This window comes from Arthrobacter sp. B0316-1-20 (assembly GCF_059091865.1).
The window spans coordinates 55,811-110,010 of the sequence record NZ_JBNHHC010000014.1 but is presented as its reverse complement, the minus strand read 5'-3'; the positions used below and the strand labels follow the sequence as shown (position 1 = coordinate 110,010).

Annotated in this window: 59 protein-coding genes and 3 tRNA genes (2 of these 62 running past the window's edge); 29 read left to right on the top strand and 33 right to left on the bottom strand. The window is 66.5% G+C overall.

The window, feature by feature from the left end; genetic code table 11:
* The 6 genes from AC5RW2_RS22450 to AC5RW2_RS22425 all read left to right on the top strand — a co-directional run.
* Window positions 1-307: the 3' portion of an HNH endonuclease signature motif containing protein gene (locus tag AC5RW2_RS22450; RefSeq protein ID WP_494074619.1), read on the top strand. 266 nt of this gene lie to the left of the window's left edge; the window shows 307 of its 573 coding nt (coding positions 267-573); its start codon lies off the left edge, out of view; the stop codon is at window positions 305-307.
* Entirely contained in the window at window positions 304-561 is a 258-nt protein-coding gene (locus AC5RW2_RS22445) for an FDXHR family putative zinc-binding protein (RefSeq protein ID WP_494074618.1), read from the top strand. Before AC5RW2_RS22450 ends, AC5RW2_RS22445 begins: the two co-directional genes overlap by 4 nt.
* Window positions 562-656: 95 nt before the next feature.
* Window positions 657-956 carry a hypothetical protein gene (locus AC5RW2_RS22440; RefSeq protein WP_494074617.1) on the top strand — a complete coding sequence of 100 codons (300 nt, stop codon included), beginning with the start codon at window positions 657-659 and terminating at the stop codon, window positions 954-956.
* A complete protein-coding gene (locus AC5RW2_RS22435) occupies window positions 953-1,405 on the top strand; it encodes a hypothetical protein (RefSeq protein ID WP_494074616.1) in 453 nt (150 codons plus the stop codon). Before AC5RW2_RS22440 ends, AC5RW2_RS22435 begins: the two co-directional genes overlap by 4 nt.
* 594 nt (window positions 1,406-1,999) lie before the next feature.
* Window positions 2,000-2,677, top strand: coding sequence for a hypothetical protein (locus tag AC5RW2_RS22430; protein WP_494074615.1), 678 nt, complete (start codon window positions 2,000-2,002; stop codon window positions 2,675-2,677).
* 253 nt (window positions 2,678-2,930) lie between these two features.
* Window positions 2,931-3,206, top strand: a complete 276-nt coding sequence (locus AC5RW2_RS22425) for a hypothetical protein (RefSeq protein ID WP_494074614.1) — start codon at window positions 2,931-2,933, stop codon at window positions 3,204-3,206.
* A gap of 72 nt (window positions 3,207-3,278) precedes the next feature.
* Here the strand turns inward: AC5RW2_RS22425 and AC5RW2_RS22420 are convergent, their stop codons facing one another.
* Window positions 3,279-3,926, bottom strand: coding sequence for a hypothetical protein (locus AC5RW2_RS22420; protein ID WP_494074613.1), 648 nt, complete (start codon window positions 3,924-3,926; stop codon window positions 3,279-3,281).
* 244 nt (window positions 3,927-4,170) lie between these two features.
* Here AC5RW2_RS22420 and AC5RW2_RS22415 point away from each other — a divergent pair, with 244 nt between their 5' ends.
* Entirely contained in the window at window positions 4,171-4,755 is a 585-nt protein-coding gene (locus AC5RW2_RS22415; RefSeq protein WP_494074612.1) for a recombinase family protein, read from the top strand.
* Window positions 4,756-4,930: 175 nt separating this feature from the next.
* The gene (locus tag AC5RW2_RS22410) at window positions 4,931-5,509 is read left to right on the top strand and encodes a hypothetical protein (RefSeq protein ID WP_494074611.1); all 579 of its coding nucleotides are present in this window, start codon (window positions 4,931-4,933) and stop codon (window positions 5,507-5,509) included.
* A 627-nt stretch (window positions 5,510-6,136) separates the two neighbouring features.
* On the opposite strand, the gene AC5RW2_RS22405 is transcribed toward AC5RW2_RS22410, so the two are convergent.
* The 4 genes from AC5RW2_RS22405 to AC5RW2_RS22390 form a co-directional block, all read right to left on the bottom strand.
* Window positions 6,137-6,727: a hypothetical protein gene (locus AC5RW2_RS22405; RefSeq protein WP_494074610.1), complete on the bottom strand. Its 591-nt coding sequence runs from the start codon at window positions 6,725-6,727 to the stop codon at window positions 6,137-6,139.
* Between the two features lie 319 nt (window positions 6,728-7,046).
* On the bottom strand, window positions 7,047-7,598 hold the full coding sequence (locus AC5RW2_RS22400; RefSeq protein ID WP_494074609.1) for a hypothetical protein: 552 nt from the start codon (window positions 7,596-7,598) through the stop codon (window positions 7,047-7,049).
* Between the two features lie 71 nt (window positions 7,599-7,669).
* On the bottom strand, window positions 7,670-8,293 hold the full coding sequence (locus AC5RW2_RS22395; RefSeq protein WP_494074608.1) for a hypothetical protein: 624 nt from the start codon (window positions 8,291-8,293) through the stop codon (window positions 7,670-7,672).
* A gap of 289 nt (window positions 8,294-8,582) precedes the next feature.
* A tRNA-Ala gene (locus AC5RW2_RS22390) sits at window positions 8,583-8,655 on the bottom strand.
* Window positions 8,656-9,301: 646 nt separating this feature from the next.
* Between AC5RW2_RS22390 and AC5RW2_RS22385 the strand changes: the two genes are divergently transcribed.
* Window positions 9,302-9,787 carry a hypothetical protein gene (locus AC5RW2_RS22385; protein ID WP_494074607.1) on the top strand — a complete coding sequence of 162 codons (486 nt, stop codon included), beginning with the start codon at window positions 9,302-9,304 and terminating at the stop codon, window positions 9,785-9,787.
* 438 nt (window positions 9,788-10,225) lie between these two features.
* Window positions 10,226-10,687 carry an Lrp/AsnC family transcriptional regulator gene (locus AC5RW2_RS22380; protein ID WP_493989860.1) on the top strand — a complete coding sequence of 154 codons (462 nt, stop codon included), beginning with the start codon at window positions 10,226-10,228 and terminating at the stop codon, window positions 10,685-10,687.
* A gap of 82 nt (window positions 10,688-10,769) precedes the next feature.
* On the opposite strand, the gene AC5RW2_RS22375 is transcribed toward AC5RW2_RS22380, so the two are convergent.
* Together AC5RW2_RS22375 and AC5RW2_RS22370 are read right to left on the bottom strand one after the other, a co-directional pair.
* Entirely contained in the window at window positions 10,770-11,267 is a 498-nt protein-coding gene (locus AC5RW2_RS22375) for a DUF456 domain-containing protein (RefSeq protein WP_494024148.1), read from the bottom strand.
* Window positions 11,268-11,398: 131 nt separating this feature from the next.
* Window positions 11,399-11,845: an iron chaperone gene (locus AC5RW2_RS22370; RefSeq protein ID WP_494074606.1), complete on the bottom strand. Its 447-nt coding sequence runs from the start codon at window positions 11,843-11,845 to the stop codon at window positions 11,399-11,401.
* Between the two features lie 176 nt (window positions 11,846-12,021).
* Here AC5RW2_RS22370 and AC5RW2_RS22365 point away from each other — a divergent pair, with 176 nt between their 5' ends.
* Window positions 12,022-12,471, top strand: a complete 450-nt coding sequence (locus AC5RW2_RS22365) for a hypothetical protein (RefSeq protein ID WP_494025118.1) — start codon at window positions 12,022-12,024, stop codon at window positions 12,469-12,471.
* Window positions 12,472-12,564: 93 nt separating this feature from the next.
* Here AC5RW2_RS22365 and AC5RW2_RS22360 read toward each other — a convergent pair whose 3' ends face one another.
* The 3 genes from AC5RW2_RS22360 to gluQRS form a co-directional block, all read right to left on the bottom strand.
* Window positions 12,565-13,836, bottom strand: coding sequence for an MFS transporter (locus AC5RW2_RS22360; protein ID WP_494074605.1), 1,272 nt, complete (start codon window positions 13,834-13,836; stop codon window positions 12,565-12,567).
* 257 nt (window positions 13,837-14,093) lie between these two features.
* Window positions 14,094-14,900, bottom strand: a complete 807-nt coding sequence (locus AC5RW2_RS22355; protein WP_494074604.1) for an SGNH/GDSL hydrolase family protein — start codon at window positions 14,898-14,900, stop codon at window positions 14,094-14,096.
* A gap of 121 nt (window positions 14,901-15,021) precedes the next feature.
* Complete coding sequence (gene gluQRS, locus AC5RW2_RS22350; protein WP_494074603.1) at window positions 15,022-15,939, bottom strand: tRNA glutamyl-Q(34) synthetase GluQRS; 918 nt, start codon at window positions 15,937-15,939, stop codon at window positions 15,022-15,024.
* A gap of 64 nt (window positions 15,940-16,003) precedes the next feature.
* Between gluQRS and AC5RW2_RS22345 the strand changes: the two genes are divergently transcribed.
* Complete coding sequence (locus AC5RW2_RS22345) at window positions 16,004-16,867, top strand: SDR family oxidoreductase (protein WP_494074602.1); 864 nt, start codon at window positions 16,004-16,006, stop codon at window positions 16,865-16,867.
* A 135-nt stretch (window positions 16,868-17,002) separates the two neighbouring features.
* Here AC5RW2_RS22345 and AC5RW2_RS22340 read toward each other — a convergent pair whose 3' ends face one another.
* A complete protein-coding gene (locus AC5RW2_RS22340; protein ID WP_494000968.1) occupies window positions 17,003-17,848 on the bottom strand; it encodes an HpcH/HpaI aldolase/citrate lyase family protein in 846 nt (281 codons plus the stop codon).
* Between the two features lie 88 nt (window positions 17,849-17,936).
* On the bottom strand, window positions 17,937-18,425 hold the full coding sequence (locus AC5RW2_RS22335) for a DedA family protein (protein ID WP_494074601.1): 489 nt from the start codon (window positions 18,423-18,425) through the stop codon (window positions 17,937-17,939).
* 332 nt (window positions 18,426-18,757) lie between these two features.
* Here AC5RW2_RS22335 and AC5RW2_RS22330 point away from each other — a divergent pair, with 332 nt between their 5' ends.
* The 3 genes from AC5RW2_RS22330 (at window position 18,758) to AC5RW2_RS22320 (ending at window position 21,148) form a co-directional block, all read left to right on the top strand.
* On the top strand, window positions 18,758-19,162 hold the full coding sequence (locus AC5RW2_RS22330; RefSeq protein ID WP_494024139.1) for a helix-turn-helix domain-containing protein: 405 nt from the start codon (window positions 18,758-18,760) through the stop codon (window positions 19,160-19,162).
* Window positions 19,163-19,332: 170 nt separating this feature from the next.
* Window positions 19,333-20,166, top strand: coding sequence for an aldo/keto reductase (locus AC5RW2_RS22325; protein ID WP_494074600.1), 834 nt, complete (start codon window positions 19,333-19,335; stop codon window positions 20,164-20,166).
* Between the two features lie 196 nt (window positions 20,167-20,362).
* Window positions 20,363-21,148, top strand: coding sequence for an acetoin reductase (locus AC5RW2_RS22320; protein ID WP_494074599.1), 786 nt, complete (start codon window positions 20,363-20,365; stop codon window positions 21,146-21,148).
* Between the two features lie 163 nt (window positions 21,149-21,311).
* On the opposite strand, the gene AC5RW2_RS22315 is transcribed toward AC5RW2_RS22320, so the two are convergent.
* The 3 genes from AC5RW2_RS22315 to AC5RW2_RS22305 form a co-directional block, all read right to left on the bottom strand.
* Window positions 21,312-21,503, bottom strand: a complete 192-nt coding sequence (locus AC5RW2_RS22315) for a hypothetical protein (RefSeq protein ID WP_494000973.1) — start codon at window positions 21,501-21,503, stop codon at window positions 21,312-21,314.
* Window positions 21,500-22,471 carry a lantibiotic dehydratase C-terminal domain-containing protein gene (locus AC5RW2_RS22310; RefSeq protein WP_494074598.1) on the bottom strand — a complete coding sequence of 324 codons (972 nt, stop codon included), beginning with the start codon at window positions 22,469-22,471 and terminating at the stop codon, window positions 21,500-21,502. Before AC5RW2_RS22310 ends, AC5RW2_RS22315 begins: the two co-directional genes overlap by 4 nt.
* A 98-nt stretch (window positions 22,472-22,569) precedes the next feature.
* A complete protein-coding gene (locus tag AC5RW2_RS22305; protein ID WP_493979969.1) occupies window positions 22,570-22,716 on the bottom strand; it encodes a hypothetical protein in 147 nt (48 codons plus the stop codon).
* Window positions 22,717-23,122: 406 nt separating this feature from the next.
* Here AC5RW2_RS22305 and AC5RW2_RS22300 point away from each other — a divergent pair, with 406 nt between their 5' ends.
* Both AC5RW2_RS22300 and AC5RW2_RS22295 read left to right on the top strand, forming a co-directional pair.
* The gene (locus tag AC5RW2_RS22300; RefSeq protein WP_494074597.1) at window positions 23,123-24,097 is read left to right on the top strand and encodes a helix-turn-helix transcriptional regulator; all 975 of its coding nucleotides are present in this window, start codon (window positions 23,123-23,125) and stop codon (window positions 24,095-24,097) included.
* Window positions 24,098-24,162: 65 nt separating this feature from the next.
* Window positions 24,163-25,455: an aminotransferase-like domain-containing protein gene (locus tag AC5RW2_RS22295; RefSeq protein ID WP_494074596.1), complete on the top strand. Its 1,293-nt coding sequence runs from the start codon at window positions 24,163-24,165 to the stop codon at window positions 25,453-25,455.
* Here the strand turns inward: AC5RW2_RS22295 and AC5RW2_RS22290 are convergent.
* The 6 genes from AC5RW2_RS22290 to AC5RW2_RS22265 all read right to left on the bottom strand — a co-directional run bounded on the left by AC5RW2_RS22290 (window position 25,433) and on the right by AC5RW2_RS22265 (window position 31,419).
* Window positions 25,433-25,657 (bottom strand): hypothetical protein, encoded by a 225-nt coding sequence (locus tag AC5RW2_RS22290; protein WP_494000977.1) that lies wholly within the window; start codon window positions 25,655-25,657, stop codon window positions 25,433-25,435. The genes AC5RW2_RS22295 and AC5RW2_RS22290 overlap by 23 nt on opposite strands.
* A gap of 117 nt (window positions 25,658-25,774) precedes the next feature.
* Window positions 25,775-26,287, bottom strand: a complete 513-nt coding sequence (gene rraA, locus AC5RW2_RS22285; protein ID WP_494074595.1) for a ribonuclease E activity regulator RraA — start codon at window positions 26,285-26,287, stop codon at window positions 25,775-25,777.
* Window positions 26,288-26,415: 128 nt separating this feature from the next.
* On the bottom strand, window positions 26,416-27,942 hold the full coding sequence (locus tag AC5RW2_RS22280) for a dihydrolipoamide acetyltransferase family protein (protein ID WP_494074594.1): 1,527 nt from the start codon (window positions 27,940-27,942) through the stop codon (window positions 26,416-26,418).
* Window positions 27,943-27,955: 13 nt separating this feature from the next.
* Window positions 27,956-28,930 (bottom strand): alpha-ketoacid dehydrogenase subunit beta, encoded by a 975-nt coding sequence (locus AC5RW2_RS22275; protein WP_494074593.1) that lies wholly within the window; start codon window positions 28,928-28,930, stop codon window positions 27,956-27,958.
* The gene (pdhA, locus tag AC5RW2_RS22270) at window positions 28,930-30,114 is read right to left on the bottom strand and encodes a pyruvate dehydrogenase (acetyl-transferring) E1 component subunit alpha (protein ID WP_494025108.1); all 1,185 of its coding nucleotides are present in this window, start codon (window positions 30,112-30,114) and stop codon (window positions 28,930-28,932) included. The genes AC5RW2_RS22275 and pdhA overlap by 1 nt, the downstream gene beginning before the upstream one ends.
* Before the next feature lie 150 nt (window positions 30,115-30,264).
* Window positions 30,265-31,419 carry a histidinol-phosphate transaminase gene (locus AC5RW2_RS22265; RefSeq protein ID WP_494074592.1) on the bottom strand — a complete coding sequence of 385 codons (1,155 nt, stop codon included), beginning with the start codon at window positions 31,417-31,419 and terminating at the stop codon, window positions 30,265-30,267.
* A gap of 72 nt (window positions 31,420-31,491) precedes the next feature.
* Here AC5RW2_RS22265 and AC5RW2_RS22260 point away from each other — a divergent pair, with 72 nt between their 5' ends.
* Window positions 31,492-31,893, top strand: coding sequence for a phage holin family protein (locus tag AC5RW2_RS22260; protein WP_494000983.1), 402 nt, complete (start codon window positions 31,492-31,494; stop codon window positions 31,891-31,893).
* 25 nt (window positions 31,894-31,918) lie between these two features.
* Here the strand turns inward: AC5RW2_RS22260 and AC5RW2_RS22255 are convergent, their stop codons facing one another.
* Both AC5RW2_RS22255 and AC5RW2_RS22250 read right to left on the bottom strand, forming a co-directional pair.
* A complete protein-coding gene (locus AC5RW2_RS22255) occupies window positions 31,919-33,391 on the bottom strand; it encodes a hypothetical protein (protein WP_494074591.1) in 1,473 nt (490 codons plus the stop codon).
* Between the two features lie 37 nt (window positions 33,392-33,428).
* Complete coding sequence (locus AC5RW2_RS22250) at window positions 33,429-33,743, bottom strand: hypothetical protein (RefSeq protein WP_494074590.1); 315 nt, start codon at window positions 33,741-33,743, stop codon at window positions 33,429-33,431.
* A gap of 157 nt (window positions 33,744-33,900) precedes the next feature.
* Here AC5RW2_RS22250 and purB point away from each other — a divergent pair, with 157 nt between their 5' ends.
* Together purB and AC5RW2_RS22240 are read left to right on the top strand one after the other, a co-directional pair.
* Window positions 33,901-35,313, top strand: a complete 1,413-nt coding sequence (purB, locus tag AC5RW2_RS22245; RefSeq protein WP_494074589.1) for an adenylosuccinate lyase — start codon at window positions 33,901-33,903, stop codon at window positions 35,311-35,313.
* Between the two features lie 156 nt (window positions 35,314-35,469).
* Window positions 35,470-35,543, top strand: a tRNA-Met gene (locus AC5RW2_RS22240).
* 119 nt (window positions 35,544-35,662) lie between these two features.
* Here the strand turns inward: AC5RW2_RS22240 and AC5RW2_RS22235 are convergent.
* The 3 genes from AC5RW2_RS22235 to AC5RW2_RS22225 all read right to left on the bottom strand — a co-directional run bounded on the left by AC5RW2_RS22235 (window position 35,663) and on the right by AC5RW2_RS22225 (window position 40,369).
* Window positions 35,663-36,514 carry a pyruvate, water dikinase regulatory protein gene (locus AC5RW2_RS22235; RefSeq protein ID WP_494074588.1) on the bottom strand — a complete coding sequence of 284 codons (852 nt, stop codon included), beginning with the start codon at window positions 36,512-36,514 and terminating at the stop codon, window positions 35,663-35,665.
* A 19-nt stretch (window positions 36,515-36,533) separates the two neighbouring features.
* A complete protein-coding gene (gene ppsA / locus AC5RW2_RS22230; RefSeq protein WP_494074587.1) occupies window positions 36,534-38,939 on the bottom strand; it encodes a phosphoenolpyruvate synthase in 2,406 nt (801 codons plus the stop codon).
* Window positions 38,940-39,154: 215 nt separating this feature from the next.
* Window positions 39,155-40,369, bottom strand: a complete 1,215-nt coding sequence (locus tag AC5RW2_RS22225; protein ID WP_494074586.1) for a mechanosensitive ion channel family protein — start codon at window positions 40,367-40,369, stop codon at window positions 39,155-39,157.
* 166 nt (window positions 40,370-40,535) lie between these two features.
* Between AC5RW2_RS22225 and AC5RW2_RS22220 the strand changes: the two genes are divergently transcribed.
* The 5 genes from AC5RW2_RS22220 to AC5RW2_RS22200 all read left to right on the top strand — a co-directional run bounded on the left by AC5RW2_RS22220 (window position 40,536) and on the right by AC5RW2_RS22200 (window position 45,307).
* A complete protein-coding gene (locus tag AC5RW2_RS22220; RefSeq protein ID WP_494074585.1) occupies window positions 40,536-41,093 on the top strand; it encodes a MarR family winged helix-turn-helix transcriptional regulator in 558 nt (185 codons plus the stop codon).
* Between the two features lie 151 nt (window positions 41,094-41,244).
* Window positions 41,245-41,961: a DUF2238 domain-containing protein gene (locus AC5RW2_RS22215; RefSeq protein ID WP_494074584.1), complete on the top strand. Its 717-nt coding sequence runs from the start codon at window positions 41,245-41,247 to the stop codon at window positions 41,959-41,961.
* A 129-nt stretch (window positions 41,962-42,090) separates the two neighbouring features.
* A tRNA-Val gene (locus tag AC5RW2_RS22210) sits at window positions 42,091-42,164 on the top strand.
* A 369-nt stretch (window positions 42,165-42,533) separates the two neighbouring features.
* Window positions 42,534-44,798 (top strand): choline BCCT transporter BetT, encoded by a 2,265-nt coding sequence (gene betT, locus AC5RW2_RS22205; RefSeq protein WP_494013580.1) that lies wholly within the window; start codon window positions 42,534-42,536, stop codon window positions 44,796-44,798.
* 74 nt (window positions 44,799-44,872) lie between these two features.
* The gene (locus AC5RW2_RS22200) at window positions 44,873-45,307 is read left to right on the top strand and encodes an acyl-CoA thioesterase (protein WP_494025098.1); all 435 of its coding nucleotides are present in this window, start codon (window positions 44,873-44,875) and stop codon (window positions 45,305-45,307) included.
* A gap of 132 nt (window positions 45,308-45,439) precedes the next feature.
* Here the strand turns inward: AC5RW2_RS22200 and rlmN are convergent, their stop codons facing one another.
* Window positions 45,440-46,657 carry a dual-specificity RNA methyltransferase RlmN gene (gene rlmN, locus AC5RW2_RS22195; RefSeq protein WP_494024109.1) on the bottom strand — a complete coding sequence of 406 codons (1,218 nt, stop codon included), beginning with the start codon at window positions 46,655-46,657 and terminating at the stop codon, window positions 45,440-45,442.
* A gap of 122 nt (window positions 46,658-46,779) precedes the next feature.
* Between rlmN and AC5RW2_RS22190 the strand changes: the two genes are divergently transcribed.
* Window positions 46,780-47,262, top strand: a complete 483-nt coding sequence (locus AC5RW2_RS22190; protein WP_494025097.1) for a pyrimidine dimer DNA glycosylase/endonuclease V — start codon at window positions 46,780-46,782, stop codon at window positions 47,260-47,262.
* Window positions 47,263-47,352: 90 nt separating this feature from the next.
* Here the strand turns inward: AC5RW2_RS22190 and AC5RW2_RS22185 are convergent, their stop codons facing one another.
* Window positions 47,353-48,051: a helix-turn-helix transcriptional regulator gene (locus AC5RW2_RS22185; RefSeq protein ID WP_494074583.1), complete on the bottom strand. Its 699-nt coding sequence runs from the start codon at window positions 48,049-48,051 to the stop codon at window positions 47,353-47,355.
* Window positions 48,052-48,124: 73 nt separating this feature from the next.
* Between AC5RW2_RS22185 and AC5RW2_RS22180 the strand changes: the two genes are divergently transcribed.
* Window positions 48,125-48,865 carry an alpha/beta fold hydrolase gene (locus AC5RW2_RS22180; RefSeq protein WP_494074582.1) on the top strand — a complete coding sequence of 247 codons (741 nt, stop codon included), beginning with the start codon at window positions 48,125-48,127 and terminating at the stop codon, window positions 48,863-48,865.
* A 97-nt stretch (window positions 48,866-48,962) separates the two neighbouring features.
* Here AC5RW2_RS22180 and AC5RW2_RS22175 read toward each other — a convergent pair whose 3' ends face one another.
* From AC5RW2_RS22175 to AC5RW2_RS22165, 3 genes are all read right to left on the bottom strand, one after another.
* The gene (locus AC5RW2_RS22175; protein ID WP_494074684.1) at window positions 48,963-50,123 is read right to left on the bottom strand and encodes an aminotransferase class I/II-fold pyridoxal phosphate-dependent enzyme; all 1,161 of its coding nucleotides are present in this window, start codon (window positions 50,121-50,123) and stop codon (window positions 48,963-48,965) included.
* A 62-nt stretch (window positions 50,124-50,185) separates the two neighbouring features.
* Window positions 50,186-50,620 carry a universal stress protein gene (locus tag AC5RW2_RS22170; protein ID WP_494001074.1) on the bottom strand — a complete coding sequence of 145 codons (435 nt, stop codon included), beginning with the start codon at window positions 50,618-50,620 and terminating at the stop codon, window positions 50,186-50,188.
* Between the two features lie 108 nt (window positions 50,621-50,728).
* Complete coding sequence (locus AC5RW2_RS22165; protein WP_494001075.1) at window positions 50,729-50,932, bottom strand: hypothetical protein; 204 nt, start codon at window positions 50,930-50,932, stop codon at window positions 50,729-50,731.
* A gap of 213 nt (window positions 50,933-51,145) precedes the next feature.
* Between AC5RW2_RS22165 and AC5RW2_RS22160 the strand changes: the two genes are divergently transcribed.
* The gene (locus tag AC5RW2_RS22160; protein WP_494074581.1) at window positions 51,146-51,601 is read left to right on the top strand and encodes a VOC family protein; all 456 of its coding nucleotides are present in this window, start codon (window positions 51,146-51,148) and stop codon (window positions 51,599-51,601) included.
* 221 nt (window positions 51,602-51,822) lie between these two features.
* Window positions 51,823-52,263 (top strand): arsenate-mycothiol transferase ArsC, encoded by a 441-nt coding sequence (locus tag AC5RW2_RS22155; protein ID WP_494001077.1) that lies wholly within the window; start codon window positions 51,823-51,825, stop codon window positions 52,261-52,263.
* A 51-nt stretch (window positions 52,264-52,314) separates the two neighbouring features.
* Here AC5RW2_RS22155 and AC5RW2_RS22150 read toward each other — a convergent pair whose 3' ends face one another.
* Window positions 52,315-53,628, bottom strand: coding sequence for an MFS transporter (locus AC5RW2_RS22150; RefSeq protein ID WP_494025758.1), 1,314 nt, complete (start codon window positions 53,626-53,628; stop codon window positions 52,315-52,317).
* A 264-nt stretch (window positions 53,629-53,892) separates the two neighbouring features.
* On the bottom strand, window positions 53,893-54,200 hold the 3' portion of the coding sequence (locus AC5RW2_RS22145; protein WP_494074580.1) for a DUF4190 domain-containing protein. It continues 181 nt past the right edge of the window; the window shows 308 of its 489 coding nt (coding positions 182-489); the start codon falls outside the window, past its right edge — the gene reads right to left on this strand; the stop codon is at window positions 53,893-53,895.

Sequence of the window (54,200 nt, the reverse complement as noted above, 5' to 3'; positions counted from 1 at the left end):
ACACCGCGCCGCCTACGAAGTGCACCATGGCCCGATTCCGGAAGGTATGGAAGTGGACCACATTGCCTGCCCCGATGTCGCCTGCGTGAACCCCGAACACCTCCAGCTGGTTACCCGCTCCCAGAACCTACAGCTCCGCGACTTCCGGCGCGGACACTTCGCCGGCAAGCGCGAGATGGTCGCGACGTTCATCCGGCTAGGTGCCATTGAGGGGCTGAGGCTATTCCCTGCCGACGCGCTGAAACCTGTACAGGCGGCCGCTGTCGCCGCCGCTAACCAGGGCCAGGGTATCGAGGTGGCCGCATGAGCAAGGCAAAGATGGCAACCCATCCAGCTTGTGGCTCAACGTGGCCTAACCGCGAGCGCTACTCGCACTGCCCGAGCTGCCACCGAACCTTCAGCAGCCACCGCGTAGCCGACCGGCACCGGCAAACCATCGACGGCGAGCGCGCTTGCGTGGACCCTGCCGACCTGATGGTGAACGGGCATGCACCGGCACTGACTGATGGAGTCTGGGGCACCGGCGAAAAGCACCCCCTCTACAGGGCAGCGGCAGCGTGATTAGCCCCGCTCCACTGCCTTGCCCCTCCAATCACCCACGGGCGCGTCAGCGCCCTCGAAAACTACTCCCACTGCCCTCACAAGGAAGGACACCCATGACTAGACCGAAGAATGATTTTCGGGATGCCTACATCACCGCTGCGGCGACTGCCGCCGCCGCCGGTTGGATCACCGCTGACCAACTCGACGCCTTGGACATTCTGGCCGACAGCCTACGGATGTCCAACATGTCCCCTCTCTCGTGGCGCGATCTGAACACCGCCCTCGGGAGGCCACGCTCAGACAAGCGCGTAGTCCACACCCTGACCGAGCTACGACAGGCCGGCTGGCTTGCCGCTCGCCGTTGGGGACAGAACACCCTGGCGATTCCGACCACGCCTGCAGAGGCGGCTTGAGCGGCCTCGACGAGCAGGCGTCATTTGAAGGACCGGCCTACGCCCTCGACAATGCCCGCCGGGGATCGAAAGGCTGGCAGACCGAACGCGAGTTCGACCTTGACCACTGGCAGGAGGCGGCGCTGAGTGCGCCGCTCTCCAAGGCCGGGAAGGAGACGGTTCGACTCATGGCCAGCTTCGCCAATAGCAGGGGCTTCTCCAGGGTGGACCGGACGACTGTCGCCAAGGAGGCAGGGGTCAACAGACCGGCAACCATCACAGCCCGATGGAAGGTACTGCAAAAGGCGGGGCTGCTGGACAGCCGGCCCAGGTTCAACAACAGTTCCATCCACCGGCTCACCCTGCCGACCGGAGAGCGTTCCGCAAACCCTCTTGATGCAGACGTGCTGGACTTCGGCCAGTTCCTCGCCAATGCCGATTGGACGCCGCGGGGCGAAGCCCCGTTCTGACGGGGCCTGGACCAAAACCGCACTCTAAGTAGCGCCGGCAAACACGCATGGCGCAACACTGAAGCCTGACCGAAACCCTGCTCTGACTAGGGGAAACGTCAAAACCGCACTCTAAGAATAGAGCAAGCTGCACACGCCCCATGAACGACGGAACACGCAACGCCGACAATGACCAACCCTGACGATCCGCAAGGAGAAATCCCCGCACGACCACCAGACCGCTATAAGCACATGGGCCAGCACGGAGCCCCGGCGGAGTGCTGGCCCAGACAGGACCAAGACCGGGACCAGATCAAGACCAGACCGAGACCAAGGCCGGGGCGGCGTCAGCCGCCCCGGCCCAGTGGCTAACAGCTTGTGGCTCAACAGCCAATAGCCAATAGCTACCTGTCCTGGTCCCGGCACGGCGAAGCCGCGGAGCGGCGTAGCCGGTACATGCCAACGGCTTAGTCCTGGTCCCGGCCCTACGGGCCTCCGGCTGACGCCTCCGGCCCGTACCTCTAACGGGGCTTACATCAGTCCCGGCCAGCGGGGCGAAGCCCCGCACTACCCATTACCCATCACCCGAACACCGCTCTGGAAGGAGCATCCCCAATGTCCACGAAGAACACCAAGACCCCTGCCCCTGTCGCTGCTGCCGAGGCCGCAGTCGCTGAAGCCCGCGCCGCTGCTGACGCTGCCCGGGCCCGCCATGTCGAGATCTACGAGGAGCTGAATGCCGCCAAGGCCGAGATGCAACGGATCAACGACGCGCTCCTGGCCGGCGACACCACGCTCGACCCGGCCGACATGGTTGCTGCCCGCGATGCGGTCGAGACAAAGCGTGCGCTGAACGAGGCAGCGGGCAAGGCCGCTAAATTTGCGAAGTCCCGGCTTGCAGGGGCCGAAGCTGCGCTGATCGCCGAGCAGATCAAGGCTGAGGCTGGAGGTTACCGGACTAGCGAGGCAATCTCTGCCGATGTCGAGAAGCTGACCGCTGCTTTCGTACTGGAGCTGGACAAGATCGCCGCAGACCTGGACGAGCGCAACTCATTCCTCGCTGAAGCGATTGCAACCATGCGCAAGCACGACGGCGGACGCTCACTGTACGACACCATTCCGGATGCAATCGCCGGCGTACGTCGCGCCCGATCCGGAACGAGCGAAGGTCTCGAACTGGACGGCGAGTTCTACTCGCAGCCTTGGACCGAGCTGGCCGTCTACAAGGCTGCCGCCCAGCAGATCGAACTCGCAGGCTTCCCCCAAGTGCGCGCACGGCGCCTGGACAGCTAGCAGATAGCGACGGGGGCAGGGCTTCGGCCCTCCCCCTCGTGTCCAAAGTTCCCCGACCCACAATTAGCTACTCACCAGTAACCGCAAGGGAAGTAAAGGCCTCTCTTATGGTCAAAAAAGGTCTGAACCGCGCTCGGAAAAACCTGCTATCACCTGCGGTCCCGCTGGCGCAGACTCGAAGGGGTATACCCCCCCCACCTCTGCTTGGGCAAGTACGCTGTCGTGATCACCATCGAGAGAACGGGGAGCAGCAGTGGAAGCAAGTCCAATCGATCCGCGGGTTGAGTCATCCCTTGAAGAGAACCCTGATTACCGGGTTGATTTTTGGGGGCCTATCAAGGACGGAAGCGGCCGGGTGGTGGCTGACGGAAGCGACGAATGGCTGCTCACCGGTGTACGTGACGTTCATGAAGCCCTCGACTGGGCCAATAACAATGCGGATGGACGAAGGTTTGTGCTTTATGCCCGCTTCCAGGACGGCCGAAGTCTCGGCGTGGCTCGCTTGGCCGGAGAGGAACCATCGCCGTAAATACCCGTACGATTCCGTGATCCCCATGCACCCGCGGGCATGGTGGGCTGCCCATCTGGGGTATCCCCCACGTCAGGGTTCTGCCGGATCCTTTTTAGGATTCTGCTCAAGCCACTGCTCTACCTGCCTCCACTCCTCGCGGGGTAGCGGGGTAGTGAGGAGGTGCATCTTGGTCCACAGGACGGTGTACTTCTGGTCCAGTTCGTTCCGCCAAGTCTTGTGGTCTTTTAGCATGCTCTCCCAGGTGGGCAGCATCTGCCCTTCTTTCCAAGGCAGCAACGTGAGCCGGCAAAGCTTGTCTGAAAGCGCCGCTATTTCGGTGGACTTATTCAGCAAGTCAACGTGTACGCCGAACACGAGGCGCAACCGGTAGGCGGCAGAAGCCATACCGTCACGTGCAGCATCTACTCTCTTTGCCCAATCCGATGAGTCGCGACTCTCACTGAAGCCCCACCGGTCCACCACGTCCATGACTTCCTCGAAGGCGTCTTGAACTCGCATCATGGCCTCCAGCCGCTTATCGCGCAGCCAAGCCATGTACGCATCCTTTGAAGTTCGTTCCAATGCAGCCTGTTGAAACTCGATCTCTCGACTCTGAAGTTCCACCTGATGACTTGCGGTTCGCCTCACTTGCCACAGCTGCAGGAATACATTCCCTAGCAGCGCAAGGATGGCGGTACCCGCTGCAATCCACGCCGAGATGACCGAACCTTCGTCCACCTATGGCCTCCCTCACGTTCGACACATGTAGCTATGAGGCTATCAACACGCCTCACCGGGCAGCATCTGACGGACATCAGTCCCATGTGTCTCGCTACCCATGGGATCTAAGACATCTTGGTTGCGAGACACACCAGCTACCGGGACACCATCTGGAAGTGTCTCGCTTGCATGTCTCACAAGTGCCTGTTACATTTCATGCAATCAATCACTGTTGCGAGACACATCGAGAGGGGCATAGGGCATGGGAAAGATGATTGGCTACGCGAGGGTATCGACCAAGGCCCAGGACACGGGCCGTCAGGAACAAGACCTGATCGGTGCTGGGGTCCGCCGGGACGATCTCTACATCGACCACGGCATGAGCGGGGGCCGGGCCTCACGGCCCGAACTGGATAAGGCGCTTGCCGCCCTGCACGACGGGGACACCCTGGTCATCACCACACTGGACCGTCTCGGCCGGTCTACCCACAACATGCTGACACTGGCCGATGACCTCAAGGAACGCGGTGCGGGGCTGCGCGTGCTCAACCTCGGTGGCGGCGACGTGGACACCAGGACTCCCACTGGGCAGATGGTCTTTACCGTCATGTCCGCACTGGCTCAGATGGAACTGGACATCAAACGCGAGCGCATCAATGACAGCGTGACCAAGCGCCGTGCCGCCGGTAAGGATCTTGGAGGGCGCAAGGAACAGTTCACCGACCTGCAGATCCGCAATGCCAAGCGTCTGATCGACGCCGGCCAGCCCGCCGCACAGGTAGCCCGCGACATGGGAATGTCCCGCGCCACGCTCTACCGGCGCATCCGGCCACTGGAAGCCAAATAGCCAGGAACTACCGCTGGCCTATCGGCCGACGCCACAATGGGCACCCTGCGGGGGCAGGAATTGTTGATGTTCCATCGGTTCCCTGTCACGTTGAGGAGGAGGCGGCGGGTCCCCGCCAGCAGTGCTTCTCAGGTGGATACGATGTACCGGTCGCACCACGATTCCAGGGGGAACCATGAACATGCGCTTGGCCTACGGGCTGGCTGCTCTGCTTTTGCTCACCGGCTGTGCTGCCGGAGGGGATGCCGCGCAGTCGGCCAACTCCACTCCGGCTGCGGCCCCGAGCAGTCCGACCGAACCAGTGCCGATGAGCATTGAGGAAGCGGGAATGTACTACCTGAAGCATGTGTGCCCGATGAACAACGCGGTGGACGAATTCGACGAGGTGTACCTCCCCGCGTATGCCCAGGCCGAAGATGGCGGCCAGCCTGCTCTGGAACCTTTGACCACGGCTGCGGCCAAGCTGCGCGAGGTCCAGCGAGATCTGGCGGACGCCTTTTCCGCCGAAGACATCCTTTGGCCCCGTGAACTGCAAGAGGACGTTAACCCGTTCCTCGAGGACGTGTACGATAACGCAGGTCAGGCTGCTGTGCTGGCATCTGCCAAGACTACGGACCAGTTCTTTGCCCTCATGGCAGACATCGAACAGCGAGCCGCCCAATCCCCGGGGTTAGCTTTGGGCCAGAAGTTTCGGGCCAAGCTGAAACTGCCGGCGGACCCTTACGAATCCTGCGCAGATTACATCGAGAGCTAGCGGCGGGACAGCAAGCGGCGCAGCAAGCCAGGGCCACCCTGCGGGGGTGGCCTTCGTCGTCCCTGCTAGTGCCTGCTGAATGGGTTCTCCCGCCAGCAACGGGCAAGGCAGGGCACACATCCACCGTCAAGACAGTGTTGGAGTCGGTCACGCTGCGGCGTGCCCTCCAAGGTGGGTTGTAGCAGCTCATAGGATGGCCGGAAGGTAGGGCGACAAGGAGCGTGGAGACGTGGGCCGGTTATCGAATGCAGCGGTATACGGGGTTGGCTCGACGATGGTTGTCGTCGGCCTGACTAGTGCCTTTTTCACCTGGCTTGGTTTCGGTGGGATTGCTGAAGCCAACGACGACATCCGGCCCTCTGCACTCCGGATTGGAATCACTCTCGGATTTATGGGACTAGCCGCCCTGGGGGCCGCCCTGGTGCTGTTCGTTATCGCACGGGTCATTTGGGTAATGTTTAAGCGCCGCGGGGGTGACGGAAGCCTGATCAGGTGAACGACACCTACCCGCGGCCAAGTAGCCGGCGCAGGAAGGTTCAGTCCGCTCTCAAGGGCCTGACTGCCAAGGGGCGCCTACAAGGGGTAGACAGTCGCCAAGGCGCTGGCCTGTCGGCCAGCCCCAGCGGTTCAAAGTCCATACTTAGATTCGGTCTCCGGCGGGATAGCGCCGACTACGGACATGAGCGCCTTGTCGTAGTCACCTCCGAAGGCGATCTGGGTGAGGTCCTTGAACCGGATCTCCTCCAGGAAGTCCTCCCAGTTGGCTTTGGTGTCGATGGTCAGCAACCCTACGGACTTCTTGGTCCAACCTCCGGGCACGCCGATCAGACGGATGCCCGGATGCTTCGTTTCCCGGAACACTGAGACGATCGTGCCCGCCGCCGTCGCGGTTTCGAGGATGGCCCGCGGACTCGCGAGGTCGAATGAAGCCGCGGGCTTCGCCGGCGGCCACTGCTCGTCTTGGTGGAGGAACTTCTCGAACGTGGTTTCCTGATCCACCCGGCGCAGATCCGCCAGCCTGAGGACCCGGTAGCCATCCAGGTACCCGCCATCTCGAATGGAGGCCAGCAGGACCCACTTGGCACCGAGGTCCAGTACGATGCCCTGAATGTCCCAGTCCGGCACGACGGTACGCAAGATGGTGACCGGCCGGACTTCCCTCATGGAGTGGGTGAGCCTCGAATGGATCTTCTTCTTTGACTGGGCCTTCTGAGACATGGACCCATCCTCACATGCCAGCTTCAAGTCGCTGCAATACGACGGCCCAGGACTTCCGCCGGCCTATCAGCCGCAACCGGCGCAGGAACGGGACGGGCTGACGCCCGTCCGTGTCTGTATCCGGAACCTGATAAGAAGCAGGCGCAGGAGGCTCTGTGCGCCTCTCTGCGGGGCTAACATCGGACACCGTGGGCTCTCTGGCTGAGTTTGAACCTTTCTCCAGCATCCTGAGGGCAACAGCCTGTGTCTCAATGATCCGTTCGTGGGGGGCTATCAGGGCACGCATACCGTCCACCCGTTCCTCAGGGACGTCGGCGCGTCAACCTCGGCCTTCATGGCGCCGGCGACCGGCAAACTTACGGAGTAAGAATCTGACCGGGAGGGGCAGGGACGCCCGCTTTTCATAGCGCTCCCGAAGTCCTCGCAGAAGCTGCTCGTATTCGGCCCGGTCAAAAGTGAAGGACTGGTCCGGGAACATCCAAGGATCGTCGTCAGCGGTGCCGGTCTGCCACCCGAACTTCTGCCAGACGACTGTCTGCGGTGTCTGAACCAGTTCCATGCTCACCGCGTCGCACCATACGTCGCCGTCGATTGGGCAGACCAGGAGCGCAATGCGCCCGTCGTCGAAGTCGCCCGCCATGAGTCCCAGCAAACGATTCAGGTAATCGACCGCAGCCTGCGGTACCCAGTCGTCGCGGAGCACCGTCGTCTCCTGTTCGGGGCGTCTCTCGTCTTCCGGAATAATCAGCAGGTCCCGGAGCGGCTGGCCATTAACCAGGAAGTCTAGGAACTCCACCGGATGCTCCCGCTCGGGCGGGCTCACGGTGTAGTGCGAGGCGGCAGGGGCGACGGTAAGACGCTGAGTTGCCACTGGGCTCCTCTCTCATCGGCCGAACAGTCGACGCAGGAACGGCACGGGCTGGCGCCCGTCCTTTTCCATGTTCAGGAGTTTACGTGAACCATCCATTCATCTTCGGCAATCTTGATGCCCTCCAGACCATCGCCATTCGGGCAACGGTCAACGTCCGTGCCGTCGACGCTCACATTTGCGGCCCACCGGAACTCCTCGCCTAATCCCTCCAGATCGCCCAGCGGATAACGGACGGCCACCATTCCGTCGACGGCTACAGCGCCGTTGGTGATGTCCTTCTGGGTTGCCGTGCCGGAGTTGAAGATGAAGTTCTCGCTCTCCATGCCGTCCTGGAAAGTCGAGCCGATTTGGTATGAAGTTTCTCCGTCTGCGCTGGACGCCATTACGGAGAAGAACACCCGGCCAGTCGTAGGCAGATCTCCGGCAAGCTTGTACTCCACAAACAGCAATGAGCCATCACTGAGCAGGCGGGCCTGCTCCAGCTCAACACCGCCCTTGGTGGAATCCTTATTGGAGTCCTTGCAGATGGACTCCACAATCTCCGACGCGGAAGCAGACGCCGTAGCCGACGCTGACACCGGCTGTTCCGGTGCGGGCGACGAGCTGCTGGCGTCGGGCTCCGCGGCCGAAGTATTCGAGGCACAACCCGATAGAGTCAGCAGCCCGACAGTAAAAATCCCCCACATTTTTCTCATGGCTCGATCCAATCACGCGCCTGACTGTTCGACTGGGAGGCTCTATTCCGAGTCGATAACTTCACCGCTGGCGTCACTCGGGTCAGCTGCGCGCTCTCACAGCACCAGTGCCCTGTAAACACACGGAATCGGCAGCATTGAGGTGACGAAAAAGTGACGATGATCTAGAGAAGGGCCAAGAATCGAAGGGAACGCATGAGACGTCGCGGATGTCAAGGACGAGATTCTAGGGCAAGCGAAAGGCCCCTACTTCCCTTTGTTTTCAGGGAAGTAGGGGCCTTTCGTGTAGTGGAGCTTAGGGGAATCGAACCCCTGACCTTTTCATTGCGAACGAAACGCTCTACCAACTGAGCTAAAGCCCCGGATGCGCGAGTTCACGCGCAGTCACACGTCTGTAAGGGTAACGCATCGGCCCGCCTGAGCACCAAATGATCACAGAATTTTCCGGTGAGCAGTGTCGAGCGTGTTAGCCGCCGAGTCCAGATCATCATCGAACAGGTCCGCGTAGACGTTGAGCGTAACCGAGGCGTCCTTGTGCCCGAGCATGTGGACACTTACTCGTCGGTTACTGCGTTTGATCGTCGAGTTGGTAAAACTGCTGGTCCACCTCGACTAGCGAGAACCCCGGCCTGAAGAATCAGGCCGGGGTTCTCATCGCTGGTCTTCCTCGCAAAGCCTTGTCCGACCTTTCGCAAATTCATTCATTCCATGAAATAGCTCGAGCAACTTCTCAGCGCCAATTGCCAAGCATGACGAAAACGGCTTCGTCTACGCGCCCACCATGGTGTTGCCCGCCGGGACTGGAAGCGGTGCCGCAAGCTGCGCCCGCACGAACTGAACCGCCTCAAGGCGGGCAAACAGCTTACCCGCTACTAGGAGGCGCGGGGCGCTGGCTTACATTCCCAGCACTTACGCCGATTATCAACAAAGACCAACCGAATAGCACCACCGGCGGGCTCCACCATGGGGCCCGCCGTTCTCACGCCAACAGCAAAGGAACAACCGGCCATGGATTACTCCTCCAGCACCCCGCAGCAGCCCACCCCGCCCACCACGTTCGGCGCCCCGCAGCAGACCGAGCAGAAGCCCAAGAAGCCCTGGTACAAGAAGGCGTGGGTGCTGCCCGTTGCCTGCGGCGTCGTGGGCATCATGATGGGCTCCGCGGCCGCCGGCGGCCCCCCGGAGACTGTCGAGGTCAAGGTCCCCGGGCCCACCGTCACCGTCGAGGCTGAGCCCGTCACCGAAACCATCACCGAGCGTGTGGAGGTCTCCCCGGACTCCTGCATCGAGGCACTGGACCTTGCCATGGAAGCGATCGATCTTATGACACCGCTGCCGGGCATGATCTACGAGTCCGGAATGGCAGGCATGGAGGGCGACGTGGCCACTATCGAGTCCATCAGCGCCCGCCTCAAGACGTTCAATTCCGACCTTGAGGAGCTGACCCCGCAGGTGGGCGTCGCCTCCTCCGGCTGCCGCGGCTCCGCGCAGTAACCAAAGAGGACGACAAAACGTCTGCAGTAGGCGTTAGCTTCGGAGTAGGCAACTGGCCTGGTCCTGCTCGATGTTCCAAAAACGCAGGGGACACTGGTCATGTCCGTATACGGGCAGGACGCTTGGGAATGGGAACTACCGTCGCCCGGTGATAAGGCCTGAAGTTTTCGTGGCGAACAGCAAGACCCCTGGCGGTCCGGCATCCGGACTGGCAGGGGTCTTCAGCTGTGTGAACAACAAGGTCGGGGCTTCGCGGGCCCGCAGACACTGCTCCGGCTTCGTGGGCCTGAACCGTGCACCTCAACGGACTGGCAGCTTGTGGCTTCGCCCGATCTGATAGGTATCAGAGCACCTTCCCGACAATCCGTGCAAGCGTGGGGCTTACAATTGATCAGAGTGTTCAAACGGTCGCACGGCGTTCGACAGGAAGTGGTCATTTTGCAGCAACTCGATGCGACGGACCGTCGGATCCTGCTGGCGCTGGATGAGGACCCGCGGATTCCGGTGATGATGCTGGCCCAGCGGCTCGGCTTGGCCCGCGGCACGGTCCATTCACGGCTGGAGCGCCTGGCGGCCTCTGGTTGTCTGCGCACGCACTCGGCCCGGGTGCTGCCGGAAGCCTTGAACCGCGGGGTGATGGCCATGGTGAGTGCCGAATTGGATCAGAGCAAGCTCAACGATGCGGTGGAAGCGCTTAGGAAGATCCCGGAAGTGCTGGAATGCCACGCCCCTGCGGGCGATACGGACTTGCTGATCAGAGTGGTGGCCAGCAGCCCGGACGATCTGTACCGGGTAAGCGAAGAAATCCGCTTCTGCCCGGGCATCACCCGCACCTCCACGCAGATGTTCCTGCGCGAGGTGATCCCCTACCGCACCACGGGCCTGTTAAAGCAGGACTGATCGCCTGAAGCCAGAGCGGCACCGCCGCACCGCCGCGCCGGCCTAAAAGAGCCGGTGGCTCGGATAGCCGGCCCGGGGCCAGCTAGAAGAAGAAATGCGCCAGCACACCGATCACCCAGACGGCGCCGGCGGCAAAGGCGCAGCCGAGCTCCACCAGCATGCCCAGGCCCACGGCCTTGAGCGCCGCCCAACTGGCCCCGACCGCCTGGCCAAAGTCCCGCCGTCGTGCGTATTCGCTGAGCAGTAGCCCGGCGGCAAACCCGATGAACAGCCCGACGACGGGAATTACGAACATCCCGACCACACCCACCAGCACGCCCGCCAGGATTGACCAGTTGGGCACCTGCCTTTGTTTCAGCCGGCGCCCGGTGAGTACCAGGCTGGCCAGCATGCCGGCGGCCACGAAAACCATGCCGATCGCGAAGACCACCCAGCCCAAAGTGCTCTGCAGGACGATGGCCCAGACCAGCAGGCTGATGCCGATGGTGATGGTGCCGGGCAGCACGGGGACGACGATGCCGGCAATACCGACGGCGATGAGCAGGCCGCAAAAGACGGTCGCGAGTATCTGGGCTTCCACCCACCCAGCCTACTGGGGTGCGGCGGGTGGATCCGGCAGGCCTGGGTGCGGGCGGGGCTTTCGCCGGCTGCAGGGCGAAGCCACGGACGCAGCGCCGGCATCGATGGTTTCCGCCGGTCCTGAGAGGGCCCTCACGCGGTCGCGGCCTTGACGAGCGCCTCGACCTTTTCTTCCACTGCCGGGGTCCACTCCACTATTGCAAACGAGACCGGCCACATCGGCCCGTCGTCGAGCGTGGCCGCATCGTTGAATCCGAAGGTCGCGTAGCGGGCCTGGAACTTGGCCGCGCCCTGGAAGAAGCAGACGACCTTGCCGTCCGTGTTGGCGTATGCAGGCATCCCGTACCAGGTCTTGGGCAGAAGCCCGGGCGCGTTCGCGGTGACGAGCGCGTGAATGCGTTCCGCGAGGACGCGGTCGGCGTCGGGCATCTCGGCGATGGCGTTGAGCACGGCGCGCTCGTTGTCGGCCTTCTTCTGGCCGCTGCGCCCCTGCGCCTTCAGCTCTTGGGCCCGCTCCTTCATGGCGGCGCGCTCGGCCTCCGAGAAGCCGCCCGCATCGGACTTCTGGTTGGCGCTCATCTCGATCTCCCTTGTACGAATCACGACCGACAGTAGCAGCCGCTTGGGGGCGCGGGCTTCTCCAATTCTGCTCGGTCCGTGAAAAACGTAGCCGTCGGCGGGCAATCTGATATACGGTGCAGCGATACCTCGCGGCTACAGGGGCGGGGCTGGTTAACGGAAGGCGCGGGGACATCATGGACGACGCACAGAACCGCCAGGACCTGACCCGGCAAATCGACCAGCGCCGTGATGAGATCAGGGCTTTTCTTCGCCGTGCCCGTCCCAAACGCAACCGCCTGACCAATGTCAGCGTCGTCGGGAGCTCGGTCGTCGCCGCGTTGACGGCGGGCCCGGGCTTCGGCCAGAACAATTTCAACACGGCGGTGGCGGGCGCTTTCTCGCTATCCAGCACGTCGATCGTCTGGCAGGTCATCTGCATCCTGGCGTCGATCCTCTCCCTTGCCGCCGCGATTGCGTCCGGCCTTGCCAATTCCCGCAACAGCGCGGATCAGATCTCGACGGCCGAGTCCGCCAGCGCGCAACTCGACGGGCTGCTGACGGCCCTGAAGTACGGCCAACTGCCGGTGGGCGACGCAGCGCGGCTCTATCAGGAGTACAGCTCGAAGGCAGCCTTCATCGACTAGCCGCTCCGCGGCGGTGTCGGCGCATCGGCCCGTGCGCGGGGCTGCCTGAGGCCGCAGAGGCGGCGGTGTCGGCCCAGCGACGTGCGCTCGCGGCTACCGCACGCCTTTGATTTTGACCACGAAGACCGCGCCGAGCAGCCCGATCACGGCCGACAGCACGAACAGCGCCGTGTAACCGCCGAGGTAGAGCACGGTGGGGGCGGCGATCAACGGGGCAATCACCTGCGGCGACGAGGCGGCGATGTTGATGACGCCCATATCCTTGCCCCGGTCGGCGGCGCTCGGCAGCACCTCCGTGAGCAGGGCGAAGTCGACGGCCAGGAACATGCCGAAGCCCGCGCCGAGGACCATGGCCGCGCCGACCACGGCCGGCCACGCGGGCGTGATGGCCACGATGACCGATGCAGTTGCGATGGTGACCGAGGACGCGATGACGAACGGCTTGCGGCGCCCCACCCGGTCGCTCAGAGGTCCGCCCACGACCGCCATCACCACCACCATGGCCGCATAGACTCCGGTCAGCAGCAGCACGCCGGCGGCCGGGTCCGGATGCCCCACGGCGTCCTGGAGGAAGAAGAACAGGTAGAGGGTGAAGATGTTGTTGCCCAGATTGACCAGGAAGCGGGTCAGCCACGCCCAGCCGAAGTCGGGGTGCTTGGCGGGGGAGATCCAGAAGCCCTTCAGGAAGCCGGGACAGGCGAAGGGCGGGCGGTCGGCCTTGCGCAACGGGGTGTCCCGGCCCGCGATCACGAATGGGATGATGCTGGCCAGCAGGAACACGGCGCAGTAGATGTAGCCGAGGACGAAGCCGCCGGCCAGATTGGCCAGCACCGCGCCCATCACGATGCCCAGCGTCTGCCCGATGGCGGCCAGCCCGCCGATCTGGCCGCGCTGCCGCCGCGGCACGCGGTCCGGAATGCTGGCCGTAACGGCCGCGTAGGCGCCATTGCACCCGGCCTGCACCAGGCACCAGCCGATCACCATCACCGCGATGTTGGGGGCGCCGGACAGCAGCAACAGCGCGGCGAAGCCCAGGACGCCGCCGGCCAGCGCCCACGGCACGCGTCGTCCGAACCGGGAGGTGGTGCGGTCGCTCAGCGCCCCGAAGATCGGATTGGCGACCAGTGACACGGCGGCGCCGAAGCCGGTGGCCATCGCCAGGACGGCTTCCTTGTTCACGGCATCGAACGCCTGCGACTGCTGGGCCAGCAGCACCTGCAGCGGGCCGAAGAACGCCGCATTGATGCCGAGGTTGGTTAGCACGACGGCGGTGACCCAGCCGGGCCGGACCTTGGTGGTGGGCTCCCGGAACGCCGCGGGAAGGTCGAGCGCCGGCACGGGATCGCGCGGTTCCTGGACGGACATGGCCACAACCCTCCTCACCGACGGCGCGGCCTGGCCGCGGTCCCTGTTGTTGCAACAGCGTACAGCCGCCACCGCGCAGGCCGGTAAGACCATGCCGCGGCGGCCGGCGGTATCGCCTAACGGCAGGCCGACAGCGCTGACCGGCGGGCCTTAAAAGGACTTGCGGGGCGTGAGCCCAGCCTGTGCCCCGCAGCGGCCGGGCGATAACTGCGGGGAGGTCAGCCGTAGGCCAGCCGGGCCAGGGCCCTGCCGGGACGTCAGCCTGCGGCAGCAGCGGCACGCTGTCGGGCCAGCTTTTTCAGCCCGTGCGAGACCTGGACCGGCTCCGGCCAGCGCGGCGCCAGATTGTCCCCCAGCGTGACGCCCCTGAGCTTGCGGCCGAACATCGGGACCACCCATTCCTGCAGCCAGTCGCGCTCGCGCCGGAGTGCCGCGCGCCAGCCCGCCCGCACCGGAGGTTCCGGCCGCTTCAGCCTGAGTGTGTGCGCCACGCCGAGGGCCTCCAAGACCCTGGCCGCCATGTACTTGTGCCCCAGCGCGGACATATGCAGCCGGTCCGTGTCCCACATCCTCCGGTCCTGATAGAGGTCGAACGCCCAGTGGTCCACCAGCACCGCCCCGTAACGCCGGGACAGGTCCCGGACGGCCTCGTTGAACACCCAGTTGCGCCGCCGCATCGGCTCTAGGACGGGCGGGAGCATGACCTCAAAGCCGGTGAAAAGGATCAAACGCGCACCCGTTTCGGCCAGCCGGCGGACGGCGGATTCGTACTCCGCCAGGAGTTCCGGCATGCTCCGCTTAAGCTCCAAAATGTCGTTGCCGCCGGCATAAAAGGAGACCAGGGTTGGCTGCATCTCGATGGCCGGTTCCAGCTGGTCCGCGATGATCTGGTGGAGCCGCTTGCTGCGTACCGCCAGGTTTGCGTAGCGGAAGTCCGGGTCCTGCTTGCCCAGCTGCTTGGCCACCCGGTCGGCCCAGCCGCGCACGCCATTGGGAAAATTGGCGTTGTAGTCCCCCACGCCCTCGGTAAAGCTGTCGCCCAGCGCCACGAATAGTCCGCCCATCTGCCGAAGACTAGCGGCGCCGGGCGGCGCACCGGCAAACACGCGGTGAAGTCCGCCGCTGTGCCGGCCAGGTTGTCCGCGGTTATGAGTCCCGGGCGAGCGGGCAGTTTCCCGCCTGCCGTCAGCTGGGGTCGGGAACCAGCTCCGGCGGCTCGAAGATCCACGGCTCAACCGGCAGGGCATCGGGCCGGAACTCGGACAGCAGCTTGGGCAGCGGGACGTCCGGCAAGCCCAGCGAGGCCAGCAACAGGCCGCGCACCGCGGCCGCGTCCAGCCCGGCCAGCTCGAGTGCGCCCAAGGTCACCGCGCCGTCGCGCTTGGCCAGGCGCCGCCGTCGTTCGTTGAGGACCAACGGCACATGTACGTATTCGACCGGCGGCAGCCCCAGCAGCGAGGCGAGGTATGCCTGCCGCGGGGCGGAGGTCAGGAGGTCGTCGCCGCGCACCACTTGGTCCACGCCCTGGGCTGCGTCGTCCACCACCACCGCCAGGTTGTAGGCGGGGACGCCGTCGTTTCGCCGCAGCACGAAGTCGTCAACGGCGCCGGTGTAGTCGCCGTGCAGCCAGTCGGGCACCGTATAGCTGGCGGTGGAAGCTCGCAGCCGCAGCGCCGCGGGGCGGAGTTGGCGGCGTTCCTCGCGTTCGGCGTCGGTGAGGTTGCGGCAGGTTCCCGGATACGCCCCCTCCGGAGCATGCGGCGCGCTGGGAGCCTCGGCGATCTCGCGCCGCGTGCAGAAGCATTCGTAGAGCAGGCCGGCCTCCGCCAGCTGTCCGAGCGCGTGGCGGTAGACCGCGGCGCGGTCGGTCTGGCGCACGACCTCGCCGTCCCAGTCCAGGCCGATGGCCGCCAGATCCGCCAGTTGCCGGGCCTCGAACCCGGCCCTCGCACGGTCCAGGTCCTCCACCCGTATGAGGAAGCGGCGGCCGGTGCCGCGGGCGAAGAGCCAGGCGAGCAGCGCGGTGCGCAGGTTGCCGACGTGCAGCTCACCCGAGGGGCTGGGCGCGAACCGACCGGCGGGACTCTGGGCTGCTGCTGGCACGTCCCCACGGTAGCAGGCCGCTCCCCGCCCGCCGGGGTGTTGCCGCGCCTATTAGGCTGGTGCCATGAGCACACCCGACTCCCGCATGGAAACCCCGATTGCCGTCACCGGTGCCACCGGCGAGCTGGGCGGCATGGTCGCCAGGATGCTGGCGGAGCAGAACCTTTCACAGCGGCTGATTGTCCGCGACCCGTCGCGTGCACCGCAGCTGCCCGGGTCGACGACGGCGACTGCCGGCTATGGCGACAAGGCCGCCGTCGTCGCCGCGCTGCAAGGTATCGAGACAGTGTTCATGGTGTCTGCCGCCGAAGCCGAGGACCGGCTGCAGCAGCATTTCACCTTCATCGATGCCGCCATCGACGCCGGCGTGCAGCACATTGTCTACACCTCGTTCATCGGTGCGACCGAGGACGCAACGTTCACGCTGGCCAGGGACCACTACGCGACCGAGGAGAAACTGCGCGGAACCGGCCTGAAGCACACGCTGCTGCGCAACAACTTCTACGCAGACGTCCTGCCGTCATTTGCCGACGAATCGGGCCTGATTCGTGGTCCGGCGGGGGACGGGAAGGCGGGCTTCGTGGCCCGCGAGGACGTAGCCAGGGCGGCCGCGACCATCCTGGCCGAACCGATGCCCCATGCCGGCTTCACCTATGAGCTGACCGGCCCGGAGTCGGTGACCCTGGCCGAGGCGGCGGCGGCCATCGCGGAGGCAACGGGCCGTCCGACGTCATTCCTCAACGAAACGGTGGAGGAGGCCTACGCGAGCCGGGCGCACTACGGCGCGCCGGACTGGCAGCTGGATGCCTGGGTCAGCACCTACACGGCAATTGCCGCCGGGGAACTGGACCTGGTGACCCACGACGTGGACCTGCTCACCGGGCGGCCGGCGCTGAGCCTGCGGGAGCTGTTCGGCGTCCGCGACTGAACTGCGGGAGCTGTTTTGCACGACTGAACCGGCGTCCGCGACTGAACCAACACCCGGGCAGGCGCCGACGGTGCCGCCCGGAAGCCCGCGCCCGGAACCCTGCGCGCCCCTGAACGTGGAGCGTGAACGTGGAGCTTAGGCGTTCCAGAGTCCGTAGGAGTCCGCGAGCGATGAAATCTTTTCGGCGCGGGCGAGCCGCGGCAGGTAGGAACCGTCGCCCACCACCGCGCCGGCGGCGTGCGCGTCGAGGAGTTCGTGCGCCCACTTGATCTCCGACTCGCTGGGTGAGAGTCCCTTGTTGATGGTGTCGGCGGCGTCGGTGAGCAGGCAGAGCTTGCCCGTCATGCCCATGGACGCCGTCACCTTGCACGCTTCCAGCAGTTCCTCGCCGAGCGCGCCGACGGTCGGGCCATCGATGGGGCCCGGCAGTTGGCCCACGCGGGAGGCCACCACCAGCCGGGAACGGGCATACGCCAGGGCCATCGGAGAATCGCTGGCCCCGGTGTCGCGGCGGAAGTCGCCCACGCCGAAGGCGAGGCGGAAGGTGCCCGGCGCGCGGGCGATGTCGGTGGCGTTCTCAATGCCGACGGCGGATTCGATCAGGGCGAGCACCGGGGTGCCGGCCTGCAGCCGCATGGCCGTGTGCGTGACCTGCTCGGGCCTTTCCGTCATCGCCAGCATGACGCCGCGCAGGCCCGGCGCCTTGGACAGAGCGGCCAGGTCGTCCGCCCAGTAGTCGGTTTCCATGCCGTTCACGCGCACCCAGGCGGTCATGCCGGTGGACAGGGCCTCCACCACCCGTTCCCGCGCCGCGGCCTTGCCCTCCGCCGGCACGGCATCTTCCATGTCGAAAATGACGGAGTCTGCTTCAGAGGCGAGCGCCGGCCCGAAATTCGCTTCGTCCGCCGCCGAAGCCAAAAGCCAGGAGCGAGACAATTTTGCGGGAAGGGCGGCAGCACGGCGGTTTCTTAAAGCGGACATACCCCTAGCCTAATGTTTCCGCCGCCGGGGCCACCAATGCAGGGGCGAATGCCGATGAGGCAGGCGCCACGTGCGCCCGCGCCGGAGGTTAACCGCCGTCAGAGAGAGCCGGGCGGCGTCCGCGCCGCCGGCGGGCCAGAACGATGACGGCGACCACCGCTGCTGCCAGCAGCACTACGACGGCCATGCCCAGCGGGGACCCGGCGGCCGCGGCCAGCCAGGCGTTGAGGGCGGCCAGGCCCACGGTGGCGTACAGCACCGCCCACAGCACCGAGCCGACCACGACGGCCGGCAAATATCTGCGCAGCGGCATCCGGCCAAGGCCGGCCGTCGCGTTGACCGCGGTCTGAACGCCCACCGTCAGGAAGCAGAGCGCGACGGCGAGGGCTCCCCAGCGGGCGATAAAAGCCTCCGCGCGGCGCATGGCCGGCGAATCCAACTGCCGGACCAGACGGGTGTGCCGCCCGCCGGCGGCCACTCCCCTGCCGGCCCAGTACGTGGCGTTGGCGCGCAGCATCACGATCACGAACAGCGCGCTGACCGCGTATCCGAAGGGGAGGCTGGCGATGTGCTCCATGTCAGGTCGCAGGCACCGGCCGGTGCGCGGCGTGCGCAGCGCCCCTCAATCCGGCGTAGAACGGTCTGCCCACGATGGTCTCCTCGGGAGTCGGCGGATGTTCACTTCCGCGGACGGCGCACGCTGTCCGTCGCGAACAGCAGTTTACGCTTACCTGACGCCGGGTAGTCGGGGAATGTCCATGGCCGCAGCCGGGTCGTCGGGGGAAGGTCAACGCCCGCCGCCGGGCCGCCGGGGAATCCCAACGGCTGCCGGCAGACACGTCCACGCCAACAACGACGGCGCCGCACGCCTTCCCCGGTGCGGGCCGGGAAGTGTCTTACGCTGTCCCCATGGCCCAGCTGACTCCCCGCACCACCGATGCCCTCCCGGCCGCCCAGGCGCAGCGGCTGCAGCGGGCGCTCGACGAGAGCGCCGACGTCACCGTCTTCGTGAACGGCACCACGGTGAAGCTGCCCGCCCAGGCCGCGGACGCCGTCGTCGATATGCTCCGCCGCTTTGCCCACGGCGATGCGGTGATGGTCAGCTCCGCAGTCGAACTGCTGAACACCTCGCAGGCGGCGGAGGTGGCCGGCGTGTCGCTGACCTACATGCGCCGCCTGACCGACGCCGGGACCATTCCGGTCCAGTACCGCGGGACGCACCGGCGGATCCTGCTCTCCGACGTGTTGGCCTGGCTGGAGACCCGGACCGCCGCACGCGACGCAGGTTCTGCCGACGCCGCCTCCGCGGGTTAGCGGACTCTTCCCGCTTGGCCCGGGGGAATCAGCGCCCTGCGGCATCCGCTTCTCCGTCTGCCGCCGGCTGCGGCCGGCACCCGGGGTGCACAGCCGACACGATCACCCCTAGGCTGGGTGCCACGGGCCCGGGACCGGGTCCTGAAGGACAACCAGAGGAGACTGTGACCGTGGCCGACCTGCTTGCTCCGCTCGTGACCCTCCGCAACGGGGCCAAGATGCCGCTGCTGGGACTGGGAACCTGGCCCCTGGACAATGCGGAAGCCGCCCGGACGGTCGAAACTGCGCTCAACCTGGGCTACCGGCTGTTCGACACCGCGGAAAATTACCGGAACGAGGAAGGCGTCGGCGAGGGGTTCCGCCGCAGCGGGCTTGACCGCTCGGAAGTCTTCATCACCACCAAGTTCAATAAGCGGTGGCATAGCGTCGACGGCGCGCGGCAGGCCTGCGAGGCCAGCGCCCGCCGGCTGGGCGTCGACTACGTGGACCTGCTGCTGATCCACTGGCCAAACCCCGGGCAGGACCGCTACGTAGAGGCCTTCGAGGGGCTCACCCGTTTGCTGGAGGACGGGAGCGTGCGGGCCATCGGCACGTCCAACTTCAAACCAGCGCACCTGCAACGGCTCTTCGACGCCGGACTGGTACCCGAGGTCAACCAGATTCAGCTGAATCCCCGGCACACCCGCGGGGATCTGGTGGAGCTACACCGCCAGCGCGGCATCGTCACGGAGTCCTGGAGCCCGCTCGGGAAAGGCGGGGACCTGCTGCGGGAGCCGGCGGTTCAGTCGCTGGCCGGCAAGTACGGCAAGAGCCCGGCCCAGATCGTGCTCCGCTGGCACACCCAGCTGGGGCATGTGCCCATCCCCAAGTCCGCGCACCCGGACCGGCTGGCCGAGAACTTCGCCATCTTCGACTTCATGCTGGAGGCCGGCGAACTGGCCCGGATCTCCGCCTTGGACCGGGGCACCGCGGACATCACCGACGCGGACATTTTCGGCCACTAGGCGGCCGCTGGACGGCCTAGGCGGCGCTGCTTCGGCTTGGCCTGCACCGGCACGCATTAATATGCAAAGGAATGAATTCTGACGGGTCTGTGTTGCGCCTAGTGACACCGGTTGTAATTCGACGGTGTCCACCGCAGCCGGTCGTGGCGCTGGATAACCGCAACGGCGGGCTGGAAGCAGTACAAAGGAGACATTAATGACTGTGCAGGACAAGGTCGCTCTCGTAACCGGCGCCGGCCAAGGCATTGGGCGGGCCATCGCTCTTCGTTTGGCCGAAGACGGCTTCAACGTCGCCATCGCCGATATCGAGCCGCAGCGCGCCAAGGGCGAGGCTGTCGCGGCGGAGATCGAAGGCCTCGGGCGCAAGTCCGTTTTCGTGGCAGCCGACGTCGCCAAGAGGGACGACGTCGTCGCGGCTGTCGACACGGCAGCCGACCAGCTCGGCGGATTCGACGTCATCGTTAACAACGCAGGCATTGCCCAGGTCAAGCCAGTTCTTGAAATTAGCGAGCAGGAACTCGACCAGATTTTCAACGTGAACGTCAACAGCGTGGTCTGGGGCATCCAGGCTGCGGCCGCCAAGTTTGAAGAGCTCGGCCACGGAGGCAAGATCATTTCGGCTGCCTCCATCGCGGCCATCCAGGGCTTCCCGATCCTCAGCGCCTACTCCGCCTCCAAGTTCGCCGTGCGCGGCTTTACGCAGGCGGCGGCACAGGAGCTGGCACCCAAGGGGATCACGGTCAACGCCTACGCGCCCGGCATTGTCGGAACCGGCATGTGGGAGCTCATCGACAAGGAACTCAGCAAGATCAACGGAAAGCCGATCGGCCAGAACCTCAAGGAGAACGTGGAGGGCATCGCCCTCGGCCGGATCGAGACGCCCGAAGACGTGGCAAAGATCGTGTCCTTCTTCGCCGGCCCCGACTCCGACTACGTCACCGGCCAGGTGCTGCTGGTGGACGGCGGCATGCTCTACAACTGATCAGGGCATGCGGGCCTGCCCGCCGCATCACGGCGTGATGGGTGGAAACAGCCCCTGAATTGCGAAGAAAAGGATCAGGCCGGAGCGTTGGGGGTCGCTCCGGCCTGATCCTGTTGGGGGAGGAAGGATGTGGGCACCGACGCAGATGCCGGCGGGCTTTCACCTATTGCCACGCCTGGTCTGCCCACGCGGCGTCGCGCGAGTAGTTGCTGCCGGTGAGGTTCCAGAGGTCATCATCCTGGGCGTGCGCACCCAGCACCCCGACCTGATCCAGTGATGATGCTGTTCCTTCGTTCTTGACATCCGGATCCTTGATGGATTCGGGTCCAATCGACGAGAAACCAAACGGGCTCATTTTGTCCTCTTCTCCAACAACGAGGATTCGACTTCCGGCGACCAGGCCCTGGCGTAGACGCCGAGTGCCGCCTCTTCCCACGTCGTGAACCCCAACCGGTTCATCAGCAGGTGGGCTTGGGAAAACGTCAATTGCTGCGCGCTGCGGCTAACGCGCGCCCGGTCCGCCCGGTACAGGTACGAGTCAAGGGTCCTGATCCAGCGGCGGCGCCAGTTCTGGACGCTGCTTTCGTCCGCTGTCGCTGCCATCAGGCGGTGCATCGGTGCGGTGCGGGCAACCAGTCCTGCGGTGAGGCTGTGGCGCGCCTTGGGAGCCGAACGGCCCAGCTCGGCAGTGGACACGCGAAGATGGTTGTCCCAGCAGTAGTCCCAGGACAGCCTGCCGCGGTCCGGCCACTGTTGCGCCTTCGGCCCATACATCATGGCCCACGCCGCGTCGCAGAGGAGCAGGGAGGCGAGCGCCGAACGTCCTTGGGCCTTGCTGAAACGCTGCGTGGCCCACATGGCCAGTTCGGAGGAAAGTTCGAATACCTCCTCCGCGAGCTCCAGCCCATCGGGTCCCCCAAAACGGTCCAAGTCCGCTTCGGGTACGGGGACGGCGGCATCGGCCGGCGAAAACTGAATGGAATCCCCGCTGCCGAAAGGCAATACGAAGCTTTCCTGGGTCGTGATGCCTGGAAGGATGTCGAGGACCCGGTCCCGGGCCGCCAGCTCGAACCTTTGGAGGCTGTCGAGGATTGGGCGGCGGCCCAGGAACCGGACCTTCAGGTGAGGCCCCATCTGGTCGGCACTGTGGTTGAAGTACCAGCGGCCCACGCCTTCGCGGCGAGCGTGGGCGACCAGCGGTGTAACCAGTTCTCCTATGACTGCGTCGACTACGTCCTGCCTACCCGTGTAAATAGACAGAACCCACCAGTACGATTTAACGTTCACCGAACTTGTTGGGCGGATGGCTGTCAGCTGGCTCATGCGCTACTCCTGGTTCGATGTGCTGGTGGTTGGGGAGGGATAGCCGGCGTCATCCTGGTTACGGAATCAGCACAATGCCGATGAGATGGGGCGGCTTTTTACCAGTCCCAGATATAGGCGGAAGCGGTGGCGTTTTCAGAATGGGGAACCGGTCCTAGATCGGCGGCTACTGCCGGAGTGGCCGCAGAGACCGCCCCCAAAGCAACCAGCAGACCTGCCGCGATGCTTGCGATCTTCTTGAACATGTCATTCCCTTCACATGGCTTAGGTTCGTACAGTGACAAATCCAGCCGGGTTGCTCGCCCCCGACATGTTCAAGAGTTCCGTGCTTCTGCTGCGCCTGTCCAGCCAAACTCGTTGCAACATCCGGACATGCCATGATCGTGCCTCACGGCTTGTGCTGTCACGTTCCGGACAGGTAGTCAAAACCGCCTGCCGCCCCGGAAATCCGGGGAAAGGAGCGCCTCCCAAGGATCGTCACTCAAAGGCCGCGAGGTGATGGCATAATGTGGCCATGGCAGGAAGTGGCCGGTCATAAAGGACGCAAGATGGGCCGAAGAAGTGCTTTAGACTGGCCAAAGAGCGGCCGCACCGCACAGGAAACAGCAGGCCCTGCGTGATACGTAAATGGATCAACCGGAGGAGCGCCCTATGCTGAGCGGGACGGCATTCGAGGTCTATGAATACGCCGTGGCCCACCCCGGCTGGACCAAAGAAAGCATGTCCACGGCACTCGGCTACACCATCCGCGACCTTAACATCGCCATCGGCGAGCTGGTCAGCAGGCAATTGCTGCAGCAGCCGGCACCGAATGTCGAATGCTATGTCGCCATCTCCCCCGACGTCGCCCTGTCGCAACTGGTAGATTCCGACGAGCGGCTGCTGATCGACCTGCGCACCAAGATCAGCGGCCACCGTGCGGACATGGCGGCACTCGTGCCCACCTACCTGGCAGCCCGCAAACGGGTGTCGCTGGACTCCTCCGTGGAGGTCCTCGAAGACCCGGGGGTAATCCGCAAGCTGCTGGTGGACTATGGCCGGGACGTTTCCGAGCAGGTGCTGATCAGCCAGCCGGGCTCCGGTGCCTCCGCGGATGTCCACGAAGAGGGCATCCAAAAGGACATCGAACTCCTCAACCGCGGGGTCGTCCGCAAGAACATCAGCCACGCCAGCACCCTGGACCACGTGCCCACGCGCAAGGCGGTCGCCGCGATCTCGCCGGCCGGCGGCGAGTACCGAACCCTGCCTTACGTGCCGCTCAAGATCATGATCTTCGACCGCAACCTCGCCCTGATCGGTCGCCAACTGCATCCGGAAGACCGCGGCGCGCTGGTGGTGCGCGACTTCAACCTGATCCAGGTCTTCATCAACCTGTTCCACGTGGCCTGGGAGCTGGCCGATCCCTACGTTGTGGACGGGCAGGAAAACGGCGCCTCGGATCTCAACGGCATCCAGCACTCCATCCTCAACGCCATGGCCGCCGGGTACTCGGACGAGGTGATCGCCCGGAGGCTGGACATCAGCGTCCGCACCTGCCGACGCCACATTGCCTGGATGCTGGAGCAGCTCGGCGCGGAAAGCCGATTCCAGGCCGCGCTCAAGGCCCGGGACGCCGGCTGGCTCTAGCCCGGGCAGCACTAATAGAAAACTTCTGTTTCCTATCCCGTAACGTCCCGGGCTATCCTGTGTGAGTGACTTCACAGGATGCAGACCTTTCCGAAACCCTGCCCACCGAAACGGAAGTGGCGCTGGAACGCGCCACTGCGGCGCACCGGCACCAGCACCTGTTCTCCCAGCGCGCCGCCAACATCAAACAATCGGCCGTCCGCGACGTCTTCGACATCTCGATGCGCCCCGGGTTGGTTTCCCTGGCCGGCGGCAACCCCTACCTGCAGTCCCTGCCGCTGGAGAAGATCGCCGGCATGGCGCAGCGGCTGATCGCCGAGCATGGGATGACCGCCCTGCAATACGGCGGCGGCCAGGGTACCCAGGACCTGCGGCGAAAGATCTGCGAGGTCATGGCGCACGAAGGCATCACCGGCGTGGATCCGGAGAACGTCGTCGTCACGGCGGGTTCCCAGTCCGCACAGGACGTGGCCGCCAAAGTCTTCTGCAACCCCGGCGACGTGGTGCTGTGCGAGGATCCCACCTACGTTGGCGCGCTGAACACCTTTGAGGCCTACGAGGTCCAGGTGGAGCCGGTGTTAATGGACGAACACGGTCTCGTCCCCTCGGAACTCCAGCGCCGCATCGAAGAGCTGCAGGGCGAGGGCCGCAGCATTAAATTCCTCTACACCATCCCCAGCTTCAACAATCCCTCCGGCATCACGCTGGCCGCCGAGCGCCGGCAGCAGATCGTGGACATCTGCCGCGAGGCCGGCGTCCTGGTGCTCGAGGACAATCCCTACGGCCTGCTGCGCTTCGACGGCGAGCCCTTGCGGCCGCTGCGCGCGGACAATCCCGACGACGTGGTCTACCTGGGCTCCTTTTCCAAGATTCTGGCACCGGGCCTGCGGATCGGCTGGGCGCTGCTGCCCGACCACCTGCAGCGGAGCTTCTACCTGGCCAACGAGGCCGTCACCCTGTGCCCGCCCACCCTGAACCAGATGCTGATTTCCGCTTACCTGGAGGAACACGACTGGGTGGGGCAGATCGATACCTACCGACGGTTGTACGCCACCCGATGCGCCGCCATGTTGTCGGCGCTGGACGAATTCATGCCCGACGGGACCACCTGGACCGAACCCGACGGCGGCTTCTTCGTCTGGATCACCCTTCCGGAGGGCGTCGACACCTACCCGCTGCTCTACGACGCGATCGAGGCCGGCGTGGTCTTCATCCCGGGGGCGGCGTTCAGTCCCTCCGAGGAGCCGTCACGCCAGCTGCGGCTGGCTTTCAGCGCCGTGCCCGAAGAGGCCATTCGCGAGGGCGTGCGGCGGCTTGCGCCCGTCCTCGCAAAGGCTATGGCCGGCGCCGGTTCTTGAAATAGCGGTAGTACGCGTAGCGGCCGGCGAAATACAGGCCGATCACGATGAGGATCCGCAGGATGGGGTGCAGTCCCGGCATCAGCCAGATCATGACGTAGCTGAGCAGGAAGACGGCCGCCATGGCCCACAGGGTGCCCTTCCAGTCGATCCTGGGCACGCCTGAGTCGTTGCGCTGACCCGAGGGCCTGTTGTTACTCATGCTCCCAGTCTTTCACAGCCGGAACGCCACCCTTGGCGGTCCGTCAGGGCAGGAGGTCGTTGATCGCTGCAGAGCGGATCCCGGACGCCGTCCTCCGAGGAGACACCACGGCCGCGGTCAGGCGCAGACCAGGATGCCGTCCAGGTCGGCGTGGACCGTGGCGCCCGGCCGGAACAGCACGCCACCGATCTCGACGGGAACGTCTGCTTCCCCGCTGGCGTCCTTGGCACTCTTCCGCGGGTTGCTGCCGAGCGCCTTGACGCCGAGCGGCAGCCGCGCGAGGGCCGCCCGGTCCCGGATCGCCCCGTTGATAATTACCCCGGACCAGCCGTTGGCCACGGCGGCCGCGGCGATCATGTCCCCCATCAGGGCCGTCTCCAGCGAACCGCCGCCATCGACCACCAACACGGCGCCGTGGCCCGGGGAGTTGAGGACGGATTTCACCAGCCCGTTGTCCTGGTAACACCTGATGGTGCGGACCGGCCCGCTGAACGACGCCCGGCCGCCGAAGTTGCCGAACTGGAGCGACAGCGACGCCAGTTCGTCGCCGCGCTGGTCGTACAGGTCCGCCGTCGGGATCACTGTAGGTTCTGCCCCGTGGGTCGCTGCGCTGCCCGCTGTCTCAATCACCTGATGGTGCTCCTCCTCGCCACACCGCGATCATAACCAACCGCGGCCCGGCGGGCGTCCGCGCGCGGGACTGAGTCCCTCCGGCATGCGGCGGCGGCGCCGTTAACCCAGCATGCCGCGGCGCACCGTCAATCCAGCAGCAGCGCCGGTTCCTCCATGATCGCGGCGACGTCTGCCATGAACCTGGCGGAAAGGTCGCCGTCCACCACGCGGTGGTCGAACGATCCGCCCAGCGTGGTGATCCAGCGGGGAATGACTTCGCCGGAGACGACCCACGGTTTCTGCCGGATGGTGCCGAACGCGACGATGGCGACTTCGCCCGGGTTGATGATCGGGGTGCCGATGTCGATTCCCAGCGCGCCGATGTTGGTGATGGAGAGGGTGCCGTTCTGCATGTCGGCGGGCTTGGTCTTGCCGGCACGGGCCGTGGTCGCCAGGTCGTTGAGGGCTACCGCGAGCTCCTTGAGCGAGAGGTCCTGGGCGTCCTTGATGTTCGGAACCAGCAGGCCGCGGGGGGTGGCGGCGGCAATGCCGAGGTTCATGAAGTGCTTGACGTGGATTTCGTCGCCGGACTCCGTCTCCACCCAGCTGGCGTTGACGTTCGGGTTGCGTGCGGCGGCCCAGATGACGGCCTTGGCCAGGATGAGCAGCGGCGAGACCCTGACGCCTTCGAAGTCGCGGGACTTCTTCAGCCGCTGGACGAACTCCATGGTCCGCGAGGCATCCACATCCACGAAGATGCTCACGTGGGGGGCGCTGAAGGCCGACTCGACCATGGCCTTGGCGGTCGCCTTGCGCACGCCCCTGACCGGGACCCGCTCGATCCGGTTGTCCAGTCCCTTGCGCGGGGCCCAGAACGTCGGCGCAGCTGCCTGCTCGGCCTCGCGCTGGGCCTGGTAGCTGAGCAGATCCTGCTTGGTGACCTCGCCCCCCTTGCCCGTGGGGGTGATGTCCGCCAAGTTGATGCCAAGGTCCTTGGCGGCCTTGCGCACCGGCGGCTTGGCGAGCACCCGGGTCAGCAGCCGGGTGACGACTGCCTGGACGGCTTCGCCTCGGGCATGCCCGGCACCGACGGCGGGAGCCGCTCCGGGAACCGCGGAGTCGTCGTCGGCGGGAACCGGCGGAACGTGCTGGGCCTGGCCGTGCGGCTCGGGCAGATGGATCTCCGCGGCGGGTACGTCCCCGCCGCCGGAGCGGGCCGCGGAAGGGCGCGCCGCCGTCGTCGTAGTGGGAGGGGACGCGGAGGCGCTGCCGCGGCGCGGGCGCCGCCTGACCGGATCGGCCTTGGGGCCGGAGCCGACCAACGGCCCGCCCTCGGCGGTGGCCTCGGGCACGGGCTGGTCCGGAACGGGGGCCGCGGGGCGCACCGGAGCGGCAGGCCGCTCCGGGACGGCCGACTGCCGGGCGGCGCCTTCGGCGGCGACGGCGAAGATCGGGGTGCCGACCTCCACGGTCTGCCCCTCCGGCACGAGCAGCTCCGACACCACCCCCGCGTAGGGGCTGGGCAGCTCGACCAGTGACTTGGCCGTCTCGATCTCCACGATGACGTCGTTGACCGCCACGGTGTCCCCCGGTTTGACCTTCCAGGACACGATTTCGGCTTCGACCAGTCCCTCGCCGACATCCGGGAGGTTGAAAATCTGCGTGTTCGACATGGAAACTCCGATATCAGTAGGCGAGCGAACGGTCGAGGGCCTCGAGCAGGCGGTCGATGTCCGGCAGGTACTGTTCCTCCACCTTCGCCACCGGGTAAGGCATATGGAAGCCGCCGACCCGCAGCACCGGCGCCTCCAGGCTCAGGAAGGCGCGTTCGCCGACCCGCGCGGCGATCTCCCCGCCGATGCCGCCGAAGGTCGGGGCTTCGTGCGTGACGATCAGGCGCCCGGTCTTCTCCGCCGACGCGGTGATGGTCTCGAAGTCGATCGGCGAGATGGAGCGCAGGTCAATGACCTCCACGCTGTTGCCGTCCTCTTCCGCCGCCTTCGCCGCGGCCAGGGCGACCGGTACCAGCGGCCCGTAGGCGACGATCGTCGCGTCGGTGCCTTCGCGGACGACCTGGGCGCTGAAGGCGTCGCGGCCGGCCGATTCGGTGTCCACCTCGCCCTTGAGCCAGTAGCGGCGCTTGGGTTCGAAGATGATGACCGGGTCCTGGCTGGCCACTGCCTGCTGGGTCATCCAGTAGGCATCGTGCGGGTTCGAGGGGGTGATGATGCGCAGGCCGGGAGTATGCGCGAAGAGCGCCTCCGGGGACTCCGAGTGGTGCTCGATGGATCCGATGCCGCCGCCGTAGGGGATGCGGACGACGACGGGGGCCGACAGGAGTCCGGAGCTGCGGGTCCGGATCTTGGCCAACTGGGTGGTGATCTGGTTGAACGCCGGGAAGACGAAGCCGTCGAACTGGATCTCGCAGATCGGCCGGTAGCCGCGGAAGCACAGCCCGATGGCGGTGCCGAGGATGCCGGACTCGGCCAGCGGGGTGTCGACCACGCGGTCGGCGCCGAACTCGGCCAGGAGTCCTTCGGTGACCCTGTAGACCCCGCCGAGCTTGCCGATGTCCTCGCCCATGACCAGCGTCTTCGGATCATTGGCCAGGGCCTCGCGCAGCCCGCTGGTGATGGCCTTCGCGATCGTCATGGTGGTCATCAGCGGGCCTCCCCGGCGGCGTTGTCTTCGGTGGCGTAATCGGCGAAACCGGCCTGGTACTGCCGGTGCCATTCCAGTTCCTCGCGGACCAGCGGGTGCGGATCGGCATAGACGTTGGCGAAGTGGTCCTCGAAGTCCGGGGCCTCCATGGCCAGGACGTCGGCGCGGGTGGTTGCGGCGAGCTTGTCGCCTTCGGCGGAGACCTCGTCGAAAAATTCGTCGCCGGCAGTGTTGGTGCTGCGCAGGTACCGTTCCAGCCGGAGCAACGGGTCGCGTTCCCGCCAGCCCTCTTCCTCGGCGGCCTCACGGTATTTGGTCGGGTCGTCGGCGGTGGTGTGGGCGCTCATCCGGTACGTGAACGCCTCGATCAGCACGGGCCCGTTGCCCGAGCGGGCATGTTCAGCGGCCCAACGGGTGACCGCGTGGACGGCCACGACGTCGTTGCCGTCCACCCGGACGCCCGGGAAGCCGTAGCCGGTGGCACGGTTGGAGAGCGGAACGCGGGACTGAACTTCCGTCGGCACGGAGATGGCCCAGTGGTTGTTCTGGCAGAAGAACACCACCGGCGACTGGTTGGAGGCGGCGAACACCATTGATTCGTGGACGTCGCCTTCCGAGCTGGCCCCGTCGCCAAAGTACGCAACGGCCACGCCGTCGTCGCCGTCGCGCTGGATGCCCATGGCGTAGCCGACCGCATGCAGGGACTGGGCGGCCAGCACCAGCGTGTAGAGGTGGAAGTTCGTCTCCCGCGGGTCCCAGCCGCCCTGGCTGACGCCTCGGAAGAGCTTGAGCACGCGGGACAGGTCCAGGCCACGGGTGAGGGCGACGCCGTGCTCCCGGTAGGTCGGAAACACATAGTCCTGCGGTTGCAGCGCGCGGCCGGAGCCGATCTGTGCCGCTTCCTGCCCGAGCAGGGGTGGCCAGAGCAGCAGCTGGCCCTGCCGCTGCAGGGCGGTGGCTTCCTGGTCGAACCGGCGGACCAGCGCCATATCGCGGTACATGCCGCGAAGCGCCTCGCCGTCGAGGTGGGCTGCGTAGGGGCTGTACTTCGCATCGTCCCGGACGGTTCCGTCTGGGGCCATCAGCTGCACCAGCGCGGGCGCGTCCGAGGGGTCGCTGGATACCAGCGACTGTTCCAGTTCTTCGATGTCGAATTCCGAGGCGGGCAGGTGCTCAGCGCCCATACGAACTCCTCGCCGATCCGCTGCCCTGCGGCAGAGATCTTCGCTGTTCATATATGCCGGGCCGGGAATACATTCCTGACCCGGCATATATCTGTCGTTTATCTCGTCCTAGCCTAATGGCAGGTGCCGTGCGGACCGGTCACATTACCGTCAGGAAACGCCCGGGCCGTTTGTATAGTTCTCACAGAGCGCCAGGAAGCGGCTGTTGGCTTCGACTTCACCGATGCTGACCCGCACGCCCTCGCCCGCGAAGGCCCGCACGGACAGTGCCTGCCGGCCCGCCAGCTCCGCGAACTCCTGCGCCCGATCGCCCAGCGGCAGCCAGACGAAGTTGCCCTGCGTCTCCGGGATCTTCCAGCCGAGCATGTTCAGCCCGGCGACCACGCGGTCCCGTTCGTCGACGAGGCTTTGTACCCTTTCTACAACTTCGTCGTAGTGGCGCAGCGAGGTGATGGCCGCATGCTCGGCCAGGCTCGATACGGCGAACGGGGTGGCAGCCACGCGCAGGTGCCGGGTGATCTCCGGCTGCGAGATGGAATAGCCCACCCGGAGGCCGGCCAGACCGTGGGCCTTGGAGAAGGTCCGGAGCACCACCACATTGGGGTACTTCTTGTACATGGCCACGCCGTCCACCACCTCCGGGTCGCGGACGAACTCCGTGTAGGCCTCGTCGACGACCACGATGATGTCGTCCCGCACGCTGCGGACAAAGCCTTCCACTTCCGCCGCCGTCAGGGCCGGTCCGGTCGGGTTGTTCGGCGTGCACAGCAGGATGACCTTGGTCCGGTCGGTCACGGCATCCAACATGGCGTCCAGGTCATGCGAGCCGTCGGACCGGTTGGGAATCTGCACGCTGCGGGCACCGGAGAGGCCGACCATGATCGGGTAGGCCTCGAAGGACCGCCACGCGTAAATTACCTCGTCTTCGGTGCCGTCCTCGTGCTGTCCGGCAAACGTCTGCAGGATCTGCACCAGGGCGCCCAAGCTTCCGGCGCCGGTGACCACGTCGTCGGCCGGGACATTCAGGAACCGGCCGAGTTCGGTCCGCAGCGCGGTGCACAACGGATCGGGGTAGCGCATGATGCCCGTCGTCTGCGCGTTCACGGCTTCCAGCACGGCTGGCAACGGAGGCAGCGGGTTTTCGTTGGAGGACAATTTGTAGGATTGCAGTCCTTGGATCGCAGCCGGCGGTTTGCCGGCAGCATATTTGGGCAGCCTGTCGAGCACGGGCCGGGGGTGGATTTGGCCCGACGCACCTGCTGCCGGAACCGCAGCTTCCTTGATGGGGTTCTCAGGAGGAGTCATGCCTTAAAGGATACGTGCGCCGTTGACCGGGTTTTCCGCGCCGCTGCAGCCTGGATGTGGCAGCATACACGCATGGGAAAGTTCATTGTGCGGGTCCTCGTCAACGCGCTGGCGCTGTGGGTGGCGAGCTGGATCCTGCCCGGCCTGGCCATCGAGGCCTCCGCAGCGGCCGACGTCGCCGGCAACGAGTCCCTGGGCACGGTGCTGGCCTACCTTTTCGTCGGTCTGATCTTCGGCCTGGTCAACGCTATTGTCCGGCCCATCATTTCCTTCCTTTCGCTGCCCGTCACCATCCTGACGCTGGGCCTGTTCACCATCGTCATCAACGCGCTGATGCTGGTGCTGACGGCCTGGCTGTCCAGCTTCACGCCGGTCGAGTTCGTCGTCGATTCCTTCTTCTGGACGGCGATCCTCGGTTCGCTGATCATCAGCCTGGTCTCGCTGGTAGTGGGCACCCTGACCCGCACCCGCTGACTCGCCGCTGACTCCGGGGCGGCACCTACCCCTGCCCGCCCCCGCCTGCCGGCGGCGGCCCCTTGCGGCGGCCCGGGATGGCGGCGCGGGACGGCTTTGACCCGTCAAGCTGCGACCGGCGCAGGCTGAACAGATGCTGCCGGGCGGTGCCGCCGGCGAGCGCAGCGCCCAGGAATGCCGTCGCGTCGCGCACCGACGGATCCGGACTGGCGTCGATGTTGCGGGCCGCCCGCACGTAGTTCCCGAGGTCATGCCCGGGTCCCAGCCCGGCGCCCTCGCCCGCAGGGGTGGCCGCGGGATCGGTCAGGGTCACGGTGACCCGTTCGCGCCGGTCCGGATTCGGCCTGGCGTCGGTGCCCGGCACCCAGTCTTGGGCGTGCTCCAGGTGAACGCTCCGGACGCCCGGGCCGGGGTTGATGCCGGCCACCGGCGAGCCGGCCGTCAGGACGAAGCCCACGTTGTGATTGGCCAGGAAGGCGGGATCGGCGGCAAGGTTCATGGCATGGATGCCGCCCTGGCTGTATCCGACCAGCATCACCAAATCCTCTGCGCCGGCCCCGGCTTCCCCGAGGGCCTGCGACACGGCGGCCGAGACGAACGCGCTCCTGCCGGCGACCGCTTCGGCGATGCCGGTCTCATCGAACGGGTTGGCGGTTGCCTCGGCCAAGCCCGCGGCCTGGGTGCCCGGCAACGCGACGACCCACCGCTTCCGGCCGCCGGGGGCGGATACTTCGAGCACCTCCACGGTGCCGTCACCGGCGCCGTCCGCGCTGGCCGTCCGGTGGAGCAGCCCGGCCAGGGACGCCGGCGCGGGACCGATCTCTTCGGTCGCCGGGGCCGCGCGTGCAACCTTGATGGCGTCGGCCCGGAGCAGCCCCGCCTGCCGCGCCGCGGCGACCAGCAGCGGGGCCAGGTGTTCGGTGGCCGGGTTGTTCCACGGACCGCCCTGCCGGCCGTCCCGCAGCAGCATCCCAGCCGCCGGGCCGCCCAGCGCTCCTGTCACCGCTGCCGGGAACTGGCCGAGCAGCCGTTCGCCGCCCGCCCGGGTCGGCCGCCCCTCGTTGACGGCCATGCCGAGCGGAACCGTCGCCCACCAGGTGGCCGAGTCGACCGCCTGCAGCGCGGCGGAGACGGCCTGCTCGGTTGCCAAATAGGTCCCGTGTGCCAACCGCACCTTTCCGGCTAAAGCCCCAACGCTGTCCGCAAGGGCCGCCAACGATCCCGCGGCGGCCTGGACTGCCGTTTCGGCCGCCCACCGCTCCGGCAGCAGCGTCCAGCGCGGATCGGCCAGCAGCAGTTGCACCGACAGGAGCTCGCGCCACAGGTCGCCGATGGTGGCGGCGGCCGACTCCAGCCGGACGGCTGCCGACGCCAGCTCCTCCCACTCAAACGCGATGCCGCCGATGCCGCCGGCAACCCGATAGCCGGCGTACCGGCGGGACCCGGTGCCGCCTTCCCACCACCGGGCCCCGCCGGGCAGCCAGTCGTCGTCAGCCATCGTGCATCTCCGGCACAGGCCGTCCGGATCCCGGACGTCACGACCGGGGGCCGTACATCGCGGCCGCCGCCGTTTGGGCCGCGCCGGCAGCCGCCTCCGCCGCACCGACGGCCGCTGCCGCGAGCCTCAGCAGTTCTGCCGCCTCCGCCATCCCGGTGCGGTACTCGTACAGCCGCGCCCTGAAGGCCTTGCCGGCCGGCGAGACCCAGGCCGCGGCCGCGCCGGCCAGGTCCGCCCGCACGGACAGCAGTTCCTGCTCACAGGAAAGCAGCCGGCCGGGGGCCGGCCCCCATCCCGGGTCCGCCGAACCGCCCGGCCCGGCCTCCGCCGTCGCCGTTTGCCAAAACATCACCCTGGCCTCCTTTGCGCCTCGACTTCCTCCGAGGCTAGGGCCGCGTCGTCCGCGGGGCCTGACGCAGACCGGCTATGTGCATGAGGGAGAACGCGGCGCCGCTGTGCAGGCGAAGTCGCACGGAAAGCGGCGGCATGGGACATGAAAGAATAGGGCCATGGCTGAAACTTCCCGTGTTCCCTTGGCAGAAGTCACCCCCGCTATCGCACTCGGTCCGTTGGACGGGCGGTACCACCAGGCGGTTGCGCCGCTGGTTGACTACCTCTCCGAAGCCGCGCTGAACCGCGATCGCGTGCATGTGGAGGTGGAGTGGCTGATCCACCTGGCCAACCAGTCCGTACTGCCCGGGGCGGGACCGCTGACCGGGGAGCAGCAGTCGGCGCTGCGCAAAATCGTCACCGACTTCGACGGAAATGCCGTGCGCGAACTGGCGGAGATCGAAGCCGTCACCGTCCACGACGTGAAGGCCGTGGAGTACTTCATCGGCCGCCGACTCGGCCAGCTGGGCATCGAGAACCTCACCGCCATGGTGCACTTCGGCTGCACCTCGGAGGACATCAACAACCTCTCCTACGCGGTGGGAGTGAAGGGGGCCGTGGAACAGGTCTGGCTGCCGGCCGCCCGCGCCCTGGTCGAGCAGTTCACGGCCATGGCCCGCGAGCACCGCGACGTGCCGATGCTCTCGCGCACCCACGGACAGCCCGCCACGCCGACCACCCTCGGCAAGGAGCTGGCGGTCATCGCCCACCGCCTCACCCGCCAGCTGGACCGGATCGCCCGCACCGAGTACCTGGGCAAGATCAATGGAGCCACCGGCACGTATGCGGCGCACTACGCTTCGGTTCCCTCGGCGGACTGGCAGGCCGTTTCGAAGACCTTCGTCGAGGGACTGGGCCTGACCTGGAACCCGCTGACCACCCAGATCGAGTCGCATGACTGGCAGGCCGAGCTCTACTCCGACATCGCCCGCTTCAACCGGATCCTGCACAACGCCTGCACGGACATCTGGAGCTACATCTCCATCGGCTATTTCGCGCAGATCCCCGTCGAAGGTGCCACCGGCTCGTCCACGATGCCGCACAAGGTTAACCCGATCCGCTTCGAAAACGCCGAGGCGAACCTGGAGATCTCCAACGGCCTGCTGGACACCCTGGCGGCCACCCTGGTCACCTCCCGCTGGCAGCGCGACCTCACCGACTCGTCCTCGCAGCGGAACATCGGCGTCGCCTTCGGGCACTCGCTGCTGGCCATCTCCAACGTTGCCAAGGGCCTGGACCGGCTCAGCGTGCCCGCCGAGGTGCTGGCGGTGGACCTGGACCAGAACTGGGAGGTGCTCGGCGAGGCTATCCAAATGGTCATGCGCGCCGAGGCCATCGCCGGGGTCGAAGGCATGGAGAACCCGTACGAGCGGTTGAAGGAGCTCACCCGCGGCCACCGCGTTGACGCCGAGCGCATGAAGGAGTTTGTCTCAGGCCTCGGACTGTCCCCGGACGCCGAGAACCGCCTGCTCGCGCTCACCCCGGCCAACTACAACGGCATCGCCGGCAAGCTGGTGGACCACCTGCGCTGACCCTCCCCTGGTTCTTCCGACGACGGCGGCGGTCGCCTTCCGCAGGGGAGGCCACCGCCGTCGTCGTCTGCAGGACCATGGCCGATAGCCCGAGCAGTGACCCCACTCACCAAATTCGTCGTTTGGTCATGGGTGGGTCTAGAGTCATTACTACGCCGCGGGGTGGAGCAGTTCGGTAGCTCGCCGGGCTCATAACCCGGAGGTCGTAGGTTCAAATCCTACCCCCGCAACGAATGAAGGCCCTCTGACTAGGGATTATCCCGGTCAGAGGGCCTTTCTTATTGGCTGGATCCAGTACTCCGCTGCAACTGCACTCGCGGCCGCTATGCAGGGGCCAGTGCTTGCTGGGTCAGTGTTGCAGCCGCATCCGCTGCAGGATGGTCGCGGAGATTTCCTCCACGGACATGAATGCGGAGTTCACGTACGGGATCCCATTGACGGCATACATGTCCTCGGCGCTGCGCAGCTCGAAGCTGCATTGGGCCAGCGAGGCGTAGGTGCTGTCCGGCCGGCGCTCCTGGCGGATTTGGCTTAGCCGGATCGGCAGCGAGGTCAGCCCAAAGCATCTGCGCACGAAGGGCCGCAACGGCTCCGGCAGCGAGCGGCGGGCGAAGTCCTCCTCGATCAGCGGGAAGTTGGCGGCCAAAATGCCGTGCTGCAGCGCCAGGTACATCGTCGTCGGGGTCTTGCCGCAGCGCGAGGGCGCGATCAGGATCAGTTCCGCCCGTTCCAGAGCGCGGATGGACTGCCCGTCGTCGTGCTCGATGGCGTATTCGACGGCGGTCATGCGTGATTGATAGCGGATGGCGTCGCCGACGCCGTGCGCCCGGCCCGGCTCGCCGGTGGCGGAGGCCTGCAGGGCTTGCTCGAGCTGGCCGATGTGGGCACCGAACAGGTCCACGAAGTGTCCCTTGCTCCCGGCCAGGATCGCGCGGATGTCGCTGCCGACGGCGGTGGAGAAGACGATCGGCCGCTGCCCGGCCGCGGCGAGGCTGTCGATGATGGTGACGACCTCGCGCGCCTGTTCCTCCGTCCCGATGAAGGGAATGGTGCGCCGCTCCAGCCGCGGCCCGGGGAACTGGGTCAGCAGCGTGTTGCCCAGCGTCTCGGCCGTGATGCCGGTGCTGTCGGAGAGGAAGAACACCACGGGGCCGGGGCTGTGGCCCGCCCGCGTGGTGTTCCGGGGAAGGTTTCCGCTCACCGTGCGGTTCCGGGCACGCTCATCCCCGGACTGCGGTCTCACGACCGCGGGCCAGGCGCAGCCAGGTGTCGGTTACGGCGTCCGGGTTCAGCGAGATCGAGCTGATGCCCTGTGCCAGCAGCCATTCGGCGAAGTCCGGGTGGTCGCTGGGGCCCTGGCCGCAAATGCCGACGTACTTGCCGCGGGCGCGGCAGGCGCCGATCGCCATCTCCAGGAGCTTGGTGACCGCCGGGTTGCGTTCGTCGAATCCCCCGGAGACCAGGGCCGAGTCCCGGTCCAAACCCAGAGTGAGCTGGGTCAGGTCGTTGGATCCGATGGAGAAGCCGTCGAAGTACTCCAGGAACTCACCGGCCAGCAGGGCGTTGGCCGGCAGTTCGCACATCATCACGATTTCCAGCCCGTCCTCGCCGCGGACCAGCCCGTTGACGGCCAGCAGCTCGGCCACCCCGCGGGCCTCGTCCAGGGTGCGCACGAAGGGGACCATAACCTTGATGTTGGACAGGCCCATCTGCGTGCGCGCCAGCTTCAGGGCCTCGCACTCGAGTTCGAACGCCTGGCGGAACGAGTCCGAGAGATACCGGGAGGCGCCGCGGAAGCCGATCATCGGGTTCTCTTCCTCGGGCTCGAAGGCCGGGCCGCCGAGCAAGTTGGCGTACTCATTGGACTTGAAGTCCGAGAGCCGAATGATCACCGGTTCAGGGGCGAAGGCGGCCGCGATCGTGGCGATGCCCTCGGCCAGCCGGCGGACGTAGTAATCCCGGGGCCCGTCGTAGGCGGCGATTTTCTCCTGGATTTGCTGCACGGTGTAGTCGGACAGCGCGGCGGGGCGCTCGATTTCCCCGGCCAGGGCCAGCAGGGCGTTGGGGTGGATGCCGATCTGGCGGTTGATGATGAATTCCAGCCGGGCCAGGCCCACGCCGCGATGCGGCAGCCGGGAGAAGCTGAAAGCCTGTTCGGGGGTGCCGACGTTCATCATGATCTTCACCGGTGCTTCCGGCATCGTGTCGAGGGCGGTCTCCTCCAAGGTGTAGTCCAGCAGCCCGGCGTAGACCAGACCTGTCTCGCCTTCGGCGCAGGAAACGGTCACCGGGGTGCCCTCGGTGAGCACCTGGGTGGCGTTGCCGGTGCCGACAACGGCCGGGATGCCCAGCTCGCGGGCGATGATGGCCGCGTGACAGGTGCGCCCACCGCGGTCAGTGACGATGGCGGCGGCCTTCTTCATGATCGGTTCCCAGTCCGGGTCGGTCATGTTCGCCACCAAGACGTCGCCGGGCTGGAAGGAGGACATCTGGTCGATCGAGGTCAGCACGCGCACCTGGCCGGCGCCGATGCGCTGGCCGATGGCCCGGCCCTCGGCCAGCACCGCGGAGCGCTCCTTGAGCGTGAAGCGCGAGAGGGTGCCGGCCGCCTTGCGGGACTCGACGGTTTCGGGGCGGGCCTGCAGGATGTACAGCTGGCCGTCGGTGCCGTCCTTGCCCCATTCGATGTCCATCGGGCGGCCGTAGTGGGCCTCGATGGCCACCGCGTGCCGGGCCAGCTGCTCCACCTCGGCATCCGTGAGACTGAAGCGCCCCCGCTGCGAAACCGGCACCGGGGCGAACTCGATGGTGCGGCCGGGCTCGGCCGATGCCGCGTAGGTCATCTGCACGGCCTTCTCGCCCAAGCCGCGCTTGAGGATCGCCGGCCGGCCGGCGGCCAAGGCGGGCTTGTAGACGTAGAACTCGTCGGGGTTCACCGCACCCTGGACCACGGCCTCGCCCAGGCCGTAGGAGGAGGTAATGAAGACCGCGTCGCGGAAGCCGGACTCGGTGTCCATGGTGAACATGACCCCGGAGGAGCCGACGTCGGAGCGAACCATGCGCTGGATGCCCGCCGAAAGGGCCACCTCGGAGTGGGTGAACCCGTGGTGGACCCGGTAGGCGATCGCGCGGTCGTTATAGAGCGAGGCGAAGACGTCCCGGATGGCGGCCAACACGTTCCCGATGCCGCGCACGTTCAGGAACGTTTCCTGCTGGCCGGCAAAGGAAGCGTCGGGCAGGTCCTCGGCGGTGGCACTGGAGCGCACGGCCCAGGACACGTCCTCGCCGTGGCTGCCGGCCAGCTGCGTATAGGCGGCGCGGATCTGCTCCTCGAAACCGGCCGGGAACGGTGCCTGGCGGATCATCTCCCGAATCCTTGCTCCGGCGGCACCCAAGGCCGTCACGTCGTCGCTGTCCAGGCCCACGAGGACGGTCTCGATACCGGCTTCCAGGCCGGATTCGCGCAGGAAGCGGCGGTAGGCGTCGGCGGTGGTGGCGAAGCCATCCGGGACCTTTACTCCGGCCGCTGCCAGGTTTCCGATCATCTCGCCCAGTGAGGCGTTCTTGCCCCCGACCTGGTCAAGGTCGGACAGGCCAACTTCGGAAAACCACAGAACGTTAGTCATGGATGCTGCTCCTTTTGGGCCATGCGCTCCAAGGCGCTGTGGGTAAAAGAGGTGATGCCCAAGGCTGTCCGGAGGAGCTCCCGGACACAAGCGGTTGTGACACACGCAACAGTTCTGAAGGTCACGAAAGGTCACCGAATGGACGCGCTGCCCGCGGGCCGCCGCATCAGCGCCGGACAAACCGGCGCACCTGGAGCTGCCACGAAGGTGCGCGCCTACCCGCCCTGGTTCGCCTTTCGCTCGCGCTCCTCGTAGGCCTCCTCGCCCGGGCCGGTGAACGCCTGGTTGCGCTCCACGGCGTCGATGGAGCCGGTGAACAGCTGAGAGTCGCCCGCGCCGGTCATCACCGCGGCCGCGGGACGGCGGCGGCCGCCGGCGGGGGCCTCGCCGCTCTCCGCCGGGCCGACGGCTTCCCACCGCTGCCGGGGCAGCGCCTGCGGGTATTCGCGCTGCAGGAAGGTAACCATGGATTCCCGCACCAGGCAGCGAAGGTCGAACAGTGTGCCGCTGTCCCCGGCACTGACCAGGATGCGCACGCGGACCAGCGAGTTGACGGCGTCGGTGACCTGCAGGATGGCGGTGCGTCCGTCCCAGATCTCGGCCGCCTCCACCACGGCCTTGAGGTGCGCGCGCAGCTCGTCCAGGGGAACCCGCCAATCCACGTCCAGCTCCACCGTTCCCAGCAGGGCGGCGGTCCGGCGGGTCCAGTTCTCGAAGGGCGTGCTGGTGAAGTACGTAGAGGGCAAGATCAGGCGCCGGTCGTCCCAGATGTGGACCACCACGTAGGTCATCGTGATCTCCTCCACGGTGCCCCATTGGTTCTCGACCACCACGACGTCATCCACCCGGATGGCATCCGTGAAGGCCAGCTGCATGCCGGCAAAGACGTTGGTCAGGGAGCTTTGCACCGCGAGGCCGGCGACGACGGACAGGACGCCGGCGGAGGCCAGGATACCGGCACCGAGGGCCCGGACCTGGGGAATGGTCAACAGCACGCACGCAACCGCGATCGTCACGATCAGCGCCACCGCCACGCGGCGCCCCAGGATCACCTGCGTCTTAAGCCTGCGCAGCCGGCGGTTGTCCTTGGTGTCCGTGCGGTACTTGGCCAGGATGGCCGCCTCAATGACCAGCAGTACGACGACGGCGAACCAGGCCACCGCAGCTATGAGCACCACGATCAGGACGAAGTCCACGGCGGTATGCCACGGCTCATCGGCGGACGTGATACGCAGGCCCACCCGGATTCCGATGACGGCCAGCGCCACCCGGAAGGGGCTGCGCCCGCGGGCCGAGACATCCCGGATGTTGGGCACACGCCGGAACAGCTGGTTCACTGCAACCCGCAGGAGCGCGGTGATCACCAGTGCTGCGGCAACGGCGATCAGCACTACTGTCGCCGGCTGGATCAGGTAGAGATAATCATCCATATTTTCGATGGTGCAGATCCGGCGCGGAGCCTGTCCAATCGAGCTGCGCGACCCTTCATACTGGTGCTGGAGTGCTTGGAGTTTTCTGCCCAGGACCGCGCGGCCCCAGCCCCAACGAAAAACAGTTCGGTTAGCCGAACCGAACGGCTTTTGCTAGGTTGGTTTCATGTCAGATTTTTCTAGCGGCAATGAGACCGGCGGCGAGCAGCCCACACCGGGGGTGCAGGTCCGCCACGGCTTCGCCTTGCTGCTCCAATGGGCCAGCAGGAAAAAGATCCGCCGATACGTCTTCGGCCCCGAAGCCGAGGACCTCTCGCCCACAGACACGGCACTGCTGGAATACCTGACCAGGAGCGGCCCGATGCGGCTATCCGACCTGGCCGCGCAGTGGGGAGTGAACAAATCCACCATGACCCCGCAGATCCGCCGCCTCGAAGCCAGGGAACTGATCGACCGCAGGCCGGACCCCGCCGACCGCCGGGCAACCCTCCTACAGACATCCGCCGTCGGGCTCAAACTGCAACAGCAGATCGGCGCCGCGGGCGCGGCAGCGTTCGATGAAATACTCTCCAGCTGGTCATCGGAAGACAGGGAGATTCTCGGCGCCATGCTGGTCCGTTTCGCCAACGAACTTTCCGCCGCCACGCCCCGGCTCTTCCAAAACACCGCGTCAGCCACCGACATTCCTCCGGCCCACGACCCGGAAAGAACCCCCAACCCCTAAACAACCCCCGGGGCGAGATTTCCGCGACGTCTTCCACTCGCGTCGGGGAGGTGTCCCGTGCTCTCAAACTGCTGTCCTCACCGGAGGGCACTGCCGTGCCTTTCGGCACCGCACCTAAATCGCTCCCATGAACTTTGTGAAGGTTGACTGAATGCGTGAAAGCAACGACATACAAGAAACGGTGCCGTCCAGCGACGCGCTCAGGCGCCACGCCCCACTGATCGCGGCCGAAGCCCTCTTCGCACTCTCCGCACTCAGCGCGCTCATCCGCGGCGAGCCCACGGCAGCCGTCATCCCCGTCGCACTGCTACTGGCCTCGTTCCCGGTTCTGCTCGTGGAGCGGTGGGCGCACGTTGAGATCCCCGCACGCCTACAGGCGCTGTACGCGGTGCTGTTGCTCGGCGGCCCGTACCTGGGAAGCCAACTCGGTTTCTACGCCACATGGACACCGTGGGACACGGTCGTGCACTTCTACTCCGGATTCGTCGTCGCGCTCGGGATCGTTTTTGCCCTGGGCACCACCGGCCGCCGCTACGGGTTCTCGACGCCGCCCTGGCTCGCGGCGGTGATGATCGTCGCGTTCAGCGGTTTCGTCGCCCTGCTGTGGGAGATCGCGGAGTTCGCCTCCGATGCCGTGCTCGGCACCGAAGCCCAGATCACCAACTTCGACACCATGACGGACCTGATCGCCGGAACCGCGTCGGCGATCATCGTGGCGGCCACGCGGATCCTCGTCCGGCACAAGGGATGGTTCCCCTCCGCCGAGGTCCTGACGCAGGGCCCACCACCTCGGCAGGTACCCAGTGCGCACACCCCGGCCGCGGGGCACCCTCGGAGTGCTCCGGTAACCGAAGGCGCCATGCGATAAGACCCGAACCACCGGGCCGATATGGCCCGGCCGCCGTCGCACTTGAATCACAGGTTGCCCCGGAGCGTGCGGTGACGTCGCTCACCAAATTCGCCGTTTGGCCACTTGGGGGTCTACAGTCAGAGACGCCGCAGGGTGGAGCAGTTCGGCAGCTCGCCGGGTTCACAACCCGGAGGTCGTAGGTTCAAATCCTACCCCCGCAACTACTAGTGGGACCCTTGCCTGTTTCAGGCCGGGGTCCCACTTTTTTGGCCTACTCCCCTGCCGGAGCGCAGCCCGGAACCAGCCGGCAGCGCCCGAAGACGGACCCGAACGACCACGGGCAGCAGCCCGGCCGCCGACCAATGGCGGGCAGCAGCGCGCGGCCAGGAGCACCGCATGGCGGAGCCGCACCGCGGGTTTGTCCCAGCGGCGTCCGGGCGGGGAGACGGAGGCGGGGCCCGGAAAAATTGCTCCCCCGCAGGTGGGCACGGACAGGCTTGGGAGGTCTACGCTGTTCACCGCCACGGTTTTTTGGGCGACGTGCCGCTGACATAAGCGGCAGGCGCCGCCCGCGAGAGAAGGAGAATCCGATGGCTAACGCCGAAGACGACAGCATCTCGAACAATGAGGCGCTGAAACCACTCGTCGAACGCAGTCGCTTCGGCGTGGCGGAACGGCGCAAGCCCGCCGATGCCGATTCCGAGGCCAAGCGCCCGCCCATATCCAGCACGGAACTGAGCAAGGGGCCCGCCGAACTCACCGAGAACCGCGGCCCCCGGGTCAACTGGCGGGTTTTCATCATCTCGTCCGTGATCGTCCTGGCCTTCTCCATCTGGGCCATCATGGCCCCGGGCAACGCGGCCGGCACGATGCACACCATGGTCGGCTGGATCGCCACCAACCTGGGCTGGTTCTACGTCCTGACCGTCACCCTGGTCATTCTTTTCGTCCTGTGGGTGGCCCTCTCCAAGGAAGGCAGCGTCAGGCTCGGCCCCGACCACTCGCGCCCCCAGTACAACCTCTTCACCTGGGTCGCCATGCTCTTCGCCGCCGGCGTGGGCATCGATATGCTCTTCTACTCCGTCACCGGCCCGATCACGCAATACATCAACCCTCCCACCGCCGCACCCGAATCGGCGGAAGCCGCGCAGGACGCCGTCGTCTGGACCATGTTCCACTACGGCGTGGCCGGCTGGTCGATGTATGCCCTTCTCGGCATGGCGATGGGGTATTTCGCCTACCGCTGGGGCATGCCGCTGTCCATCAGGGCCGCGCTCTACCCGCTGCTGGGTAAGCGCGTGCGCGGGGCGACCGGCGACGTCATCGACATTTTCGCCTTGGTCGGCACCGTCTTCGGCGTAGCCACATCGATGGGCATCGGCGTCGTCCTGCTCAACGTCGGCTTCAGCTGGTTGTTCGGCCTGCCGGAGGGCCTGGCCCTGCAGATTGCCCTGGTGCTCGTCGCCGTCGTCATGACCGTGGCGGCCTGTACCTCCGGCGTCGACAAGGGGATCCGGTGGATCTCCGAACTGAACCTGTGGGCGGCCGGAGCGATGATGCTCTACATCCTGGTCACGGGTAAGACCTCGTTCCTGCTGAACGCCATGGTCGAGAACATCGGCCGCTTCATCTTCTCGCTGCCGGAGCGCACCCTGCAGACCCTGGCCTACGAGGAGGACGGTTCGGCGTGGATGGCCGGCTGGACCCTCTTCTTCTGGGCCTTCTGGCTGGCCTGGGGCCCGTTCGTCGGCCTCTTCCTGGCACGCATTTCGCGCGGCCGGACCCTGCGGGAATTCGTCATCGCGGCCATCACCGCCCCGGTCCTCTGCGACTTCTTCATCGTCTCAATCTTCGGCAACAGCGCCATGAGCGAGGTGCTCGCCGGCAATACCGAGTTCGCCCAGGAGGCCATCAACAGCCCCGAGCACGGGTGGTATGCGCTGCTGGAAATGTTCCCGGGCGCGCCGTTCCTGATCGGTCTGGCCACCCTCTCGGGCCTGCTGTTCTACCTCACCAGCGCCAATTCCGGTGCGATGGTGATGTCGAACTTCTCCTCCATGATTCCCGATCCGGCGATGGACGGTGCCAAGTGGCTGCGCATCTTCTGGGCCCTGGTCACCGCGATCCTCACGGTGGCCATGCTGGTGGCCGGCGGCGTGACAACCATGGAATACGCAACCCTGATCTTCGCGTTGCCGGTGACCGTCATCGCGTATCTCGTGATGGCCTCCTTCTCGAAGGTGCTCAGGATGGAACGGGCCGAGCGCGAGGGGCAGGTGCTGCGGCGGCGCACTGCTGCCGCCCATGGCGGACAGATACCGGAAAAGACTTGGCGGCAGCGCCTGGCGCGGCTGCGGTCCTACCCGTCGAACAAGGCCGTGGCACAGTTCGCCGAGCGGGTCGTGCAGCCGGCGCTGCAGGACGTCGCCAAGGAATTCACCGAACTCGGCTACGAGGCAGAGATGACGACGACGCCGAACCCGAAGACCGGCATCGACGAGCACATCCTCGTGGTGAATATGGACGACCACCGCGACTTCCACTACCAAGTGGCCGCGGTCGAGGCCCCCGTTCCGACCTTCGGCGGCCGCAGCATGCCCCGCGAGATCGACACGTACTACCGGCTCGAGGTGTTCACCCAGACCGGCAGCGAGGGCTACGACCTCATGGGTTTGACCCAGCAACAGGTCATCAACGACGTCCTCGACCGGTACGAGGCGCACCTGGCGTTCCTCAAGTACTCCAGCGAACACGCCTACGCCTCCGTCCTCACCCCCGTGGTGCCGCCGACGACCGAGTCGATTCCGCACGTGCCCAAGAAGGCCGACGACGTCGAGAAGCTCGACGAATCCTAGGAGCGCCGGCCGGCGTCTCGGCGGGCACAATGACTCCCGACGAGCCGCCGGCCCCGTTCCGATACAGTCGTTGCATGGGCACCGACGACATTTCCTTCCATACCCGCAAGTGGGTGCGTCCCGAAGACCTCAACGCCAACGGCACCCTTTTTGGCGGCAGCTTGCTGCGGTGGATCGACGAACAGGCGGCCATCTACGCCATCGTCCAGCTGGGCAACGGCAAGGCAGTCACCAAGTACATGTCGGAGATCAACTTCGTCAGCTCGGCCCGTCAGGGCGATCTGATCGAGATGGGCCTGAAGGCCACGCATTTCGGCCGGACGTCCCTGACGATGCGGGCCGAGGTGCGGAACATGTTCACGCGCCAATCGATCCTGACCATCGAGAAGATCGTGTTCGTGAACCTGGGCGAGGACGGCAAACCCGCACCGCACGGCTTCACCGAGATCACGTACAGCCGCGACAGGGTGCCCCGGCAACATCTGGATCCCACGGCGGTCCAGGACTAGCGGGCCGGCGTCCCGCGGACGGCGGAGAGGGTTACCCGGGTCCAGCCGGTGGACGAGGAGGCCCGAAAGCGCCGAAACCACCGGCGGGCGGATCCGAGGACCCGGCCCGCCGTCGTTGTTGTTCGTGAGGGGTTACTCCGTCGCCGCCAGCTGGCCGCAGGCGCCGTCGATCTCCTTGCCGCGGGTGTCGCGCAGCGTGGTCGGGACGCCGGCGTCGTTGAGCCGGGCCACGAACTCGCGGGTGACGTCCGGGTCGGACGAGGTCCAGATGGAACCCGGGGTCGGGTTCAGCGGGATGGGGTTGACGTGCACCCAGCCGCGGCCGCGTTTGTTGAGCTTCTTGGCCAGCAGGTCGGCCCGCCACGCGTGGTCGTTCATGTCCTTGATCAGCGCGTACTCGATGGAGACGCGCCGGCCGGTGCGCTGGTAGTAGCCGTAGGCGGCGTCCAGTGCCTCGTCGACCTTCCAGCGGGAGTTCACGGGGATCAGTTCGTCACGCAGTTCGTCGTCCGGGGCGTGCAGGCTGAGCGCGAAGGTGAAGGGGAGGTTCTCATCGGCCAGCTTGTTGATCGCCGGCACCAGGCCCACGGTGGAGACGGTGATGCCGCGGGCGCTCATGCCCAGGCCCTCGGGCGCCTCGTCCACCATGCGGTGCACGGCATTCATCACGCGCTTGTAGTTGGCCAGCGGCTCACCCATGCCCATGAAAACGATGTTGGTAACCCGCCCCGCGTCGGGGCCGGCGTCCTTGCGCTTGCCGCCGAGGCCGCCCTCGGCAATGACCCGGTTGGCCTGAACGATCTGGTCCAAAATTTCAGCGGTGGACATGTTGCGGGTCAGGCCGGCCTGGCCGGTGGCGCAGAACGGGCAGTTCATGCCGCAGCCGCACTGGCTGGAAACGCAGAGCGTGACCCGGCCCGGGTAACGCATCAGGACCGATTCGACCAGCGAGCCGTCGAAGAGCCGCCACAGGAACTTGATCGTGTCGCCGTTGTCGGTGGTCAGGCGCTTGACCTCGGTGAGGAGGGTGGGGAAAAAGGTCTCGGCCAGTTCCGCGCGCCGCTCCTTGGGCAGGTCGCTCATGCGCTCGGGGTCGGTGGTGTAGTGCTGGAAGTAATGCGTGGACAGCTGCTTGGCGCGAAACGCCGGCAGTCCCAGCTCCTTCATCTTGTCCTGCCGCTCGGCCAGCGTCATGTCGGCGAGGTGGACCGGCGGCTGCGTGACGCGCGGGGACTTGAACTGCAGCAGCGGACGGCCCTCGCTGGTGACGGCCTGGTTCCAGCCCTCGGCGGCGGGACGCACCTGGGGCCGGTCGGAAGTTTTTTGGGGGGAAGAAATCTGCGAAGACATTGCCACCTATTGTCTCACAGACACGATATAGTTCTCCCTCCGCCGCTGGCGGGCCGGGGTCACGGCTGCTGCTGTCCGCTCGGCCGCCGCCGGGCCGGGCGAGCTGTGCTTATTCTGGTCCAATGCGGATATGGAGCCTGCACCCCCGGCTGCTCGACCGGAGGGGTCTGGTGGCCTGCTGGCGGGAGGCCCTGCTGGCGCAAAAGGTTCTCGCAGGCGAAACCAAGGGCTACCGCAACCACCCGCAGCTGCAGCGGTTCCGTGCCGCGGAGGACCCGATGGCAGCCATCGGCGCCTATCTGGAGGGGCTGGCGGCCGAGGCTGCGGCCCGCGGATATGCCTTCAACACCAGCCTGATCCGGTGTCCGGGAACCTCGGCGGCCGGTGCTGCCGCAAGGCAGCGGCAGCCGAGCCTGCCGGTCCATTCGGAACAGCTCAGCTTCGAACTGCGGCATCTGATCGCCAAACTCGCGGTGCGGGACCCGGACCACGCCGTGGTCCTGAACCAGCGGCTGGAGCGGCAAAGCCCCGGCCGGGTCCCCGACCCCCATCCGCTGTTCACCACGGTCGAGGGACCGGTGGAGGATTGGGAACGGCCGGTGTGACGCCTTCCGGCTGCCGGCGTGCACGGGTCCGGCCGGGGTGTGGCCGACCCGGAGTCCGGCTGTACTGACCGGAGTGGTTAATTGAGTGACTCAATCGCCCCGACCGTGAACCGGCCTGGCGTTCGCCGGGGGTTCTCCGACCTCGTGGATGGTATGGCCGCTGCAAGCCGTCTTAGTTACGCTGGCTCGCTCGATGCGTGACACGGTGAACCATCGCATGGCGTTGCGCAGCCGGCACCACCCCACCAGGTACCACTGGCCGTTCGTGGAGGCGAACAGCACCGGCTCAACGTCGCGGGTGGTCGTGGTCTCGTCTTTCGAGGTGTAGCGGATGCGGATCACCCGCTGCTCGGCCATCGCCTCCTCCAGTGCCGACTTGATGGAGCGCGACGAGGAGGGAAGCGCGTTGACCCAGACGCGGTGTGCCAGCTCGTCGGCCCGGGCTCGGGTTTTGGGATCGAGGACGTCCAGGATCTTCTGGATACCTGCTGCTGCCAGATCGGCGTAGGGGGCATCGGGTGCAGCGGACACGGCTGCCATGAGCGCCACGGCCTGCGCCGGGGACAGGCTGACGGGCGGCAGCGACGCGCCTACAGCCAATCCGTAGCCACCGCCGGGACCCGGGCGAGACCATACAGGCGCACCGCTGTTCTCTAACGCATCGAGGTCTCTCTTAATAGTGCGCACGGATACCGCGAACTCTCTCGCCAACCGGTCGGCGGAAACCCCCCGCGCGCCGCTGCGGCGCAACATCTCGGACAGGGCATGGAGCCGCTCGACTCGCTTCACAGTTCAGACGCCGACAAAATCATGACATAAATAGTGACATACCCTTGTCCGTAGTGCCTGCGAGGGTAGGGCCATGACAACTACCACGAGCACTCCGACCATCATTCTCATCGCCGGCCACTGGCTGGGCGCTTGGGCGTGGGATGAAGTCCTTGAACACCTGACGACCGACCGCTCCCGCGCAATTGCGATGACGCTGCCCGGTCTCGACGGGGACGATCCCGAGCGTGCGGCGAAGACTCTCGACGATCAAGCCGCGGCGGTCCTGGACGTCTTCACTGAACTCGGGGTCTCCGAGGATCAGCCCGCGACTCTCGTCGCCCACAGCGGGGCGAACGCCCCCGTCAGCCTCGTCCTTGACCGTCGCCCCGAGCTTGTCCATCGAGTGGTGTGGGTCGACTCCGGCCCCGTGGCCACGGGAAGCGCCTTTGCCCCGGACCTCCCGGAGGAGTTGAAAGAGCTTCCGCTGCCGCCCCTCGACGTCCTCGCACAGCAGGCGAGCCTCGAAGGCCTGAGCGCGGAGGTCCTCGAGCGTTTTCAGGCCCGGGCCGTCCCCGAGCCCGGACCCGTGCTGCGTCAGCCCGTCGAGCTCACGAACGATGCCCGCCGCACGGTCCGGACCACCTTGGTGTGCTGCTCGATCCCGAGCGCGCAGGTGCTGGAACTTGCCCGCGCAGGCCATGCCATGTTCGCCGAAGTCGCGAACATCGAGCACCTCGACGTCCTTGACCTCCCGACGGGGCACTGGCCTATGTGGAGCCGTCCCCGCGACCTCGCCACGGCCATCCGGTCAGCGGCTTCTCAAACAAACTGAACTGCACGTACAACCAGAAGGGGGTCAGCCGCATCCGCGGCGCATGCGGCAGCCAGCCGCCCTTCCCACGCTTGATCAAGGTGGCCGGTCAGCAGAGCTAGCGGCTCCGGCCCTCCTGGAAGCGCACAATGCGCTCGATGGCCGTGGCCACGGCGTCGGCACCGGCGGCAAAGGACAGCCGGACGGAGCGCGTGCCGTTGACGGCATCGAAGTCGGCGCCGGGGACCAGTGCCACGCCCTCTTCCTCCAGAAGCGCCCGGCAGTATTCGGCCGAGTCGGCGAAGCCCTCCAGCTGCCGCCCGAGCTCGGCGTACAGGTAAAAGGCCCCGTCGGCCGGTGCCGCGCTCCCCCACTCGAGCCGGCTCAGGTTCTGCAGCAACAGGGCGCGCACCTCGGCGAACGCGGCCACCGCGGCCTCCGCCTCCCTGTAGGAGTCCGCCTCGAACGCCGCCAGTGCCGCCAGCTGGGCCGGGGCCGGCGGGCACAGCGCCACGTTTCCGGCGAGCGCATCGAAGGCCGGCGCGAGGTCGCGCGGCATCAGCGCCCAGCCCAGCCGCCACCCCGTCATCCCCCAGTACTTGGAGAAGGAAGAAATAACGACGGCGGTGCGGTCCAGTTCCCAGGCGCAGGTTCCGCGGGCATCCGGTTCCGCGGGATCGGCCGGATACGTGATGCCCTGGTAGATCTCGTCGCTGACCAGGCGAACCCCATGCTCGGCGCACCAGGCCGTGAGCGCGGCGAGCTCGCTCCGCGACACCATGGTGCCGGTGGGGTTGGCCGGCGACGCCAGCACGAGGCCGGCCAGCGGCCCATGGGCCGCCGCCGCTGCGGCCAGCAGTGCCGGCGTCGGCTGGTAGCGGGCTTCCGGACCGCAGTCGATCTCCACCACCTCGCAGCCGAGCGCTCGCAGAATGTTCCGGTAGGCCGGATAGCCCGGCCGCGCCAGCGCCACCCGGTCGCCCGCATTGAACGCGCTCAGGAACGCCAACATGAAGGCCCCGGATGACCCCGTGGTCACGGCCACTTCCTCCGCCGCCACGTCCAACCCGTACCAGCGCCGGTAGTGGCCCGCGATCGCTGCCCTCAGCTCCTGGATGCCAAGCGCGCTGGTGTAGGTCAGCGGCCGGCCGGAGGCGTGGATCTCGGCGGCCCGCTCGGACACTGCCCGCGGGGCGCCGCCCGCAGGTTCCCCCGCGCACAACGACACCACGTCCCGGCCGGCAGCGCGCATCTGCGCGACCCGGTCCAGGATGCTCATCACTTGGAACGGCGGCACCTGGGCACGGCCGGCCACCTGCAGTTCGTTCACGATCCTCAGAATCAGCCGGCGGTACCGGCGGTCTTGGCGATGTAGACGTCGCAGGCGGCCTTGTGGGTCACGGAACTGGCCACGCTGCCGAGCACCCGGCCCAGCCCCTGCATGCCCACGTTGCCGACCACGATCAGGCGGGCGTTGACGCGTTCCGCCTCTGCCACCAGCGCGTCCTGGGGCTTGCCGAGCACCGCCGTGTAGCTGGTCCTCAGGCCCTCCGCGCCCAGTTCTGCCGCGACGTCCCTGGCTACCTTCTCGGCCCGCTCCGACTCGTGGATGAACCACTTGTCGTTGCCGATCTCCACGACTTCGGTCGCATCGGATTCGTGGGCGGTAACCACCCGGAGCTCGGCGCCCATCGACGCGGCGAGTTTAGCCGCGGTGCGCGCCGCCTTCATGGCGGTATCGCTGCCGTCTACTCCTACGATGATGATTCCGGCCATCGGGCCACCCCTTCGAGCACGTCGTCTGGCGGCCACGTGGGCCGTTTCACACCAACTTACCCGCCGCGTGGGCGATCCGCCGGGAGCCGCGGGTCGCCGTCGTCGTTATCAGTCCACGAACTCCGACTGGGTCTCGATGAACTCCCAATCTTCTTCCGGCAGCGTTGCTTCCTTCAGGTCCGGGCCGCCCGCCTCGTAGACCGCCGCCGCCGCATCTGCGTCCACGACGTCTGCCCTCAGGTTTTCCCGGAACCACTGCTTGTGGCCGGTTGGCAGCTTCAGCCACCACTGTTCAATCCGCAATTCCGCCATCTCGCGCCTCCTTGTATCTCGCCGCTACTACTTCCACCGTAGGTGTGTGGTTTCCCGCGGACAAGGGAGGCCTGCACGCGGGTGACGCAGGCAGCGGCGACAACTACCTCTGCCGGTAGTTGTTGGCTCGTACCGGCCGGAGTGCCACAGTGGACCTCGTCCGCACTCCCGTTGCGCCGCGCCGGCCGCGGGCCCGCCTGGAAGGAACAGCCAATGGACCGCATGGTTTTCATCAACTTGCCCGTCAGCCACCTGAAGAAGGCCACGGACTTCTACACCGGTCTGGGTTATACGCTGAATCAGGACTTCTCCTCGCCGGATGCCTCGTCGGTGGTCATTTCCGACACAATCGTGGTGATGCTGCTGACCCAGGAGCATTTCGGCAAGTTCCTCCGGAACGGCACTCCGCATCTGGGCTCGGATGCCAAGGAAGTGCTGGTGGCCCTCAGCGCCGAGTCGCCCGAGGAGGTGGACCGGTTCGTGGCCAACGCGACGTCGGGCGGCGGGACCATCTACCGGCCGGCGGAAGAAGAGATGCCGGGCATGTACGGGGCCGCCATTGCGGACCCGGACGGACACGTCTGGGAGATCATGCACATGTCACCGGAGGCGATGCAGGCAGTCGCGGAGCAGAACGCCGCGGCGGGCAACGCCGACGGGGCGCAGTAGCTTCTGCGCGGCCCGGTTTCCCTGCCGGCCGGCCGCATCCCGAAAATGTCCTGGATCCATCCCCGGGCGCGGAGTGCCCGGGGGATGGCGGCTGGCTCCCGGTGCCGGCGCTTGGCTTTCTTTCCCGGCGAACCTATGGGTCGGCTCGAAGTTCTGGCACAGTGAAGAGGAGCAGCCGGCACCGGCAGCGGGCCGGGAGCCGATCGACGCGGAGGTCCGCCATGACAGCCTCAACTACGGGCACCACCCGTCCGACCGTCCTGTTCGTGGGCGTGCGGGATGCCGGCCGCTCACAGATGGCCGCGGCCTACCTCTCCCAGCTCGCCGAGGGTGGCATCGAGGCCCGGTCGGCCGGAACCCGGCCAAGGGGACGGCTGGACGCCGCCGTCGTCGAGGCCATGGCCGAAGAGGGCATCGACCTGTCCGCCGTGCGTCCCACGGCGGTCACCCACGAATCGGTCAATAAGGCGCAGATGGTGGTCACGTTGGGTTCCGGCGACGAATGCCCGGTGGTCCCCGGCCGGCGCTATGAAGACTGGGACGTGGACGACCCCGCAGGCCGGGACGCTGCCGGCGTGCGTGCGATCCGTGACGACATCAAGCACCGGGTCCAGCACTTGCTGTCAGAACTGCAGCCGGCCCTGCACCCGGACGCGCAGTAGAGCCCCCACGGGGACGCCAGACTGGATGCCGGAGCCTGTCCGCGGCCGGGCTCACGTCCCCGGCGCCTCGGCAGGCGCCTCACTCGCCGCCTCCGCGTACGAGGCCGAGATCCGACGATAGACCGGGGTCAGGAAGGCCAGCAGGGCGGCCACGATCATGACGATCCCGGCCACGAGAAACACCAGGGCGATGCCGCGGGACGTGCCCTCGCCCAGAAGCGGTGCGAGGGTGGCGGCGCCGTCACCCGAGCGCGCGTACGGGATGATCCAGAGTTGCGCGATCGGTGCGATAAGGAACGCGGTGATCGGCGCAGCCGCGGATTCGAAGGCCATGGCGAATCCGAACACCCTGCCCTGCCGCTGCAGCGGAACCACCTGCTGGATGACCGTCTGCTCGGCGGCCTCCACGAAAGGCACCAGCGTCAGGTAGAGCCAGATCCCGGCAATGTACAGCCAGGCCCACTCGCGAAGCGTGAACACCGCGCCGAGGGCCCCCATCACGATCACCGCGACGAGCATGGTGCGCAGCGGATTACGCCCGAGCCCGAACTTGCCGATCACCGCGCCGCCCACGATGAATCCGGTGGAGCCGAGCGCGAGGTACGCGCCCCACAGCTCCACGGGGAACAGTTCCAGCCCGTAGGGATCCATGAGCGCCATGTAAACCCCGCCGATGAAATTGTTAAAGGTGGAGAACAGGATCAGCGCGAACAGTCCGGCGATGGCCAGCACGGCGGCGATGGAACCGCGCAGGTCGAAGCTGCCGCGTGCGTCCGTGGCGGCCGCGCGCACCTCCTCCGGCATGCGCAGGGTGAGCAGGTGCAGGAAGGCGAGCGCCGTGAGCACCAAGGCGACCGCGATTGTCCCGCCCATGCCGAGCAGGCCTACCGACAGCCCCGATAGCACCGACGTAACGATGAAGGCCAGGCCCTGCACCATGCCCACCAGACCGTTGGCATTGGCCCGCCGCTCCGGGTCGACGAGGATGGTCACCGTGGTGGAGAGGGCAATGTTGCGCATGTTCTCCACCACCGCGCCGATCAGAATGATCAGGGAGAAGACCCAGAACCACGGCCGGGTGAGGTCCAGCAGCCAGGCCTGGGGGGTCAACAGGAACATGGCCCCGGACAGAAGGAACATCGCCAAGGTGAATACGGCGGCGAAGCGCATCACGGCCAGCTTGCGGTAGCGATCCACGAACGTGCCGAAGCTGATGCTGGAAAGCGCAATCAGCAGCATGTATGCCCCGCCGATCACTCCGGTGGCGATCACGTTGCGCGTCTCCAGGTACACCCAGAACGTCAACGCGAACCACAGGTAGCTGGTGGTGATGTTGGCCAGGGCCGTATTCACCAGGATCCCCATGAACGTGCGGTACCGCTGTGCAGGGCTGCGCAGGGTCGTGTCGACTGCGGCTGGATCGACGAGGTTCGGTGCTTCACCGTCCCCGATCGGCACCGAAGTACCGGCCGCCCCCGCGGTAAGACCCGCACCCTCCTGGTGAGCCGGGGCCCCGGCAGGCCCCGGTTCCTGCTCGGTCATGCGTTCCAGTGTACTGACCTGACCCAGGTACGGACACGGCGAAATTCGGCCCGTCAATCCCGGCTCCCGGCCCCGCCAGGTGGCGCGTTAACTGCAGGTGTAGGTGACGCCGTCCACGACGTGAGTGCCCGGTCCCAGCTCGCCACAGGCTTCCATGAGGTAACCGACGCCTGCCAGCGCGATGATGATGAACAGCATCAACAGCACCGTGCCCACGGCGCCGATGATGATGCCGGCGAGCGCGAAGCCGTTTTTGGCACCCGCGCGCTTGGACTGCACCATGCCGATGATGCTGACGATCAGCCCGCCCACCGTCAGCGGTCCGAGCAGGGACAGGATAAAGCCGACGATCCCCATGGTCCTGCCGGGAACGGGTTGCCCGGGACCGGGCTGTC

Excerpts from the sequence above, each read along its gene's own strand:
- AC5RW2_RS22255 (WP_494074591.1), bottom strand. The coding sequence starts at position 33,391 with ATGGCTGACGACGACTGGCTGCCCGGCGGGGCCCGGTGGTGGGAAGGC.
- AC5RW2_RS22430 (WP_494074615.1), top strand. The coding sequence starts at position 2,000 with ATGTCCACGAAGAACACCAAGACCCCTGCCCCTGTCGCTGCTGCCGAG.
- AC5RW2_RS22355 (WP_494074604.1), bottom strand. The coding sequence starts at position 14,900 with ATGGGCGGACTATTCGTGGCGCTGGGCGACAGCTTTACCGAGGGCGTG.
- AC5RW2_RS22385 (WP_494074607.1), top strand. The coding sequence starts at position 9,302 with ATGGATTACTCCTCCAGCACCCCGCAGCAGCCCACCCCGCCCACCACG.
- AC5RW2_RS22370 (WP_494074606.1), bottom strand. The coding sequence starts at position 11,845 with ATGAGCGCCAACCAGAAGTCCGATGCGGGCGGCTTCTCGGAGGCCGAG.
- AC5RW2_RS22300 (WP_494074597.1), top strand. The coding sequence starts at position 23,123 with ATGCTGAGCGGGACGGCATTCGAGGTCTATGAATACGCCGTGGCCCAC.
- AC5RW2_RS22260 (WP_494000983.1), top strand. The coding sequence starts at position 31,492 with ATGGGAAAGTTCATTGTGCGGGTCCTCGTCAACGCGCTGGCGCTGTGG.
- AC5RW2_RS22160 (WP_494074581.1), top strand. The coding sequence starts at position 51,146 with ATGGACCGCATGGTTTTCATCAACTTGCCCGTCAGCCACCTGAAGAAG.
- AC5RW2_RS22190 (WP_494025097.1), top strand. The coding sequence starts at position 46,780 with ATGCGGATATGGAGCCTGCACCCCCGGCTGCTCGACCGGAGGGGTCTG.
- AC5RW2_RS22440 (WP_494074617.1), top strand. The coding sequence starts at position 657 with ATGACTAGACCGAAGAATGATTTTCGGGATGCCTACATCACCGCTGCG.
- AC5RW2_RS22365 (WP_494025118.1), top strand. The coding sequence starts at position 12,022 with ATGGACGACGCACAGAACCGCCAGGACCTGACCCGGCAAATCGACCAG.
- AC5RW2_RS22275 (WP_494074593.1), bottom strand. The coding sequence starts at position 28,930 with ATGACCACCATGACGATCGCGAAGGCCATCACCAGCGGGCTGCGCGAG.
- AC5RW2_RS22410 (WP_494074611.1), top strand. The coding sequence starts at position 4,931 with ATGAACATGCGCTTGGCCTACGGGCTGGCTGCTCTGCTTTTGCTCACC.
- rlmN (WP_494024109.1), bottom strand. The coding sequence starts at position 46,657 with ATGTCTTCGCAGATTTCTTCCCCCCAAAAAACTTCCGACCGGCCCCAG.
- AC5RW2_RS22150 (WP_494025758.1), bottom strand. The coding sequence starts at position 53,628 with ATGGGGATCCTGGTGAATACGGCCCTGGCCAACATCACCACCAGCTAC.
- AC5RW2_RS22215 (WP_494074584.1), top strand. The coding sequence starts at position 41,245 with ATGCGTGAAAGCAACGACATACAAGAAACGGTGCCGTCCAGCGACGCG.
- AC5RW2_RS22265 (WP_494074592.1), bottom strand. The coding sequence starts at position 31,419 with ATGACTCCTCCTGAGAACCCCATCAAGGAAGCTGCGGTTCCGGCAGCA.
- AC5RW2_RS22330 (WP_494024139.1), top strand. The coding sequence starts at position 18,758 with ATGGCCCAGCTGACTCCCCGCACCACCGATGCCCTCCCGGCCGCCCAG.
- AC5RW2_RS22225 (WP_494074586.1), bottom strand. The coding sequence starts at position 40,369 with ATGGATGATTATCTCTACCTGATCCAGCCGGCGACAGTAGTGCTGATC.
- pdhA (WP_494025108.1), bottom strand. The coding sequence starts at position 30,114 with ATGGGCGCTGAGCACCTGCCCGCCTCGGAATTCGACATCGAAGAACTG.
- AC5RW2_RS22165 (WP_494001075.1), bottom strand. The coding sequence starts at position 50,932 with ATGGCGGAATTGCGGATTGAACAGTGGTGGCTGAAGCTGCCAACCGGC.
- AC5RW2_RS22280 (WP_494074594.1), bottom strand. The coding sequence starts at position 27,942 with ATGTCGAACACGCAGATTTTCAACCTCCCGGATGTCGGCGAGGGACTG.
- AC5RW2_RS22180 (WP_494074582.1), top strand. The coding sequence starts at position 48,125 with ATGACAACTACCACGAGCACTCCGACCATCATTCTCATCGCCGGCCAC.
- AC5RW2_RS22340 (WP_494000968.1), bottom strand. The coding sequence starts at position 17,848 with ATGTCCGCTTTAAGAAACCGCCGTGCTGCCGCCCTTCCCGCAAAATTG.
- AC5RW2_RS22310 (WP_494074598.1), bottom strand. The coding sequence starts at position 22,471 with ATGAGCCAGCTGACAGCCATCCGCCCAACAAGTTCGGTGAACGTTAAA.
- AC5RW2_RS22200 (WP_494025098.1), top strand. The coding sequence starts at position 44,873 with ATGGGCACCGACGACATTTCCTTCCATACCCGCAAGTGGGTGCGTCCC.
- ppsA (WP_494074587.1), bottom strand. The coding sequence starts at position 38,939 with ATGACTAACGTTCTGTGGTTTTCCGAAGTTGGCCTGTCCGACCTTGAC.
- AC5RW2_RS22155 (WP_494001077.1), top strand. The coding sequence starts at position 51,823 with ATGACAGCCTCAACTACGGGCACCACCCGTCCGACCGTCCTGTTCGTG.
- AC5RW2_RS22405 (WP_494074610.1), bottom strand. The coding sequence starts at position 6,727 with ATGTCTCAGAAGGCCCAGTCAAAGAAGAAGATCCATTCGAGGCTCACC.
- AC5RW2_RS22445 (WP_494074618.1), top strand. The coding sequence starts at position 304 with ATGAGCAAGGCAAAGATGGCAACCCATCCAGCTTGTGGCTCAACGTGG.
- betT (WP_494013580.1), top strand. The coding sequence starts at position 42,534 with ATGGCTAACGCCGAAGACGACAGCATCTCGAACAATGAGGCGCTGAAA.
- AC5RW2_RS22335 (WP_494074601.1), bottom strand. The coding sequence starts at position 18,425 with ATGGAGCACATCGCCAGCCTCCCCTTCGGATACGCGGTCAGCGCGCTG.
- AC5RW2_RS22170 (WP_494001074.1), bottom strand. The coding sequence starts at position 50,620 with ATGGCCGGAATCATCATCGTAGGAGTAGACGGCAGCGATACCGCCATG.
- AC5RW2_RS22360 (WP_494074605.1), bottom strand. The coding sequence starts at position 13,836 with ATGTCCGTCCAGGAACCGCGCGATCCCGTGCCGGCGCTCGACCTTCCC.
- AC5RW2_RS22395 (WP_494074608.1), bottom strand. The coding sequence starts at position 8,293 with ATGAGAAAAATGTGGGGGATTTTTACTGTCGGGCTGCTGACTCTATCG.
- purB (WP_494074589.1), top strand. The coding sequence starts at position 33,901 with ATGGCTGAAACTTCCCGTGTTCCCTTGGCAGAAGTCACCCCCGCTATC.
- AC5RW2_RS22290 (WP_494000977.1), bottom strand. The coding sequence starts at position 25,657 with ATGAGTAACAACAGGCCCTCGGGTCAGCGCAACGACTCAGGCGTGCCC.
- AC5RW2_RS22220 (WP_494074585.1), top strand. The coding sequence starts at position 40,536 with ATGTCAGATTTTTCTAGCGGCAATGAGACCGGCGGCGAGCAGCCCACA.
- AC5RW2_RS22345 (WP_494074602.1), top strand. The coding sequence starts at position 16,004 with ATGAGCACACCCGACTCCCGCATGGAAACCCCGATTGCCGTCACCGGT.
- AC5RW2_RS22175 (WP_494074684.1), bottom strand. The coding sequence starts at position 50,123 with ATGAGCATCCTGGACCGGGTCGCGCAGATGCGCGCTGCCGGCCGGGAC.
- AC5RW2_RS22320 (WP_494074599.1), top strand. The coding sequence starts at position 20,363 with ATGACTGTGCAGGACAAGGTCGCTCTCGTAACCGGCGCCGGCCAAGGC.
- AC5RW2_RS22305 (WP_493979969.1), bottom strand. The coding sequence starts at position 22,716 with ATGTTCAAGAAGATCGCAAGCATCGCGGCAGGTCTGCTGGTTGCTTTG.
- AC5RW2_RS22315 (WP_494000973.1), bottom strand. The coding sequence starts at position 21,503 with ATGAGCCCGTTTGGTTTCTCGTCGATTGGACCCGAATCCATCAAGGAT.
- AC5RW2_RS22415 (WP_494074612.1), top strand. The coding sequence starts at position 4,171 with ATGGGAAAGATGATTGGCTACGCGAGGGTATCGACCAAGGCCCAGGAC.